This window comes from Pseudomonas aestuarii, assembly GCF_027988105.1.
Taxonomy (GTDB): domain Bacteria; phylum Pseudomonadota; class Gammaproteobacteria; order Pseudomonadales; family Pseudomonadaceae; genus Aquipseudomonas; species Aquipseudomonas aestuarii.
Window position 1 is genome coordinate 230,687 of sequence record NZ_JAQJZJ010000006.1, and the last position, 57,268, is coordinate 287,954.

The 57,268-nt window shown below is 60.1% G+C and carries 49 protein-coding genes and 1 tRNA gene (2 of these 50 cut by a window edge); 15 read left to right on the forward strand and 35 right to left on the reverse strand.

Annotated elements, in window-relative coordinates; genetic code table 11:
• Positions 1-843, reverse strand: partial view of a Fic family protein gene (locus PH586_RS14790; protein WP_271348528.1) — the 5' portion only. 303 nt of this gene lie to the left of the window's left edge; only the first 843 of its 1,146 coding nucleotides appear in the window; its start codon is at positions 841-843; the stop codon falls past the left edge of the window.
• A gap of 718 nt (positions 844-1,561) precedes the next feature.
• On the opposite strand from PH586_RS14790, the gene PH586_RS14795 reads away from it, so the two are divergent.
• Positions 1,562-2,563 carry a tyrosine-type recombinase/integrase gene (locus PH586_RS14795; RefSeq protein ID WP_271348529.1) on the forward strand — a complete coding sequence of 334 codons (1,002 nt, stop codon included), beginning with the start codon at positions 1,562-1,564 and terminating at the stop codon, positions 2,561-2,563.
• Between the two features lie 348 nt (positions 2,564-2,911).
• On the opposite strand, the gene PH586_RS14800 is transcribed toward PH586_RS14795, so the two are convergent.
• The 13 genes from PH586_RS14800 to hsdR form a co-directional block, all read right to left on the reverse strand.
• Entirely contained in the window at positions 2,912-3,418 is a 507-nt protein-coding gene (locus tag PH586_RS14800; RefSeq protein WP_271348530.1) for a glycine-rich domain-containing protein, read from the reverse strand.
• Positions 3,415-3,726 (reverse strand): ParE family toxin-like protein, encoded by a 312-nt coding sequence (locus tag PH586_RS14805; RefSeq protein ID WP_271348531.1) that lies wholly within the window; start codon positions 3,724-3,726, stop codon positions 3,415-3,417. Before PH586_RS14805 ends, PH586_RS14800 begins: the two co-directional genes overlap by 4 nt.
• A 57-nt stretch (positions 3,727-3,783) precedes the next feature.
• Positions 3,784-4,551 carry a hypothetical protein gene (locus PH586_RS14810; protein ID WP_271348532.1) on the reverse strand — a complete coding sequence of 256 codons (768 nt, stop codon included), beginning with the start codon at positions 4,549-4,551 and terminating at the stop codon, positions 3,784-3,786.
• Positions 4,541-4,882, reverse strand: a complete 342-nt coding sequence (locus PH586_RS14815) for a hypothetical protein (protein ID WP_271348533.1) — start codon at positions 4,880-4,882, stop codon at positions 4,541-4,543. The genes PH586_RS14810 and PH586_RS14815 overlap by 11 nt, the downstream gene beginning before the upstream one ends.
• The gene (locus tag PH586_RS14820) at positions 4,879-5,427 is read right to left on the reverse strand and encodes a hypothetical protein (protein ID WP_271348534.1); all 549 of its coding nucleotides are present in this window, start codon (positions 5,425-5,427) and stop codon (positions 4,879-4,881) included. Before PH586_RS14820 ends, PH586_RS14815 begins: the two co-directional genes overlap by 4 nt.
• A gap of 228 nt (positions 5,428-5,655) precedes the next feature.
• Positions 5,656-6,141 carry a hypothetical protein gene (locus PH586_RS14825; RefSeq protein WP_271348535.1) on the reverse strand — a complete coding sequence of 162 codons (486 nt, stop codon included), beginning with the start codon at positions 6,139-6,141 and terminating at the stop codon, positions 5,656-5,658.
• Positions 6,138-6,845: a DUF3800 domain-containing protein gene (locus PH586_RS14830; RefSeq protein ID WP_271348536.1), complete on the reverse strand. Its 708-nt coding sequence runs from the start codon at positions 6,843-6,845 to the stop codon at positions 6,138-6,140. Before PH586_RS14830 ends, PH586_RS14825 begins: the two co-directional genes overlap by 4 nt.
• Positions 6,842-8,515 (reverse strand): hypothetical protein, encoded by a 1,674-nt coding sequence (locus tag PH586_RS14835; RefSeq protein WP_271348537.1) that lies wholly within the window; start codon positions 8,513-8,515, stop codon positions 6,842-6,844. The genes PH586_RS14830 and PH586_RS14835 overlap by 4 nt, the downstream gene beginning before the upstream one ends.
• Complete coding sequence (locus PH586_RS14840) at positions 8,496-10,715, reverse strand: RNA-directed DNA polymerase (RefSeq protein ID WP_271348538.1); 2,220 nt, start codon at positions 10,713-10,715, stop codon at positions 8,496-8,498. The genes PH586_RS14835 and PH586_RS14840 overlap by 20 nt, the downstream gene beginning before the upstream one ends.
• The gene (locus PH586_RS14845; protein ID WP_271348539.1) at positions 10,712-12,427 is read right to left on the reverse strand and encodes a restriction endonuclease subunit S; all 1,716 of its coding nucleotides are present in this window, start codon (positions 12,425-12,427) and stop codon (positions 10,712-10,714) included. The genes PH586_RS14840 and PH586_RS14845 overlap by 4 nt, the downstream gene beginning before the upstream one ends.
• Positions 12,424-13,893: a type I restriction-modification system subunit M gene (locus PH586_RS14850; protein WP_271348540.1), complete on the reverse strand. Its 1,470-nt coding sequence runs from the start codon at positions 13,891-13,893 to the stop codon at positions 12,424-12,426. Before PH586_RS14850 ends, PH586_RS14845 begins: the two co-directional genes overlap by 4 nt.
• Before the next feature lie 8 nt (positions 13,894-13,901).
• Entirely contained in the window at positions 13,902-15,080 is a 1,179-nt protein-coding gene (locus tag PH586_RS14855) for a restriction endonuclease (RefSeq protein ID WP_271348541.1), read from the reverse strand.
• A 24-nt stretch (positions 15,081-15,104) separates the two neighbouring features.
• Positions 15,105-17,471 (reverse strand): EcoAI/FtnUII family type I restriction enzme subunit R, encoded by a 2,367-nt coding sequence (hsdR, locus tag PH586_RS14860; RefSeq protein WP_271348542.1) that lies wholly within the window; start codon positions 17,469-17,471, stop codon positions 15,105-15,107.
• A 170-nt stretch (positions 17,472-17,641) separates the two neighbouring features.
• Between hsdR and PH586_RS14865 the strand changes: the two genes are divergently transcribed.
• Together PH586_RS14865 and PH586_RS14870 are read left to right on the forward strand one after the other, a co-directional pair.
• A complete protein-coding gene (locus PH586_RS14865) occupies positions 17,642-18,940 on the forward strand; it encodes a 3'-5' exonuclease (protein ID WP_271348543.1) in 1,299 nt (432 codons plus the stop codon).
• 100 nt (positions 18,941-19,040) lie between these two features.
• Positions 19,041-19,523, forward strand: coding sequence for a 3'-5' exonuclease family protein (locus tag PH586_RS14870; protein ID WP_271348544.1), 483 nt, complete (start codon positions 19,041-19,043; stop codon positions 19,521-19,523).
• 76 nt (positions 19,524-19,599) lie between these two features.
• On the opposite strand, the gene PH586_RS14875 is transcribed toward PH586_RS14870, so the two are convergent.
• Positions 19,600-20,094: an HAD domain-containing protein gene (locus PH586_RS14875; RefSeq protein WP_271348545.1), complete on the reverse strand. Its 495-nt coding sequence runs from the start codon at positions 20,092-20,094 to the stop codon at positions 19,600-19,602.
• 65 nt (positions 20,095-20,159) lie between these two features.
• Entirely contained in the window at positions 20,160-20,786 is a 627-nt protein-coding gene (locus PH586_RS14880) for a hypothetical protein (protein WP_271348546.1), read from the reverse strand.
• A gap of 78 nt (positions 20,787-20,864) precedes the next feature.
• On the opposite strand from PH586_RS14880, the gene PH586_RS14885 reads away from it, so the two are divergent.
• On the forward strand, positions 20,865-21,089 hold the full coding sequence (locus PH586_RS14885) for a MerR family transcriptional regulator (RefSeq protein WP_271348547.1): 225 nt from the start codon (positions 20,865-20,867) through the stop codon (positions 21,087-21,089).
• Between the two features lie 9 nt (positions 21,090-21,098).
• A complete protein-coding gene (locus PH586_RS14890; RefSeq protein WP_271348548.1) occupies positions 21,099-21,908 on the forward strand; it encodes a hypothetical protein in 810 nt (269 codons plus the stop codon).
• A gap of 57 nt (positions 21,909-21,965) precedes the next feature.
• Here the strand turns inward: PH586_RS14890 and PH586_RS14895 are convergent, their stop codons facing one another.
• The 6 genes from PH586_RS14895 to rpsU form a co-directional block, all read right to left on the reverse strand.
• On the reverse strand, positions 21,966-23,036 hold the full coding sequence (locus tag PH586_RS14895; protein WP_271348549.1) for a tyrosine-type recombinase/integrase: 1,071 nt from the start codon (positions 23,034-23,036) through the stop codon (positions 21,966-21,968).
• A 126-nt stretch (positions 23,037-23,162) separates the two neighbouring features.
• Positions 23,163-23,239: transfer RNA gene (locus PH586_RS14900), tRNA-Ile, on the reverse strand.
• Between the two features lie 15 nt (positions 23,240-23,254).
• Entirely contained in the window at positions 23,255-26,989 is a 3,735-nt protein-coding gene (locus PH586_RS14905; RefSeq protein ID WP_271348550.1) for an EAL domain-containing protein, read from the reverse strand.
• A 102-nt stretch (positions 26,990-27,091) separates the two neighbouring features.
• Positions 27,092-28,942: an RNA polymerase sigma factor RpoD gene (gene rpoD, locus PH586_RS14910; protein ID WP_271348551.1), complete on the reverse strand. Its 1,851-nt coding sequence runs from the start codon at positions 28,940-28,942 to the stop codon at positions 27,092-27,094.
• Positions 28,943-29,009: 67 nt separating this feature from the next.
• Positions 29,010-31,007 (reverse strand): DNA primase, encoded by a 1,998-nt coding sequence (gene dnaG, locus PH586_RS14915; protein WP_271348552.1) that lies wholly within the window; start codon positions 31,005-31,007, stop codon positions 29,010-29,012.
• Between the two features lie 165 nt (positions 31,008-31,172).
• The gene (gene rpsU / locus PH586_RS14920; protein ID WP_003296736.1) at positions 31,173-31,388 is read right to left on the reverse strand and encodes a 30S ribosomal protein S21; all 216 of its coding nucleotides are present in this window, start codon (positions 31,386-31,388) and stop codon (positions 31,173-31,175) included.
• A 206-nt stretch (positions 31,389-31,594) separates the two neighbouring features.
• On the opposite strand from rpsU, the gene tsaD reads away from it, so the two are divergent.
• Positions 31,595-32,620 (forward strand): tRNA (adenosine(37)-N6)-threonylcarbamoyltransferase complex transferase subunit TsaD, encoded by a 1,026-nt coding sequence (gene tsaD / locus PH586_RS14925; RefSeq protein WP_271348553.1) that lies wholly within the window; start codon positions 31,595-31,597, stop codon positions 32,618-32,620.
• 58 nt (positions 32,621-32,678) lie between these two features.
• Here the strand turns inward: tsaD and plsY are convergent, their stop codons facing one another.
• Positions 32,679-33,248, reverse strand: a complete 570-nt coding sequence (gene plsY, locus PH586_RS14930) for a glycerol-3-phosphate 1-O-acyltransferase PlsY (RefSeq protein ID WP_271348554.1) — start codon at positions 33,246-33,248, stop codon at positions 32,679-32,681.
• A gap of 243 nt (positions 33,249-33,491) precedes the next feature.
• Between plsY and folB the strand changes: the two genes are divergently transcribed.
• Positions 33,492-33,848 carry a dihydroneopterin aldolase gene (gene folB, locus PH586_RS14935; protein ID WP_271348555.1) on the forward strand — a complete coding sequence of 119 codons (357 nt, stop codon included), beginning with the start codon at positions 33,492-33,494 and terminating at the stop codon, positions 33,846-33,848.
• Positions 33,839-34,378, forward strand: coding sequence for a 2-amino-4-hydroxy-6-hydroxymethyldihydropteridine diphosphokinase (gene folK / locus PH586_RS14940; protein WP_271348556.1), 540 nt, complete (start codon positions 33,839-33,841; stop codon positions 34,376-34,378). The genes folB and folK overlap by 10 nt, the downstream gene beginning before the upstream one ends.
• A 26-nt stretch (positions 34,379-34,404) precedes the next feature.
• Here the strand turns inward: folK and PH586_RS14945 are convergent, their stop codons facing one another.
• The 11 genes from PH586_RS14945 to PH586_RS14995 all read right to left on the reverse strand — a co-directional run bounded on the left by PH586_RS14945 (position 34,405) and on the right by PH586_RS14995 (position 48,638).
• Positions 34,405-35,637 carry a multifunctional CCA addition/repair protein gene (locus tag PH586_RS14945; protein ID WP_271348557.1) on the reverse strand — a complete coding sequence of 411 codons (1,233 nt, stop codon included), beginning with the start codon at positions 35,635-35,637 and terminating at the stop codon, positions 34,405-34,407.
• A 65-nt stretch (positions 35,638-35,702) separates the two neighbouring features.
• Positions 35,703-37,256 (reverse strand): SpoVR family protein, encoded by a 1,554-nt coding sequence (locus PH586_RS14950; protein WP_271348603.1) that lies wholly within the window; start codon positions 37,254-37,256, stop codon positions 35,703-35,705.
• Between the two features lie 23 nt (positions 37,257-37,279).
• Positions 37,280-38,551 (reverse strand): YeaH/YhbH family protein, encoded by a 1,272-nt coding sequence (locus PH586_RS14955; RefSeq protein ID WP_271348558.1) that lies wholly within the window; start codon positions 38,549-38,551, stop codon positions 37,280-37,282.
• Between the two features lie 104 nt (positions 38,552-38,655).
• Positions 38,656-40,578: a PrkA family serine protein kinase gene (locus PH586_RS14960; protein ID WP_271348559.1), complete on the reverse strand. Its 1,923-nt coding sequence runs from the start codon at positions 40,576-40,578 to the stop codon at positions 38,656-38,658.
• 282 nt (positions 40,579-40,860) lie between these two features.
• Positions 40,861-41,190 (reverse strand): thiosulfate sulfurtransferase GlpE, encoded by a 330-nt coding sequence (glpE, locus tag PH586_RS14965; protein ID WP_271348560.1) that lies wholly within the window; start codon positions 41,188-41,190, stop codon positions 40,861-40,863.
• The gene (locus PH586_RS14970) at positions 41,187-42,011 is read right to left on the reverse strand and encodes a symmetrical bis(5'-nucleosyl)-tetraphosphatase (RefSeq protein WP_271348561.1); all 825 of its coding nucleotides are present in this window, start codon (positions 42,009-42,011) and stop codon (positions 41,187-41,189) included. Before PH586_RS14970 ends, glpE begins: the two co-directional genes overlap by 4 nt.
• On the reverse strand, positions 42,011-42,391 hold the full coding sequence (gene apaG / locus PH586_RS14975) for a Co2+/Mg2+ efflux protein ApaG (RefSeq protein WP_271348562.1): 381 nt from the start codon (positions 42,389-42,391) through the stop codon (positions 42,011-42,013). Before apaG ends, PH586_RS14970 begins: the two co-directional genes overlap by 1 nt.
• A 146-nt stretch (positions 42,392-42,537) precedes the next feature.
• A complete protein-coding gene (gene rsmA, locus PH586_RS14980; protein WP_271348563.1) occupies positions 42,538-43,344 on the reverse strand; it encodes a 16S rRNA (adenine(1518)-N(6)/adenine(1519)-N(6))-dimethyltransferase RsmA in 807 nt (268 codons plus the stop codon).
• Positions 43,345-43,454: 110 nt separating this feature from the next.
• Entirely contained in the window at positions 43,455-44,447 is a 993-nt protein-coding gene (gene pdxA / locus PH586_RS14985; protein ID WP_271348564.1) for a 4-hydroxythreonine-4-phosphate dehydrogenase PdxA, read from the reverse strand.
• 137 nt (positions 44,448-44,584) lie between these two features.
• Complete coding sequence (locus tag PH586_RS14990) at positions 44,585-45,877, reverse strand: peptidylprolyl isomerase (RefSeq protein ID WP_271348565.1); 1,293 nt, start codon at positions 45,875-45,877, stop codon at positions 44,585-44,587.
• Positions 45,858-48,638, reverse strand: a complete 2,781-nt coding sequence (locus PH586_RS14995; RefSeq protein ID WP_271348566.1) for an LPS-assembly protein LptD — start codon at positions 48,636-48,638, stop codon at positions 45,858-45,860. Before PH586_RS14995 ends, PH586_RS14990 begins: the two co-directional genes overlap by 20 nt.
• Positions 48,639-48,762: 124 nt before the next feature.
• Between PH586_RS14995 and PH586_RS15000 the strand changes: the two genes are divergently transcribed.
• From PH586_RS15000 to PH586_RS15010, 3 genes are read left to right on the forward strand one after another with little or no spacing between them, the layout of a single operon-like run.
• Positions 48,763-49,788 (forward strand): aminoglycoside phosphotransferase family protein, encoded by a 1,026-nt coding sequence (locus PH586_RS15000; RefSeq protein ID WP_271348567.1) that lies wholly within the window; start codon positions 48,763-48,765, stop codon positions 49,786-49,788.
• The gene (gene murU, locus PH586_RS15005) at positions 49,785-50,456 is read left to right on the forward strand and encodes an N-acetylmuramate alpha-1-phosphate uridylyltransferase MurU (protein WP_271348568.1); all 672 of its coding nucleotides are present in this window, start codon (positions 49,785-49,787) and stop codon (positions 50,454-50,456) included. Before PH586_RS15000 ends, murU begins: the two co-directional genes overlap by 4 nt.
• A gap of 1 nt (position 50,457) precedes the next feature.
• Entirely contained in the window at positions 50,458-51,216 is a 759-nt protein-coding gene (locus PH586_RS15010) for a DnaJ domain-containing protein (RefSeq protein ID WP_271348569.1), read from the forward strand.
• 8 nt (positions 51,217-51,224) lie between these two features.
• Here PH586_RS15010 and PH586_RS15015 read toward each other — a convergent pair whose 3' ends face one another.
• On the reverse strand, positions 51,225-52,232 hold the full coding sequence (locus PH586_RS15015) for an alpha/beta hydrolase family protein (RefSeq protein WP_271348570.1): 1,008 nt from the start codon (positions 52,230-52,232) through the stop codon (positions 51,225-51,227).
• Between the two features lie 209 nt (positions 52,233-52,441).
• Here PH586_RS15015 and PH586_RS15020 point away from each other — a divergent pair, with 209 nt between their 5' ends.
• The 4 genes from PH586_RS15020 to PH586_RS15035 form a co-directional block, all read left to right on the forward strand.
• The gene (locus PH586_RS15020; RefSeq protein WP_271348571.1) at positions 52,442-54,850 is read left to right on the forward strand and encodes a PAS domain-containing sensor histidine kinase; all 2,409 of its coding nucleotides are present in this window, start codon (positions 52,442-52,444) and stop codon (positions 54,848-54,850) included.
• Positions 54,851-54,858: 8 nt separating this feature from the next.
• Complete coding sequence (locus PH586_RS15025) at positions 54,859-55,476, forward strand: response regulator (RefSeq protein ID WP_271348604.1); 618 nt, start codon at positions 54,859-54,861, stop codon at positions 55,474-55,476.
• A gap of 174 nt (positions 55,477-55,650) precedes the next feature.
• Positions 55,651-56,760 (forward strand): ABC transporter ATP-binding protein, encoded by a 1,110-nt coding sequence (locus PH586_RS15030; RefSeq protein ID WP_271348572.1) that lies wholly within the window; start codon positions 55,651-55,653, stop codon positions 56,758-56,760.
• A gap of 56 nt (positions 56,761-56,816) precedes the next feature.
• On the forward strand, positions 56,817-57,268 hold the 5' end (the start) of the coding sequence (locus PH586_RS15035) for an ABC transporter substrate-binding protein (protein ID WP_271348573.1). The gene runs 583 nt beyond the window's last position; the window shows 452 of its 1,035 coding nt (coding positions 1-452); it begins with the start codon at positions 56,817-56,819; the stop codon falls past the right edge of the window.

Below are 57,268 nucleotides of genomic sequence, written 5' to 3' on the forward strand. Positions count from 1 at the left end.
CTCCAGACTCTTGAGCAATGTGCCGAGAAACCACTGCAGCCAGGCAGTGATATCCAGCGCGCCTTTCTGGCTGGCTTCCAGGATGCGGTAATAGCCAGCGCGGTCATCGAGGATGCTGGCTGACATGGCGTAAAAGCGGATCGACTGATGTTCGCCCTGAGCCAATGCTAGGTCGGTTATCGCGCGTGTCAGGCGCCCGTTACCGTCATCGAAGGGGTGCAGGGTCACGAACCAGAAATGGGCGATGCCGGCGCGTAGCAATGGGTCGAGACTGGCATCGCTGCGGCTGCTTTCGAACCAGGCGAGGAAGTCGCCCAGCTGTTCTTCCAGCCCTGCGCGTGGTGGGGCTTCAAAGTGTACGTTGGGACGGTCGACGCGGCCTGAAACTACCTGCATGGGCTCTTCGCCGCGCAGTGTGCCAATGCGTAGTGGGCGTGCCAGCAGGTCATCGTCGCTGGGGAACAGCCAGCAGTGCCAGCCGTACAGTCGCTCCAGATCTAACGGTTGCTGATGTGCGCGAGTGGCATCGAGCAGTAACTCTGCCAAGCCTTCCGAGCGGGCAGTGGTGCGGCCTCCATCGTTCAACCCCAAGCGCCGCGCCAGTGATGAGCGAACCGAGCCGACATTCAGCTGTTCACCCTCGATGGCTGACGAGGTGACGATGTTCTGCAGCATGGCATCCAGGCTGCTCTGCACTTCAGTATCACTACCAACAGCACCGAGCATCCCGAGCAAACGGCCCTGAGCCTGGCCGCAAGCGCGCAGAAGCGGGGCAAGCGGTTCGGCTTGCCAGCTGAAGTGCGGCCAATTTGGCTGCTGCCAGATCCAGAAGGGGGTATTCATGGGGCTTGATCATCTGTGAGCCGATTATCGAGCCTATTCGGCTCATTAGATGAGCCGATAATGCCGGCTATTCAGCTCACTGTCTAATCAATGTCATCAGCCTGCGCAAGCAGAGAGCAGAGAGCAGAGAGCAGAGAGCAGGGGGTAGAGAGCAGGGGGAGGTGCGGCGGACGATTTCGGTTTGTTCTTCGTGCGACAGGCAAGTCAGAAAATCCTTGAGCATCGCAATATTGATACGCAACTGCGCCACACCAACCGGGGTATGAAAAGCGATTCTGAGCATTGTTATGCCAATCAATGCGTCGTTATGCAAAACAACGCGATAAAAAGCGAAACAAGAAGTTTTATTGAATAGGTATGCCTATTTATGACTGGCTTATCTATTTCCGTAGATTTTTTGCTGCTGATTCGGGTCAAGGGGTGTGGTGCGGCCCGCAGCTTGCGAGGACACGGCCCCTTTACGCGAGTCAGCAGTCGATACCCTTGAGCATATTCCGGGTCAATTCATTGGCCCGGGATATGCCGAGCGGCGAGCGGAACTTAGTTGCGTGGATCGTTAAAGCGGGCATGGACTACCCATTATTTTCGACCGTTTTGTTTCGGTCGAAAATAAGACCGTATCGAAGTTTATCGGCGGAGCCGACGGGAGTAGAGTGGCCGAAGGACACGTAGCGAGCGCTTCGAAACGGCACAGGCCGGGACAAGCACAGGAGAGTAAATGCGCAAACCTGTAACGGATAAAGGTGATCTCAGGCAGATGGCGAGGGCTATCGTGAATCGGCCTCTGAAGGAGTCAACCATTGCTGAGTACAGGCGAGTGGCTGATCGAATGGGCGATCTAGGTTGGTATGAGTATGCGATTGACCATCAGCTCACTAAGGGTTCAGCGGTGGTGGCGCGCTATGCGTGGCGTCGAGAAATGGCACAACGACTGCTGAACGTGTTGACCGCAATTGATCGTGAACAAGATTCCGTTGCGCGGCGAGCGTTGCGTCATGAAATGTATTTTTATGGCCAAAACCTACAAGCGCCACAGCCAAGCTATGAGCCATTCACTGCAAATAAAACCAAGAAGCAGTCAAAGCGCGCGAGTTTGAGAGGGCTACCATCTGATTGGCGTGCTCAGCTCTTCCTCGGCCTCAAGCCTGCAGATCAGATGAGGGCAGCTGTTTTGATTTTGACGGGGTGCCGACCAGCCGAACTTAGAATGGGTGTCTATGTTCGACGTGATGGAGGTGTATTTAATTTTAAGATCCGCGGCGCAAAAGTCTCCGAGCTAACTGGTGCCGGGCAGCCTGAGCGTACATTGCGCATCAATGCGGAGCCCATCTTGGGCAAAATAATTAACGAGCACCTCCTAGAGATAATTTCCTCACATGGGGGCGAAATGACTATCCAGGATGCTAATCAGAATCGTGCTTTTGAAAAACGCTTGAGCCGTGCTGGGCAAAAGATCGGCTTGTCTGACGTTTCTCCTTACTCCCTACGCCATCAGTTCAGTGCCGATCTAAAGGGGGAGGTCGAACCTGATCAGGTCAGCCTCGCACTCGGACATGTGTCAGTAAAAAGCCGCAAACATTACGGCCACGCTAATCAGCGTCGATCGACAACAGGAGGCGTACTGCTGTCTGTTGAGGCCAGTCGAGAGCTTCGCGGAATTACGAGTGGATATGGTCGTACAGCTAACACTCTCGCGAGCGATTTTTTAGCCCCTAAATAGCGGGCTCCGCCCACACCCGCCCTGCCGGGGGCTCCCCGAGGGCCATTCTGTCCCTCGGGGCTAATTAATGGCGAAGCATGGATACTGTCGTAGTCAGCGAGAAGTGTGAAAACTTCGGTGCATGAGATGGCCTAAAGGTGAGGCAGGCTCAAAGATAAGCCTGTCTCACTAGCGAGGTTACTTCGATTTAGCCGGCGGGTAATTTCCGCGACCGCCGCCGGACTTGTTGCCCGTTTGGCTTGGTAGGTTAGGCACTGTGGCCGGGCGAGGTGCTGGCTGAGGGCTCGGGCGGTTTGGATTTTGTGGTTGTTTGCTCATGGCAATGCTTCCTGAATGAGTTGAATAGGATTACTTGCAGGCACCTTCGACGCGGCAGGCACAGCTGGTCGGCGCGTGGCATGCGTGGTCGTCGCCACAGCGCATGGCCTGTGCCTCGCTGCCGCCACCCGGATACGCACCGAAGTGCTTCTCATACAGCGCCACAGTCTGTGCAAAAGCGCTCTTCAGCTCCTGGTAGTCGTCCTGGCCGTAGATGCCGAAGTAGGGGTAATGGTCGATAAAGCGACCGAACACCTGCTGGCAGTCTTCGCGGTAGGCGCGGGTATCCAGAATGTGCGCATGCCAGATGGCGTCCACTGTTTTGCTGGGCACCAGAGCGACCGATGGATAGAAACGCTTGAGGGTTAGAAAACGGCAGTATTCCAACTCGGCCATGTCCCACTCAGCCGCTGACATCTCTGCCTCCGAAGATTCGGTGTACTTGTGCTTCAAACGTTTGAAATCTAGGCGGCTGACGTTCATGTCCAGGCCATTGGCAGCCAGCAGTGGCTGGTACAGCGATACGAGTGCATTCATGGGTGCTTCTCCTGTGATGAAAGGTTGTAGGCCTTGATAGGCCGCCTTCGCTTCAGCTCACGTTCGAAACACTGGCGACTGACCAGAGCGCATGGGGCGTAGCCCGTAGCGGTAATTTGGTAGAGCAAACGCCAGGCGCTGCCGAGCTTGAAGCGCAGTAGCCCCTCACGGCAGCGCACGCGCTTGCCGCCCAATGCGGTAAAGGGAGTGCCCGCTAGCAGGGCTTGATCAATACCCAAGGCTTTGGCCTGGTGGCAGGCGTTAACCTGGTGGGGGCATTTCGCGAGGATGGTTGCGATGGTGTGCATGACTGGCTCCGTTTGTGATGACGGAGCCAGTGTTGATTCGTGGATTCCACAAGCCGCCTACTTTTTTCGTAGCGAATCGAGCAAGTCGTCGAAGTCCTTGGCTTCTTCATATTCGCGGATGATCAGGTCGCGGTATTGCAGTAGCAGCTCACTCTGCGTTTGCACCTCGCAGGCGAACAGGTAGGCCTGCCGCAGATCCCCACTGAAATAGTGCGCCATCATGCTGTCCCCCAGGGAAAGTGCGGCGGTTTGCGCCGCCAGGGCCTTCAGAAGATTGCCATGGAGATGGCCGAGACCCATCTGTGGGAGGGTATCGGCAAAAGGATTAGGCAAGTGTTCTTCGTGCAGGTCGGCGACTGGTAGCCGATCCAGGAAAACGACCAGTTCCTGCCGCAATAAACCGAGGCCTGCGAGAGACTGGCGTTCAAGGAACAGTTGCCTGGCCCAATTGACCAAGGGGTGGCGGTTGGCCCCGGGTTTGAGAAACTCGACCACCAGCTTGGGCTCACCAAATACTCCCTGGAGCAGAATGGCATTCCACAGCAAGGTGGTGTGCTTGGGGTTGATGCGGACACGATTACGGCTGTCAGGGCCGTAGCTCAGTGGTGTCCAGTCCAGCTGGATAATGATGGTCTTTTTTTTGTCAGGGGTGCGCTCTACTTCATCGGGCTCCTTTTTCGAGGGGCACAACGCATTGGCCAGCGTCTTCAATGCATCCAGCAATTTGCCATGCTGACTCAAGGGCTTGGCCAAGCCGACCTTCTTGCACAACAAGTCGTCGTAGACTTGGGCGAGCTCCGGCCAGTGGCGGGAGTCAGATTTCACAGGACATTTCCAGGAGCTCATCTACAGAGGTGCGAGGGCCGAATGACATTGGCACCTCGGCAATTTGTCGCGCCTGTGTGAACCAGTCATCAGCAGCGCATTCGTAGCGGCGGCGATATTCATCAACCACGCCCATGCAGTAACCGGCGCGCAGCGCTTCGGACAAACCCGTGGCTACACCTGCAAGCAAACGCTGCTGATCCCGCTTGGCGTAGATATCCACCAGCTCCTGGCAGCTCTGAATCAGATGGCCGGGGTCATCGTTGGCCTGTGCAACAGGTGCGCTCAGGCTGGCAAGCAGGCAAGCGATGGGCAGGATAATAGGTTTCACAGGCTGGCCTCCTTGGCCGTAGCGGATAGGCTGGGTTCAACACGGGCAGGCATTGCTTCGGGTGTAGAAAGGCTTTCAGTCGCAGCAGTAGGTGCCGCGAGATACACCGCCAGCAAGACCGAGGCAAAGGTCACAATCTTGCTGATTGGGTCATCCTGCATCAGGTATTGGTAGAGTCTCTGGATATCCTCGGTTTGTGCCATTACAAACGTGAACAAGCCGATGATGATCATCCCCAGGACGCTCATCACGCCCTGGAACATCAGCAAGCGGCTCAGTCCGCGCCAGGTGCCAGTGGTGAAGTGTTGGCAGTAGTGGATATGCCGCCACAATAACAAGGCCAGCAACGGCATAACGCCCCACTCCAGCAGCGAGAGGTCAGCCAGGCCTTCGCCGTATTCAAAAATTATCAATGGCAGGCCTGCCAGCGTCAGCAGGCCGAGCAGCCACAGGCTTCCTGTCCGTAGACTGCGCAGTAGTAGGCAAAGGCCTTTGGTCAGGCCGTTATCCAGCTTGCCGGCCAGAGAGAGTTCGGGGGATTGCATCAGTGCTCCTTGCATGTGTCTATTGGGGGACTTTCATTAATGCCTACTCAACTAGCAGGCGGGTTGACCTGGTGGTCAGGGCAGATGCCACGGTTGTCTGAAATAACGTAACGTCACTTGAAATTGCGCCCAGTAACACCTAATGTTCGCACCAGCTCATCTACCAACCTTCGGGTGTAAGCGTAGAAGGAGTAACGGCCCCGTCCTCCTGCGGAGGGCGCGGCCAGCCTAATTCCCCTCGCTATACCGCTCCCAGCGCCTTTCCAGTTTTTTCTGCTGATGCTCCCGCTCAACCGGGTAGGCCGTCCACGGCAAGATGTAGTCCTTGCGTTCGTCCAGTACCACCAGGTATTCGGCCTCGGCAAACCAGATCAGTACGCGATGACTTGAACCGTTCGGTTCGCGCCAGACCTTGAGCGCGGCGTCGGCAGCATTTTCGATAATCGGCTTGGGCCAGCGAATGCGCTCGCAACGTCGTAAGTCGGGCAGGCGTTCCGCTTCATCATTACCTTCGGAAATCATGTGCCAGAAGGTGGCCTCTTTGCCCTGGGTGATAGGGAGGCGCTTCAAGCCTAAGCGTTTGCCAGCAAAAAAGAGCTTGGGGTCAACGAAGTCGGCACAGAAGATCTGATAGATGGCCTCCAAGTAACGAGAAAAATCGCCACCGTAAGCCTTCAGTTCCTCCAGTGGCGGCAGCCATCCAGGCAGGCTCATACCCCGTTGCTCCCGCTCCAGAGGAACAGGTTGAACTTGGACTCACGCAGCAACGTGTTCTGCTTCAGGTTGTAGCGGCTGCGCTCGCGGATACGTTCGATCAGGCGCTGTTTGGCTTCGCTGCCGGCAAGCCCGCGATGCAGGTAGGACAGCGCACCGATCAGCAAGTCAGCCAGCTGCAGTTGCTCGGCTTCATGGGAGTGGATGCGTTGTACCCGGCGAATCACCCTGCGCGAAAAGTCATAGGCGTTGTGGGCCAGCACCTCATGGAGCTTGGCGACCTTCTCATGCCCCAGGGTGTCCTTGATGTCGATGTAAACCTGATAACCGGCATCTGGATCGAAGATGGTCTTGAGCATCGAGAAGTACATCTTGTAGTACCAGTCATCATGGCTCTGCCGGTACTGCTGATGATTGAGGCGAGCCTTGTCGGCCACGATCAGCGCGCGGAAATGCAGGTCGTCGTCATCGAAAAAGTAGTCGATGCAGTCCAGGTAGAACTGCAGCTTGGTCGAACCCACCTTGGTCCACTTGATCTCGAAATCCGCCGGCAGATTGTGCCTGACCTTGATTTCACGCAGACGCTGGGCGATCTCCAAGCGCTTGGCCTCAGGGCACCAGACCGCACCCAGCACCATGGCCTTCTGGCCATCGTTCTCCAGATGGCAGGACTCGTCGCAGTAGATATTGAAGGTTTCGCTCATGAAGCAGCCCCTGCATTGCGCCCGTTAAATCCGGCTGGTGCTGCTTTCTTCTCTTTCGGCAGATCGACTTTCTGTGTGTTCTTGAACGCCAGCAGATCCACTTCAAAGATGCTGATCACTGCCTGGTTGTTGCCATGGACATGAGCGATCTGTCGCTCATAGTGAGCTTTCCAAGGAGCATGGGCGCTGGAGCCGCCATATTGCCCTGTGTTGGCCAGCATTACGGGTTGATACATATGGAACTGTAGGGCGGCAGTCATGTTGTCAAAGATGTTGATATCTTGATTCAAGGCGGTGATAACAAACCCATCACTTATGTCGCGCATATCTGCGCTCAGTTTGAGGTCTGTTGCGTCATAGCAGACTGCCCCAGTCAGGTTGGCTTCGGCACCTGAACGATCTTTGAGCTGAACAATGACTTGATAGGGGCGGTGCCCCGCCACCCCAGAAGATAGCTCCCAAGGGATGCCATGCTGCTTACCCTGATAGGCGCGGATGATCTGTCTGCCTGCGGCACTTTCCTGTCGTAGCAGCCACACCGCGCGGTTTATAGGCTTTTTCAGGTAGGGGTGTTCAACAAATGTTTGCCCCGCGAAGATTAAGGCCCCCGTACTGTCTGACAGCCGATGAAGCAGCCACATGTCGTCCGGGTGAACAGCCAGTTCTGGAAAGACGATGAGATCAAGCTGGTTCTTCTGTTGCGCAGAAGTCTTACGCTTTGCGAATTGACTTGCAGCGAGTTGCTGGCCGAGCAAGCGGCACATGGCGGCAAGATGTGCTCTATGCCTAGCCCGGTAGGAAGCGGTCCACATCAGCGGATCGCCATTGGAGAAGTCGCTGTCGCGTGGCATCAGCGTCTGCACCAAAGCAACCTTGAATTCACGCAGGTTGGATTTTGGAGAACACTCAACAGGCAGCAGATAGGCCGGAAGATTAGATTGTCTGCCGTAGAGGCGGCCCTGCTCAGCCAGGCGAGCGTTGACTAGCTTAAGTAGGTCTGATGGCTGGCGAACCTCAGCAAAACCCTCAATATCCGTCCTTTTGATCTCTAGGCCAGGCCACTGCAGAAGACGCATGACCAGTTCATTGAGCCATGGCGAAATGGGGGTCGGTTCCTCACCTAAGCCTCGGTTTAGTGGCATCAGGCCCATGCGGCGTTTGTACCAGCTGCTTTGCAGGCCACGATAACGATCAAACTGCTCTTCTCGTACTGGGAAGAAGCGAGTGGTGAAGTCACTTTCACCGATGATGGCTGAGCGCAGTAGACGGCCTAAACGGTAGGCCCAAGCCATTTCCCCCGAGCACCATGAAGGTTTCTCGTTCCATGGATGCACGATCTTGTTCGGCGCTTTGACGATCAATGCCAGTGGCGCATCGGGATGTTGAATCTTGTTCCAGTCACCGCACTCGATTGAGAGCCAATCCAAGCCCAGTCCATCGTTATCAAGACAGCCGGAGTGCTCCGCTTTTAACAGCTCAGCGGCCAGTTTGAGCAATGCGTTTTCCTGAACAAACGGGTTTTCAGGATGCGCCACGATGCTCAGCAACGAGCGTCTGCCTTTGGGCCAATCGTTCAATCGCGCAGATGTGTCTTGAGCATGGCCTTTTGGTAAGTAACGCTCTAGATACTTTATCCAGCCTGCTTTTCCCTTACCCACGCCATGTTGCATGTAACTCTCCAAGAATCCGGGTATCAATCATGGCAATATCGTCAATGAGCCGATTAGCCTCTTTGACGGTGAGCTTTTGTAACCAATTGCCCAGCCAGATAATGAACCGGTCTCGCTGACCGGTAATTCGCATCACAAGCAGCCCGGCTGTGAGTGCGTTGGAACCATCTGCGGCTGTTGGCGGCGTAAGGCGCAAGGCATCATGCAGTGCGTTGTAGGAAGTCAGTTCTGCAGAGGAGGGCAAAGTCACCGGGTACTGCATGACAGCCATAAAGAGAGCGGCCTGCTGATGCAGATACCACGGGAGTGTACTGTTCTCGGCTAGCGCTAGTGCCGCCTGCAACAGCTCCTGGCGGTAGCCCGTTATGTCCGCCGACTCTGGGTAGCTTTCTGGGCGATGCAGTCCTGTTTCTACTGCGCCTGCCCTGAACAGATCAGCAAGCACAAACAAAGCGACTTCCCGCTCGGATTGAGGGGCAGTGGGCTCTAGCTTCAGCATCAGTGCCTGAAGAACCGGTCGCAGCAGTTTGGCAGAAGGAAATATGTCTAAGCCGCAGCGCAGAACGCTGGCCAGGGCAGGATTGCGTGACCAGCAAGCGATCAGCTTACGGGCAATCGTTTCCATTTCATGATCAAGTGCCTGGCGCTCACTGACTTCAATATTGGTCAGCGCATCCTCGGCTGGCAGCTCGGGGTCGGCCATGCTGCGGCGCATGCGTAGCACTTGGCGTAATCGATTGGCCGCAAAGCGTTTGACGGTATCGTCACGCACGTCCGCCCGAGGCAGGGATATACGGGCCAGCGCTAAAGGGTTCTCATCGACATCGTTCGCATCATCCAGTGCGTCGGCAAGCCAAAGCAGATGATCCAGGCTGCCAGTAGCCTGCAGCAAAGTAGCGGGGTCGGGTGCTGTGCTGATTTGCCCGTTCACGCCTCGCATAAAGCGGGAGGTACTGCCCTGAACGGCGAAGTCTTCCCAGGCGACTGCCTCAGACTTTTCTTTCTTGGTTTCCAGGCCATTCGCCGCATCGTTAAAGCAGTGTCTGATGAGCAGGTTTGCCCAACTGCTAATGTCGCCTGCGAGCGTCTCAAGCGCTAAGTTTTGCGCCGACTCGGTTGGAATGGCCACGACTAAACGCATGTCATCGACATAGCGGCAGTAGTCCAGCAGCCTGGCGTGGACCGTAACGCCATTGATTTGGATAGGAATGCCGAGCCCTTGGCGTAGGCCGGCAACCACCATTTGATCGAAATCATGCATGTAAGCGTTGGCAAAGAAGCCGCTTGCTACCAAGCCCTGGGGGAGGCCTAGTTTGAGCTCGCTACGGCCAGCTGAGTCGCTGGGGTTCCATTGCCAGCTAACGATTTTCTCAACTGCTTGCCAAAATGGTTCGGCTTCAACTTCGGAGTAGGGGATGGCGAATTCGCTGGCGTAACGGTGGTACAGCTTGCGCAGGCGGCTGACAACAGCGGATTGACTTACACAGTCATAAAACTTGGCCAGATCAAGCTTGACCACAAACAGGCGCTCGTCATGCAGGCTGGACAGTGCTTCGCGACAAACCTCTGCGGGGCGCTCCAGGAAGCGCTCATAGTCCACGAAGAACTGCGAATAGGTGGTGGCATTGCCCCAGCGAAAGCGTGCGTGCTGCTTGCCATCAGACTCATCAAGCCAGTCGCAGAACAGCCGATTGCCGTAGCTGCAAACTCGTTGCCTGGCTTGGGCCTTACTGCTGTATCTCTCAGGGTCGGTATTGCCTTGCAGTGTTTCTACGGCGTCAGCGAGGCACAGCATGACGGCAGAAGCCAAAACCTGCTCACGAATGCTGACATGGGCTAATGGGCGTAAATCCGGCTCAGTTTGCAGTGCGCCGCCATCTTTGGGTATGGGTTTGAATTTCCAATCGCCGCCTTCAGCTTCAGCCTTCGATGGGAAGTACCACTTGCCATTTTTGGGGGCCGGCACCAGGCGCAATGGGCTTACTGCACTATGGTCGCCGGTGGAAACCTGACGCTGCCACTCTTTAAGTGTTTGCGGTAGCAGCAGGGAAACCTGCTCCAGTTCCAGGATGTCGGCATACCAGTTATGTCGGCGAATGTAGGCGTCGGACTTTTTCCAAGCCTGAGCCAGAACAGCCTCATCGGCCAGCAGCTTAAGTGATGGCATTAACCGTTCATAGCGGGCGTCAACAACGCTCATGCTACGGCCTGCTCGACCAGAGTGCCGGCCAGTTGTTCGTTGAGTTGGCGGGCTTGGGTCAGGCGGGTTTTCAGTTGGTCGCAGAGGGCCATAAGTTGATCGATTTTGGCGACGATGCGGTGTTGTTCTGCCAAGGGAGGAACCGCAGTTGGCATTTTCAGAAGAATACCGTGATTCAAGTTCACCATGGTCGTACCTACAGCCGCTCCAGCCAGATAGGTACGAATCGAATTGCACCTGAATAGAGTCCAGATATACGCCCTGGAGACTTCTTGCGTGAAGCGAAGCACAAAACTACCTGTGCCACAGAGCCAGCCGTCCTCTGAGTCAGTAACTAGTGCCACCCGGCCAACCTCACCGCGGCGCGCCATCACCATATCCCCTGCACTCAAACGATATGAATCAAGAGTTCCAGCCATTTCGAGAGAAAGAGATACAGAGTGATCGGGCACTATGCGTCCATCAATCATGTGTGACGGGTTTACCAAGGGAACACCGCCCTCTACATAGTCTGATTGATGTATCAATGATCCGAATGGGCCAGTAGATACATCTAGAGCAAAGTCAGCAAAGCGCTGCCACGCCCAGCCGGCCGGTAGCTCAAACGATTTCTCGTTATCACCAATCTCCGCCAGCGGTTTCTGCTTTCTAATCTTGCCGACAGCCACCAGACGCTCCTTTTCCTGTGCAATTCGCTTAAGCAACTCACTGGCCGGCTCATCACTTGGATCTTGCGGCACCAGCTTGCCCATTACGGCCAGTTGCAGCAGGGTTTGTTTGAGGGCGTCGATGCTGGGTTCGGTGGTGAACAGGGTGTGGAAGTGTTCGGCCAGACGTTGCCAGTTGGTGGCGAAGTCGGTGGCATCGCTGGCCTGGGTCAGGCTGTCGAGCAGCGCTTGTACCAGTTGGGCTTGGGCGCTTTCGGCGTCGGCCTGCTGGGTTTCCAGGCGGTCGCACAGGGTCATCAGTTCATCGACTTTGGCGGCGATGCGGTGTTGTTCGGCGAGGGGAGGCAAACCAAATGGTCTGACGAAGAGCTTGTCGTAAACAAGGCTCTGAACCGTAGTTCCTTGTTTGACATCTTCCTTCAAGATAACGCGCTCAGTGCCACGCAGCATAAGCTGCACATAATCTGATGGCTGAGGTTGGAATGGTGAAATCGCTTTCAAGTCTTGGTTGATGGTGCAAGGCACTGCGGTTATTTGAGCAGGCAGCTTCCGTTTTAAAATGCCGCTTCGGCCCACTAACAAAATAGAGCCAATTGGCACTAACTCCAGGCTTGTCTTATCCAGTGCTAATTGCGTGACCTTTAGCTCGCTATCTGTGATGTCACCATCATGCATGTCCTTAGGGGAAACCCAAGGAATGTCACCATCCCAAAACTCTGACTTTGACATTGATGGTGTGCTGCCACCTCGCATAGCAGCGATCTCGTTTAGGGAGGCCCAACACCATCCCTCAGGCAAGCCAAACGGTTTTTCCTCTTCAGTAATCTCAGCCAGCGCCTTCTGCTTTTTGAGCTTCCCCTCAGCCACCAACCGCGCCTTTTCCTCGGCAATCCGCTTAAGCAACTCACTTGCCGGCTCATCGCTGGGATCTTGCGCCACCAACTTGCCACGCACCGCCAACTCCAGAATCAGCTCACGCAGCTTTTTGATGCCATTGGGCGCACCGGCTAGCAGTGGCAGGTTGTCGGTGAGCAGCGCGGTCATACCTTGCGCTCCAGGGCTTCGGCCAGCACTGCTTTAAGCTGGTCACGCAGGTCGTTGATTTCGCCTTGCAGCTTTGCGTAGCCACGCAGCAGTTCATCCGGGTCATGGCTGATCTGTTCGCCGATATGCGGGTTTTTACAGTCCAGATTCCAGTTGCGCGCTTGCAGTTCTTCAATGCTCACCTGCCAGGCGAACTGGTTCTCCACTCGTGCGGCAAAGCCATCGGCTTCGCTGCCCCACCAGTCTTGTTCCACGGCGAATTCTTCGATGCGCATGGGGCGGGTCTTGGAGTAGTTCTTCACGCCGGTTGGGTACTGGTGCTCGTAGAACCACACCTGTTTGGTCGGCGTGCCTTTGGTGAAGAACAGCAGGTTGGTTTTGATGCCGGTGTAGGGGTTGAACACGCCGTTGGGCAGGCGAACGATAGTGTGCAGGTTGCACTCGGTGAGCAGTTTTTCCTTGATGCGGCTCTTGATGCCTTCGCCGAACAGAAAGCCATCGGGCAGCACAACGGCGGCGCGGCCACCGTCTTTGAGCAGCTGCATGATCAGCACAAGAAACAAATCGGCGGTCTCGCGGGTGCGGAAGGCGGCGGGGAAGTTGGTTTCGATGCCGTCTTCTTCCATGCCGCCAAACGGCGGGTTGGCGACGATGCAGTGCACGCGCTCGCTCGGGCCCCAGCTGATCAGCGGTTTGCTCAGGGTGTTGTCGTGACGGATCTGATTCGGCACTTCGATGCCGTGCAGGATCATGTTGGTAGTAGCCAGCAGGTGCGGCAGCGGCTTTTTCTCCACGCCGAAGATGCTGGCTTGCAAGGTGCGTTCGTCTTCGGCAGTTTTTACATAGCGGCTGCGCTTGTGCTCGATGGTGCAGGTAAGAAAGCCGCCGGTCCCGCAGGCCGGATCCATGACCTTTTCGTCCAGCTTAGGGTCGACCATGCGCACCATAAACTCGGTGACCGGGCGCGGGGTGTAGAACTCACCGGCGTTGCCGGCGTTTTGCAGGTCGCGTAGCAGTTGCTCGTAGAGGTTGCCGAACTCGTGGCGTTCCTGGGCCTTGTTGAAGTCCACGCCATGCTGAATCTTGTTGATCACCTGGCGCAGCAGCTGGCCGGATTTCATGTAGTTGTAGGCGTCTTCGAACACGCTGCGCACCACGAAGGCGGATGGCGTGTTGCTGTACTCGTGCAGGTTCTGCAGCTGCGGGAACAGGTTGTTGTCGATAAAGCCCTTGAGGTCTTCGCCGGTCATGCCTTCCGGGTCGGCGGCCCAAGTGCGCCAGCGGCAGCTATCGGGGATGGGCGATTTGTAGCTGTCGTCCATCAGCTCCCATTCCAGCTCGCGGTCATCGAAGATCTTCAGGAACAGCAGCCAGACCAACTGGCCGATGCGCTGGGCGTCGCCATCGACACCGACGTCTTTGCGCATGATGTCTTGGATGGATTTGATGGTTGAGCTGATGGACATGGAAAACCTTATTCGGTGAGGGGCTCTGCGGGCGAGCCTTCAAAGTAACTGTCGTCAACTTCCAGTAGGGACAGCTTTTTCTGTTTAATGCCGACGCCGTGTTTAATCAGCAGCTCAATGAGCTTGTCGCCGTCGATCAGGGTGATGGGTGCGGCTCCGGGGAAGAGCGCCACATCCTTGCAGCCCTTGGCAAAGCCCCCGATGGTGATGATGGTTCCGCGCAAGGCACCATGCAGCGGCAGGGCCCCGCGCAATTGGTCTAGCACTGGGCGGGTAATATTGGCTTTGTGACGTTTGACCTGAACCACTTCCTTGATTTCGGTGATACCGAATTGGAAGTTGGCGATGACATCGACCCCCTTGTCGCCGCTCTGTTTAGTGACCTGGACATTTTCGTAATCCATGGCCTCCAACAGGTCCTTGATGAGTTCTTCGAAGCGGTACGGATCGAGGGATTCCAGCCGTTCTCGCAAGGCGATGGTTTGCGCGGCATTGTAATCCTTGATGGCGCTGAAGACATTGTGATGAGCCTGCAGCTGTGGGCGTGCAACCTGCGGCGCGGCATAGTCCACCCCGGCGCTGGTAATGCTGTATGTATTGCCCTCACGGCTGACGTAGCCGCGCGCCGTCAGGTTGAGCAAGCGTTGGCGAAGGGTGGCGTTAATACTCGATGGTGTTTTGTGATTGGAGTTTTCCAGGAGAAACTCGGTCCACTCCTCCAGCAGGTCGGCGCGTTTGCCCGGCGAATGGGCGGCCAGAATGGCTAGCAATTGCGGCAGTCCTTCGGCTTCGTCCAGCTCTCGCAGCAGACCTGGAACAGAGGCGATGAAGTCGTTGCCACGATGTTCCAGCTGGTACTGCCCGGATGCATTGAGGGACAGGAGCTGGTAGGTGTTGATAAACAGGTAAGCCCCATAGATGTGCCGGGGGTTTACTTTCTGTTGGCTTTCATCCCAGATCCGTTGAGCCAGCTGGCGGTCGGTACCGTTCAGTCGCTCGGGAATCCAGAGACTCGGCTGGCTCCAGTCGACAGTGTTCTGTGGTGTGCCCGTTTGCTCATGAACGGCCTTGATCAGGCTGCGCACCTGATCCTTGCTGATACCGTCAAAAATACGCAGCAGCGCCGCAACCTCCGAATAAAGAGGAAATAGCGGTGTGCGCACTAGGGGCTGACGTGCTCCCGTCATAGGTTAACTCCTAAACAATTCGCTTCAGGCGCTATACAGCTCGTCTTCCAGCTCATGGATGGCTTTGTTGTAACCGGCCTTGCCGCCAAACGCCTTGACCAGTTCGATGGGCGCACCGATCTGGCTGAAGGGGTCGAGCTGGAGGATCTTGATGTCTTCGATATGCTCGATGCCGGTATCGGCGTATTTATCCAGCAGCGCCTCCAGCACCTGGCGGGCGGCACCTGTGTACTTGCCAAAGTAATTGCGCTTCTTCACCTGCTCGGCACGCTCGCGGCGGCTCAACGGCGGCTGGTCGAAGGCGACGTGGCAGATCAGGTCGAACGGGTCGAGGGGCTTGCCCTGCTTCTTTTCCACTTCTTCGGCCAGGGCTTCCCACATCACGCCTTGGGTGGCCATTTCGTCGATGATGGCTTTCTTCTGCTCGGCATCGCTCCAGCGCCGCAGGAAGTCATCCAGCGAGGCGAACTGCTTTTTTACGCAGACGCGGGTGTAGTCGTGCAGCGACTCGGTGATCAGCCGGCCGTCCGGGCCGTAGTACTGCACGCGCTCGGCGATGACGTAGATCGGCAGATTGTCGATGACGTACTTGATACGCTTCTTGCCGTCCTCCTCGCCGGTGAACTCCAGGTCATCGCCTTCGGCATCAAGGCCTGCGCTGATGCCGTCTTCATCGGCCTGCGGATTGTCTGGCGGTACGGGGGAATCATCACCTTCAGGGGCATAGATCACCACGGGGTCGCCGTCGAAGGCAGGGTCGGCGAACAGCTCGGTGGCCTTCTTGAAGTCCATGATGGTGAACCAGTATTTGCCGTAGTCCTCGTTGATGCGGGTGCCACGACCAATGATCTGCTTGAACTCGGTCATCGACTTGATGTGCTGGTCGAGCACGATCAGTTTGCAGGTCTGCGCATCGACGCCGGTGGTCATCAGCTTGCTGGTGGTGGCTATGACCGGGTAGCGCTGTTCCGGGTTGATGAAGTTATCCAGCTCGGTCTTGCCCTCTTGCTCATCGCCGGTGATGCGCATGACGTACTTGCGGTTCTCGGCCACGCGCTCGGGGTTGAGGTTGACCAGGGCCTGACGCATGCGCTCGGCATGGTTGATGTCGTCGCAGAAGACGATGGTTTTCTGGAACGGGTCGGTGGCCTTGAGGAACTCGCTGACCTTTTCCGCCACTTTTAGGGTGCGCGCCTCGATGACCAGGGTGCGATCCATGTCCTTGAGGTTGTAGATGCGGTCTTCGATCAGCTCGCCATTCTTGTCGAGCATGCCCTTGGGCGGTCGCCAGCCTTGCAGGTCTTTATCGAAGTCGATGCGCACCACTTTGTAGGGCGCGAGAAAGCCGTCTTCGATGCCCTGCTTCAAGGTGTAGCTGTACACCGGCTCACCGAAGTAGGTGATGCTGGACACCTCTTTGGTTTCCTTCGGCGTTGCCGTCAGGCCGACATGGGTGGCGCTGGAGAAGTAGTCGAGAATCTCGCGCCAGGCGGAATCCTCGGCGGCGCTGCCCCGGTGGCATTCGTCGATCACGATCAGGTCGAAGAAGTCGCGGGAGAACTGCTTGTAGACGTTCATCTCTTCTTCAGTGCCGGTGACGGCCTGATAGAGCGACAGGTAGATCTCGTAGGAGGTATCGATCTGCCGTTTGGCGATTTTGGTCATCGCCTGGCCGAACGGTTTGAAGTCGTTGTTCTTGGTCTGGTCGACCAGGATGTTGCGGTCGGCGAGAAACAGGATGCGTTTCTTCTGCTTGGACTTCCACAGCCGCCAGATGATCTGGAAGGCTGTGTAGGTCTTGCCAGTGCCGGTGGCCATCACCAGCAGCATGCGATCCTGCCCACGCGCCACGGCTTCGACGGTGCGATTGATCGCGTTGGTCTGGTAGTAGCGCGGCATGCGCCCGGAACCGTCGTCGTAGTAGGGTGCGGCGATCTTGTGCTGGGCTGCGTTATCTAGACCCTTCCACTGGCAATAGCGCTGCCAGAGTTCATCCGGGCTGGGGAACTGTTCGAGGCTGAGTTCTGTTTCAACCTGGCTGCCGGTGCCGCTGCGGTCATGGAACAGAAAGCCATCGCCATTGCTGGAGAACACGAAGGGTAGATCCAGCGCCTCGGCATAACCCAGGGCCTGCTGCATGCCGTGGCCAACGGAGTGCTTATTGTCCTTCGCCTCGATCACGGCAATGGGCAGATTCTTCTGATAACTGAGGACGTAGTCGGCGCGTTTGTGCTCGCCACGGCTGTGCAGTTTGCCGCGTACGATGATGCGGCCTTTGGTAAAACCAAACTCTTCCAGCACCTGCTTGTGCATGTCCCAACCGGCTTTCTGAATGGCGGGGGCAATGTATTTGCTGCAGATGTCTCGTTCAGAGAGTGACTTCTTGTCCATCGGTTCCGAGTCCTTGGATTTATAAGTTCGGACTTTACCAGACCGGTGATGGCTAAACGACTTGCCAGAACTCGCTAACGCTCAAGAGCTGAGTTGATGCGGGTAATATCCTGGTTGAGAATTGGCTTGGTTGCGGTTTATACAGCCATCCGCCTGTGACGGAGATAGAAATGTCATACATTCAAAAAGCTGATATTCCTAAGGCATACATTGCACCCGACGCACTTATGTATGCCGGTGCAGGCTGGCTTGCCCTAGTGCGCGAAGCGCTGGCTGTGATCGACAGCAGCGAGATCGTGGCTATCCGTGAAGACTCGGGCGCACTGCGCATCGAACTGGCCTGCAGCACGCCAGAGCAGCGCTACGCATTGACCGAAATCGCTAAGCGTTCACTGGCCGTATGTGAAATCTGCGGCGATGCTGGCGAGCTTCGCTTTGACGGCTTAAAAAACGGCCATCCTGCGGGCTGGCACCGCGTACGTTGCGAGGCACACGCCAACACCAAAACCTACGGTGACGAACTTCTCACCCGCGAAAAACGCCGGCGCCGAGCCCTTTGGCAAATCGCCCCGCTACGCGATCCGGCCGAGGTGCCCGGCGCCTTAGCAGAGCTTCGCTCGATCCTTGCCATGGACCAAGCCACACCTATCGGCCCTGCAGCCGGCTGGACCATCGACCAGCTGCTCGCCGCCGTGCCGGTTCACGCTGACGCCAACCCGCGCTACGTCTGCCCGAGCGAAATTCCTGAGCCGTGGAGAACTCGTTTTGAAATCGCCAGCAGCGGCAGCACCCGTTTCGCCAAGGGCTTCTATGCAGACGACTGGGCGAACTTTTTATACCTCTGGCAAAAAGAACACACTGCACTGACTGATCGCCTGTTAGACCTAGATGAGCCATCCGAAAATCTGCTGATTATCGACTTCGAAGCGACCTGCGAAGACCCAACACCCGAGGGTTACCACTTCCAGATTATTGAGATCGGAGCCGTCTGGGCATCGCACAACGGTGAAATTTTGGATACTTTCGAAACCTTGGTGCGCGCAGACCAGCCCATCAGTGAGTTTTGCACGGCTATCACGACGATCACCCAGGTCCAATCTGATAGCGGTTTGAGCTTCCCTGAAGCTAGTGCGGCCCTGGCGGAATTCGCCAGCCGTTACCCAAGTAAAACGTGGGCCAGTTGGGGCGCTGGCGACCTTAAAATGATCGAACGCGACAGCGCTTATCATGGTGTAAAGAACCCGCTAGATGACTGGGCGCACCGCAATCTGAAACTCGAATACCACGATGCAAAACCGAAAATGAAGAAAAAGCAGCCGCATGTGGGTATGAAGAGGGCGATGATCGAGTTGGGTATCGAGCAAGAAGGCGCGCACCATCGGGCGCTGCCCGATGCGCTCAATATCGCCAAGGTTTTCTCAGAAATGCAGAGCAGAGTGCGACTCAACCGCTGGGGCGAGCCGCAATGACAGCCGAGCTTTCCCAAAAAAGCAGGCTCTTGAGATCCATATCCTTGAATCTGAGATCGAGCGGCTCAAGTCGCGCCCATTTGAGCCACTGGCTGAACCGATGCTGGCGGCTTACATAGACACGGAATTCACCAGTCTGAACCGGTACACAGCCAGGCTGATCAGCCTCGCCCTGGTAGTGCAGGGCGGCCCCGAGTTCTATGTCGAGCTGACCGATAATTGGGATGAGGCAGACTGCTCCGGTTTCGTCTGTGAGATCGTACTGCCACAGCTGGATTTAGACACATACGGGCGCATGACTGAGCAAGCACGGCTCGAACTAGGGCAATTCCTGCAGGCGTTGGGTGACGTAAAAATCGCGAGCGATGCGCCGTCTTGGGACTGGCCGCTGCTGCTGGAACTGGCTGGGCCAGCTGGTTTGCCGGCGAGCGTCCAGGCGGAGCCGCTAGACCTTAACCTGCTGGACCTGGGCGCCACACACGCTCTGGATGAGCCGCCTCATCACGCATTACTCGACGCGCGATTGTTGGCTGATATGGTTGGCAGGAGTAGCTCTATCTTTACGCGAAGTGCCTATAAATAGGTATTTCGTGTAGAGATAAGTTGAGCGTCTGCACTCCTGCCAGGTTGGGTGCATAGGTGTTTCGACTGAAAACACCTTACCGATGAACTTCCAACAGAGCCACCAACCGCGCAAACGTGGCCTCATCCCCCAGCCCTTGCGCAGGGTCTGTCTGCACGAGATTGCCTCGCGCGCTGGATGCCCAGCCCTCCATGTCATCGTCGATCGCGACCCACTTCTGGCCGGTTGCGCGCCGCCTGAGGTCTGACGTGATCTGCTGATAACGGGTCTTGCCGCGCCAGTTGTCGCTACTGTCAGAATGCCAGCCGCTCGCCATTCTCGTATGAAACGTCGAACCGATGACGCGCTCCAGAATCGTCTCTGGAAGCGCCGCCTTCGCCTTGAGAAACCCCACCTCGCGCACCCAGCTTGTCGAGAGGACTATTTGCACGTCCGACCTATTGGCAAGCGCCTCAACAAGCCTGTTGGCCCACATAAACAGCTCACCCTCAGCTTTCAGGACGATCTTGCCTTTGACGATATACACCTCGTCGGGGTGACGCACCCCATCAAAGTCCAGATAAAGAAGCATGATCTTGTCTCAGATTTAAGCAGCCCGCTGTCGATATTTTTCCAGGCAAGAGCAGGCAACCTGGGTCAATAGTCGTCTTTATGTTGGTCGTTATCAGGCTCATGCGAGTTCGAAGGTGAATCGTTATTTGCGGCTTTAAGAGCCATATCTAGTTGCGTGCGTAACTCTCGCAGTGCCTCGATGGCTGTTTTTTCAATCTCGGACAATGCGTTTTCTTCAGCCTCTCTGGTGACTTCTAGCTCAGCAAGTTGAATTTTTGCCTGCAGTTCCTCGAGATTATTTTCATATGGATCGTCGTCGCCATAGGTGCGGCTGAACGAATTGATGAGCTGAGCAAAATATGGCTTGGCTGCATTGCGAGTGACGTATAGGCGCTCCGGGTAGAAAGGTTTTCCTGGTCTATGTCTACATGAAACGTGTCCATGCCTGGCATCAGTAACCCCGGTGATCATCCAGAATGCATATTCGGGCCAGAGGCGGCCCACTGCCTGAATCATCTCCGCCGTTGGGCGCTGCTTTCCGTTGAAAGCCTTGTTCCAGCTAGTAGCAGGGATTTCAGTGAGCTCAGCTAGCTCAACCCAGCGTCTATTTTCGGAAATATTCTGCTGAATAACCCTTTTGAATCGCTCAAATATATCGTCCATCGCAGGCGAGCCTATTGATTTATGATGCTTGATGGATACATTATCCATCCGTGGTGATTTATTGCCTCTGATTATACAGCATCGCACATTACGTGCGCTCGTCCAGGCTTACGATGGAGATCCACAATGACCGACAGCGAAACCATTTTGTTGGCTCAGTTCGGTAGTCCGCTGCTAACGCTGGCACAGGTAGCCAAAATTCTTGATCGCAGTCCAGATGGTTTGAGAATCACGCTGAGTGGAGACAGCGATCTGGCTCGTAGGCTAAAACCGGCCAAGAAGCGGATCGGTCGACGGGTGCTTTTTAGCGTTGCCGAGCTGGCGCGATTTATTGACGAATCGCACGGGTGAGGTTGAGCAATGAAGGACACGGTAATTTTACGGCGACGAGTTGAAAGCAATTTCACAACGTTTCCGAATGAGTTAATTCGAGATAATCGTCTCTCGTGGAAGGCTTTGGGTTTGCTTGCCTACTTGCTTGCTCATCCCGCCGACTTCCGCCTCAATTTAGTGTATCTGGCTAAGCAGCGACCTAGTGGGCGTGATGCCACTAGGTCTGCGCTAAGAGAGCTCGAAGCCGCAGGGTATGTCTCAATTGAGCGCAGCCACGACGACATGGGGCGGTTTTCCACGACCACGTGGATGGTTTCTCAGACACCGGACTTTGTGCCTGTTTCACCATGTGCGGAAAATCCGAATACGGTAAAACCGACGGAGGAAAAACCGAAGGCGGAGAGACCGACGTCGGATAAGCCAACACTAATAAGTACTGAAACAGAACAAAAACTTAGAATAAAAAAAACTACTACAACAAAGCAGGAGGTTAGGGCGCTCGAGCGGCCAAGTGGGCTAGCTGAAAAATACTGGCCAGCGATCGAAAACCTTTTGATTGATATCCCTTTAATGGATGCCAAAGAGTTGCTTGATGAGTTAACGCAGGCCCTAAAAATAGGGTCGATCAAGACAACACCGATTAAGTGGTTCCATGGTGTGCTGCTGCGATACAAAGCAGGGCAGTTTGTGCCGTCACAACCCCTGAAAAAGCGAGTCGAGTCTCTGAATAAGGCGAGCAGAGCGCCGGGCGTAATGCTCGATAAGGATCGGGGGCTTGGGAATGAGTACTTAAAGCAGATGAAGACCAAGACCTCTCTGGCAGGTCCTAGTCGATGATGTAAAGTTGATATGGGGCCTGTAGATGAGTACTCACGGATCTTGCTGCTAGTTGAATCAGCCGTCCGGGTGACGGTGAAATTGGTCCAGCTTACTGACCAGATCCTCCGCACGCAGGTGGGTATAACGTTTCAGCATCTGCATCGACTTGTGGCCGCTGATTGCCGAGACCTCTTGGTCAGATAGGCCGCCCTCGACCAGCCGGCTTACCGCCTCATGCCGCAGATCGTGGAAGCGAAAATCGGGCATGCCGAGTTTGGTTTTCAGCAAGCCCCAGGTCTTGGTGAATGCGTAGGGGCCTCGCTTACCGGTTTTTCCTGGTTCGCCAAAGAACACCAGGTCGCAGTCAATTGGCCTTATCGGGTTGTTCAGGGCTGTCTGGAAGGTTTCTGTAGCCCATTTGCTTAGCGGGACAGTGCGAGCGCTGTCGTTCTTGGTGTCCGAGAGGCGTACCACGCGCTTTTTCATGTCGACCTGGTGTCTGCGCAGGGATGTGATCTCTGATGAGCGCATGCCTGTTTCCAGCGCGATACGGACGATCCAGCCAAGCATGGGGTTGCTGTGGTTGTTTACCGCCGTTAGCAGGCGGCGTTCTTCTTCTGCGGACAAGCGCCGGTCGCGGCCTTCGCCGGGGCTGGGTTTGCGGATGTTCAGCACCGGATTGAAACTAAGGCCCAGGCCCCATTCCTGAATCGCCACTGTGAACAGGTGGCTGAGTAGGGCCAGCTCCAGGCGCACGGTGTTGTTGCTGGTGGGCTTGCCGCGATTGGTGATCGAGGCTAGGCGGGTGTCGCGGTAGCCGGCGATGATCTCGGCAGAGAGGGCGGCCATGGAGTATTTGCCCAAGTGACTGATCAGCTGTCGGGCTTTGGTGGCTTCGGCGCGCTGGGTAGTAGGCTTCTTGGTGGGACTGATTTCGCTGAGGTAGCGTTTCAGCGCCATCTCCAAGGTCATGCGTTCGGAGCCGCTGCGCTGGATGTACACGCCTCTGACCATTTCGTCTTCGGTGCGGCGTGCCCAGTCTTCGGCATCGCGCTTGGTGCGGAAGGTTTTGGTGTTGGTCGGCCAGCCGGTTTTGCGTACCAGGGCCTTCCAAGTGCCGGCATCCGTTTTGACGATGGTGGCCATCTTTGCTGCTCCAAAAGTGTACCGCTGTACCGGCACTGTACTGAATTTGTACCTTTGGACTATAGGACTGGTCTAGCTGTTTTTCCTGCAGACATGAAAAAGCCGCGCAGTGCGCGGCTTTGCAGTTGGTGGGCCCACACGGACTCGAACCGTGGACCAAGGGATTATGAGTCCCCTGCTCTAACCAACTGAGCTATGGGCCCTCAGAAGCTGGCGGATTATACCGGCGCCTTCTCTGTAGTGCCAACCGAACGACGCGGGCCGAGGAAATTATGGGCGAAGGCGTCGGCGGCGAGCGGGCGGCTGAGGACGAAGCCCTGGATCTGTTCGCAGCCTTCGGCGGCGAGAAACAGTTCCTGGGCCTTGGTTTCCACACCTTCGGCGATCACCGTGAGTTGCATGCTGCGGCCCAGGGCAATGATGGCGCGGGCGATGGCTGCGTCGTGTGGGTCGTTTGGCAGGCCGCGTACGAAGGATTGGTCGATCTTCAGGGTGTCCAGCGGCAGGCGCTTGAGGTAGCTCAGCGAGGAGTAGCCGGTGCCGAAGTCGTCGATGGCCAGTTGCACGCCGAGGGCTTTGAGTTCGTGGAGGATGCTCAGGGCATCCTCGGTCTGGTTCATGATGAAGCTTTCGGTGATTTCCAGTTGCAGCAGGCTGGGGTCCAGAGCGTGGCCGTCGAGCAGCTGCGAGATGCGTTTGAGCAGCTGCGGCTGGTGCAGTTGGGCGCCGGCCAGGTTGACCGAGAGCGGGCCGAAAGGCGCATGGAGGCGTTGCCATTCGCCCATTTGCCAGCAGGCTTGCTGCAGCACCCAGTCGCCCAGGGGCAGAATCAGCCCGGTTTCCTCGGCCAGGGGGATGAAGCGGTCGGGTGGGATTTCGCCAAATACCGGGTGGATCCAGCGTATCAGGGCTTCGGCGCCGGCCAGGCGGCTGTTGCTCAGGTTGAGCTTCGGCTGGTAGTAGAGTTGCAGTTCCTCGCGCTCCAGGGCGCGGCGCAGTTCATGTTCCAGGGCCATGCGTTCGGTGGCCTGGAAGGTCAGGTCGCGGGTGTACATTTCGACCCGGTTGCGGCCTTTGGCTTTGGAGCGGTACATGGCGGCGTCGGCGTTCTTCACCAGGGTGGCGACATCCTGGCCGTCCTCCGGGAACAGGCTGATGCCGATGCTGGCGCTGATATGGAACTCATGCTCGTCGATGAGGAAGGGTGGGCCGAAACAGGCCAGCAGTTTGTTGGCGACCAGTTTGGCGTCCTCGCTCTGGTGCAGGCCCGGCAGCAGGATGATGAACTCGTCGCCGCCGAGTCGGGCGACGGTATCGATGTCGCGCAGTTGTTGCTTGAGGCGGATGGCAATGCTCTTGAGCAGCTGGTCGCCAATCGGGTGTCCGAGGCTGTCGTTGATGTGCTTGAAGCGGTCCAGGTCGAGAAACAGGATGGCGCCTTGGCGCTCGTCGGTTTGCGCATCGTCGAGTGCGGCATGCAGCCGTGTTTCGAACAGCATGCGGTTGGGCAGGCCGGTCAAGGAGTCGTGGTGGGCCTGGTAGTCGAGCCGGGCCTGGGCATGTTTGAGTGAGCTGATGTCCGCGAACACGGCGACGAAGTGGGTGGTCTGCTGCTGCTCATTGCGCACGGCATTGATGGTCAGCCATTCCGGAAAGATTTCGGCGTTCTTGCGCCTGTTCCAGATCTCCCCTTGCCAGTGCCCTTCATCTTCCAGTTGGTGCCACATGGCGCTGTAAAAGGCACTGTCGTGTTGCCCGGAGGCAAGCAGCCGGGGTGTTTGCCCGAGTGCTTCGGCTTCGCTAAAGCCGGTGATTTCGCTGAAGGCGCGGTTGACCGCAATTATGCGCTGCTGGGGGTCGGTGATCAGCACGCCTTCGGCGGTGCTTTCGAACACGGTGGCGGCCTGCTGGAGTTTTTCCTGCATGACCTGGCGTTCGGTGATGTCGCGGGCAATGGTCAGCAGGCAGGACTCGTCGCCGACCTGAATCGGCAGGACGGACAGTTCGCATAGGCGTATCTGGCCATTGCGGGTGCGGATCGAGGCCTGCACATCACGCGCACTGCCGTGCAAGGCGATCAGTTCGATCATTCTGGCGCGGTCTTCGGGGTTGGCCCAGATCCCCAGTTCCAGGGTTGAGCGGCCGGCTGCTTGGCTGCTGCTGTGGCCGGTGATACGGCTGAAGCCTTCATTGATTTCGATCAACTGGCCGTCGCGGACGCGGCTGATCAGTAGGCCGTCGGGGGAGGCGTGGAAGGCTCTGGCGAATTTTTCTTCGGAGGTCAGCAGTTGTTGCTGGGTGGCTTTGAGTTGGCTGATGTCGCGCACGACCACAACCAGCGCCGGGGTGTCGGCAAGCTGGAAGGCCTGGGCGGAGACCAGGCCGGTGAAGGCTTGGCCGTCACGCCGCTGGAAGGGCAGCTCCAGGTTGCGCAGGCTCTCGTCTTGCAGGCGTTTGAGCAGGATCTGGCCGATGCCGGGGTTGCCCCAGATAGTCAATTCGCTGGCACTTTTACCGAGCGCTTCGGCGATCGGGATACCGGTCTGCTGTTCGAAGGCATTGTTGGCTTCCAGCAGGCAGCCATCGGCCTTGCGCATGATCATCAGTATGTCCGGGCATTGCTGGAATACCGAGGCGAATTTCTGTTCGGAGAGGCGCAGGTCCTGCTCGGCCTGTTTGGCTTCGCTGATGTCGACCATCAGGCCGTGCATGATGGTCGCGTCGCCACTGCGGGTCAGGGTGACAATGTCGCGGATCCATAGCACGCGGCCATCGGCGGCATGCATGCGGTAGTCGAGGCTATGGTCGCGGCCGGCAGTGCTTTCGCGTTGGCGGCAGTCGAGGGCCCGCTGTGCGTCGTCCGGGTGCAGGGTGCTGAGCCAGAAGCCCGGGCGTTTCCAGTCGGCCAGCGGGTAGCCGAGCAGTTTTTCCGCGTGCTGCGAGACGTAGGTAAAGCTGTAGTCATGCAGGTAGGCCTCCCAGGCGATCGCCGAAAGGTTTTCCACTAGGCTGCGGTAGTGCTGTTCGCTGTTGCGCAATTTTTGTTCGAGCAGGCTGCGGGTGGCCATTTCGGCATGCAGGCGGCGGTTGATGCGCAGTATCACGGCGATGATGGAGCACAGTGCAAGCAAGGCCGGGAGGCCGTACAGCAGCAGTTCGCGCCAGATGCTGCGCCTGTCCTCTATGTCGCCGACCCAGCGCGCTTGCAGGGCGCTGATTTCGCTGCTGCTGATGTCGGCGAGGAGCTTGTCGATAATCCCGATGAGCAGCGTCTGGTCGCGGGGTGCGGCCATGGAAAGCTTGTAGCGGTAGGGCGTTTCGCCACTGATGATCAGACCGTTGAGTTTGAGCTGGCGCATGCTCCAGACACTGGAGGCGAGGTCGCCGATCAAGGCATCGGCTTGGCCGGTTGCCAATGCTTGCAGGGCGGCATTGACGGTCGGCAGCGCTAGCAGGTCGAGCTCGGGGTGCTGGCTGCGCAGCAGTTCGTGGGGCGCATAATTCTCGACCACGGCAACTTTAAGGCCATCAAGGTTCTTGATCGCGCGTGGTTGCGGGCCGTCATCGCGTGCCAGGATGACAATCGGGAAATCCAGGTAAGGACGGCTGAAGGCCAGGTACGTCTGCCGTTCCGGCGTGGCCATGACCGCGGGCAGTAGGTCCAGTTGGCCGGTCTTGGCCTGCTCCAGTACTTCGCTCCAGTTGTTACTGTCGCTCGGTTGCAGGCTCACGCCCAGGCGTTGCTCGAGCAAGGCGATGTAATCGGCGGCCAGGCCCTGGTAGCGGCCCTGGGGGTCGCGGAACTCGAACGGCGGCCAGGAGGTATCGATGCCCAGGCGCAGTACGGGGTGTTCGGCAAGCCAGTTGCGCTCCTCATCGCTGAGCGAGAAGGCGGCAACCGGATTGACCCAATACACCAGACACAACAGGAGAATGGCCGGCAATCGCGGCATGGCGCCCTCGTAACAAATCGAGTGATGTCTCGAGTGTAGACGGGGCTCGGGGCACAAGGCCAGCAGATAGCAAAACCCCCGGTTTGGGCCGGGGGTTCTGGATTACTCGTCGAGGAAGGAGCGTAGATGCTCGCTTCGCGTCGGGTGGCGCAACTTGCGCAGCGCCTTGGCCTCGATCTGACGAATCCGCTCGCGCGTTACATCGAACTGCTTACCAACCTCCTCGAGGGTGTGGTCGGTATTCATGTCGATGCCGAAGCGCATGCGCAGTACCTTGGCTTCTCGAGCGGTGAGGCCGGAGAGTACGTCGCGGGTGGCTTCCTTGAGGCTTTCCACGGTCGCCACGTCGATCGGCGACTGTGTTCCGGAATCCTCGATGAAATCACCCAGGTGCGAGTCTTCGTCGTCGCCGATCGGGGTTTCCATGGAGATCGGCTCTTTGGCGATCTTCAATACCTTGCGGATTTTGTCCTCAGGCATTTCCATGCGCTCACCCAGCTCTTCCGGGGTCGGTTCGCGACCCATCTCCTGCAGCATTTGCCGCGAGATACGGTTGAGCTTGTTGATCGTCTCGATCATGTGCACCGGAATACGGATGGTGCGGGCCTGGTCGGCAATCGAGCGAGTGATCGCCTGACGGATCCACCAGGTGGCATAGGTCGAGAACTTGTAGCCGCGACGGTATTCGAACTTGTCCACCGCTTTCATCAAGCCGATGTTGCCTTCCTGGATCAGGTCGAGGAATTGCAGGCCGCGGTTGGTGTACTTCTTGGCAATCGAGATCACCAGACGCAGGTTCGCCTCAACCATCTCTTTCTTCGCGCGACGAGCCTTGGCTTCGCCGATCGACATGCGACGGTTGATGTCCTTGATCTCTGCCAGAGTCAGGTCGCACTCGGTCTGCAGGGCAACCAGCTTCTGTTGGCAGCGCTGGATGTCGACCTGCAGGCCGCCGATGGCCTCGGCGTATTTTGCTTTGCCCTTGGCCAGTTGCTCGGACCAGGTGGGATCAATTTCATTGCCTGGGAACAGGCGCAGAAAGTCGGCGCGGGGCATGCGGGCATCACGTACGCAGAGTTGCATGATGGCGCGTTCTTGAGCACGCAGGCGCTCCAGGGCACCACGCACACGCACCACCAGCGCTTCATACTGCTTGGGCACCAGCTTGATCGGCGAGAACAGCTCGGCCAGGGCTTTCAGCTCGGCAATGCCTTGCTTGCTGCCGCGACCATGCTTCTTCAGCGTCTTCTTGGCGATCTCCAGTTGTTCGGAGATGGCCGTGAAGCGGCGCAGGGCTTCTTCCGGATCCGGGCCGCCGTCGCCTTCTTCTTCCTCTTCGGTGTCGTCCTCTTCCTCTTCCTTGTCGTCACCGGCGTCGTCGGCAGTGCCGTCTTTGGCTGGTACCGGCGCGGCAGGGGCTGCAACAGGAATAGTGCCGTCATCCGGGTCGATATAGCCGTTGAAGACTTCGACCAGGCGGCCACCTTCGGTGGAAACGCGGGTGTATTCGGCGAGGATGCTGTCGACGGTGTCCGGGAAGTTGGCAATAGCACCCATGACTTCGCGGATACCTTCCTCGATACGCTTGGCGATTTCGATTTCGCCTTCGCGTGTCAGCAGTTCCACTGTGCCCATTTCACGCATGTACATGCGCACCGGGTCAGTGGTACGGCCAATATCGGTCTCCACCGCGGCCAGCGCGGCAGCGGCTTCTTCAGCAGCTGCCTCGTCGGTATCGGCGTCGGCCAACATAAGGGCGTCCGCATCCGGAGCACTCTCGTGTACGGGGATCCCCATGTCGTTGATCATGCGAATGATGTCTTCCACCTGCTCCGGATCTGAAATATCTTCCGGCAGGTGGTCGTTGACCTCTGCGTAAGTCAGATACTTCTGCTCACGACCCAGGGTGATCAACTCTTTGATACGGGACTGTTGTTGCGCTTTTCCGGACATAACACCCTATCCACTGAAGGTCTTGGCGGGCTAAAAACAAGCCGCGGATTATACCCGAATAAGACCCCTATGCGCCAGTTGGGCTCGGGATTACCGGTGATGCATTACGGCTCAGCAGGTTGCGCAGCTGGTTTTTTTCCTCTGCACTCAACTCACTTTGACGGGCTTTGTTGATCAAATGTTCCAGGCTGCGCTCGCGTTGGCGGGCTATTAGCCTAGTTATAGTGTCGAAAAACTGTTGTTCAAGGTTGTCGGCCGAAATTAGCCACTCCTTTTCCGCCAGGGCCCGCAATAGGCGGCCCTGATCGGTACCGTGCCAGCGCGCGATCAGTTGCAGTGTGCGCAGTTTCGGGTTCTTTTGCAGGGCGCCGAGCAGGGCGACCAGCAGTTGTGCGTAGGTGTCGTCTTCGGCGGCGAAATGGCTGACATCTTCGACGTTCTGCGCCAGTTCGGGGTGATGCAGTAGCGTGCGTAGGGCGCTCAGGTGCGGCGATTCGACGCTGACGGCTGTGCGTGGGGCGCGCGGCGTGAAGTCGTCGCGACCCTTTTTGCTCCACTTCCCGCCTTCTTGCTTCCAGTTGCTCTTGTTCTTGCCCTTGCTGCGCTCGAAGCCCGCCGTTGGCTCGGGATTTTCGTATTCATTGTGGCTGGGCGCGACATCATAGTAGGCGCTGTCGGGGATTTCGCCATGATCCGGATGGTAGTCGCCGGGCGTCGAATGGCTGCTGTGCGGTTGGGCGCTGCTTTTGCCGGTCGGGGCCATCTGACTCAGGGCTTCGCCGCTGAGCCCGGTAATCTCGGTCAGGCGTTGGCGCATCAGGGTGCGCAGGTTGTTGCCGGGAATTTTATCGATCAGTGGTGCGGCCAGGGTCACCAGGTGGGCTTTGCCTTCGAGTGAGCGCGGGTCGGCCTCTTCGCTGAGCTGCTGGAAGAAGTAGTCGGCCAGCGGTTGCGCCTGCTGGTTGATGCGGGCGCGGAAGGCGTCGGTGCCTTCGCTGCGCACCAGGGTGTCCGGGTCTTCGCCGTCGGGCAGAAACAGGAAGCGTGCGCGCCGGCCATCTTGCAGGCTCGGCAGGGTCGCCTCCAGGGCGCGCCAGGCGGCGTTGCGTCCGGCCTGGTCGCCGTCGAAGCAGAACAGCACGCTGGGCACGATGCGAAACAGGCGCTTGAGGTGTTCTTCGCTGGTGGCGGTGCCGAGGGTGGCGACGGCGTTGCGCAGGCCTTGCTGGGCCAGGGCGATGACGTCCATGTAGCCTTCGACCACCATGATTTCGTCGAGGTCGCGGTTGCTCTTGCGCGCCTCGAACAGGCCGTAGAGTTCCTGGCCCTTGTGAAATACCGGGGTTTCCGGGGAATTCAGGTACTTGGGTTTGTCGTCGCCGAGCACTCGGCCACCGAAGGCGATCACCCGGCCGCGGCTGTCGCGGATGGGGAAGATCACGCGGTCGCGGAAGCGGTCGTAGCGCTTGATTTTTTCCGGGTTGTCGGCGTTTTCCACCAGCAGGCCGGCGTCGATCATGGCCTTCTGCTGCAGGCTGTCGCTGGCCAGGTGCTTGTGCAGGTTGTCCCAGCCGGGCGGGGCGAAGCCAAGGCCGAAATCGCGGGCGATCTCGCCGGACAGGCCGCGGCCCTTGAGGTACTCCACGGCGGCCTTGCGCTGTGGGTGGCTCTTCAGGGCCTGGCGGTAATACTCGGCGGCGGCTGTCAGCAGTGGGTATAGCGGTGAGTCGGTGGGTTGGCGCGGTTTGCTGTCGCGCCCGTTTTCTTCGCGCGGCACGTCCATGCCGGCGCGTTTGGCCAGGTCCTCGACCGCCTGGGGGAAGTCCAGTTGGTCGTGGTCCATGATGAAACCCAGGGCGTTGCCGCCCGCGCCGCAGCCGAAGCAGTAATAAAACTGCTTATCCGGGCTGACGCTGAATGAGGGGGTCTTTTCTTTGTGGAAGGGGCAGCAGGCGGTGTAGTTCTTGCCAGCCTTTTTCAACTGGATGCGCGAGGCGACCACGTCGACAATATCGGTGCGGTTGAGCAAGTCGTCGATAAAAGACTGTGGGATCAGGCCGGCCATAGGCGCTCAGAATTCTGCCGTGCAAGGCGGCGGGACAAATGTTACGGAAACTAAAAGACCCCGCGCCACCCATGGGTGGTGCGGAGTCCAAAAGCGAAGCCTGGCCGAGGCCAGGCGTTCAGGCGTTGCGCTTGTAGCTATGCGTGCAGGCGAAAGCCGCGGCGCTTAGTACAGGCGGACGCTACGGCGCTGTTCGCGCTGTACTTTCTTGGCGTGACGCTTAACAGCGGCTGCTGCTTTGCGCTTACGCTCGGAAGTCGGCTTTTCATAAAATTCACGGCTGCGAACTTCGGCCAAAACACCGGCTTTTTCGCAGGAGCGCTTGAAACGACGCAGAGCTACGTCGAAGGGTTCGTTCTCTTTAACTTTGACGGCTGGCATCCAGGGCGTACCTTCTTTATTACCGGGGGGTGTCGTACTCCTGGCAAATGGCGCTGGAGAACGTACGTTTTTAAGGGTTGCGGATGTTACCGTCTCATCGGCAGGAATGCAAAGCTTCTGATCGAAAAGGACTGGTCTGAGTCTGCCAGCGCCGATTATCATGCGCGTCTTCTGGCGTTTAGCCTCTTCATATCAAGGCGTTGCCCATGCTGGTACTGGGATTGGAAACTTCATGCGATGAGACAGGCGTCGCACTCTATCACAGTGAGCGTGGTCTGCTGGCCGATGCCTTGTTCAGTCAGATCGAGCAGCACCGCATCTTCGGGGGCGTGGTGCCTGAGTTGGCCTCGCGCGATCACGTCAAACGCATGCTGCCGTTGATTCGTGAGGTCTTGGCCGAGGCAAAATGTACGCCGGAAGATATCGAGGCCGTTGCCTATACCGCGGGGCCTGGCCTGGTCGGCGCGCTGCTGGTTGGCGCCTCCTGTGCCCAGGCCCTGGCCTTTGCCTGGGGCGTTCCGGCGCTGGGTGTGCACCACATGGAAGGTCACTTGCTGGCGCCGATGCTGGAAGAAAATCCGCCGGCTTTTCCGTTCGTCGCTTTGTTGGTCTCGGGCGGCCATACCCAGCTGGTGAGGGTCGATGGCATCGGTCGTTACCAATTGCTCGGCGAGTCACTCGACGATGCCGCCGGCGAAGCCTTCGACAAGACGGCCAAGCTGATGGGCCTGCAATATCCGGGTGGGCCGGAAATCGCGCGACTGGCCGAGCAGGGCACCCCTGGACGCTTCACTTTTCCGCGGCCGATGACCGACCGGCCGGGGCTGGATTTCAGTTTCAGCGGTTTGAAGACCTTTACCCTGAATACCTGGCAGCAGTGCCGTGCAGCCGATGATGACGGTGAGCAGACCCGCTGTGACGTCGCCCTGGCGTTCCAGCAGGCGGTGGTCGATACCCTGACCATCAAGTGCCGTCGGGCGCTCAAGCAGACCGGGCTCAGCTCTCTGGTGATCGCTGGCGGCGTTAGCGCGAACAAGGCACTGCGTCTGGGGCTGGAGAAGATGCTGACCGAATTCAAGGGGCAGGTGTTCTATGCCCGTCCGGCGTTCTGCACCGACAACGGTGCGATGATCGCCTATGCCGGTTGCCAGCGCCTCATGGCCGGGCAGCATGAGGAGTTGAACATCAAGGTGCAGGCACGTTGGCCAATGGAGGCGTTGCCGGCGCTCTAGCCGCGAACTGCATGCCGCAAGCTGCCAGTCGGTCTGCCGCTGGTTTTGCGGCGGCTAGTTAAAAATGCCGTTCTCGGCCATTGAGCAGGTCGCGTAGATTGCTGCGGTGGCGCCAGACGATCAGGCCGGTCACTGCACTCATCGGCAGCAAGCTTTCGGGCTGTTGCCAGGCCAGCAGTGGCAGGCTCAACGGGGTGGCGATCAACGCGGCCAACGAGCTGGTGCGGGTCAGGTTGAAACTCAGTAGCCAGGCGCAGATGGCCAGCAGTGCTGCCGGCGGGTAAAGTCCCAGCAGCATGCCGGCGGCAGTGGCGACGCCTTTGCCACCGCGGAAGCGAAAGTACAGCGGGTACAGATGGCCAATGACGGCGGCGAGGCCCAGCCAGGCTTGCTGTTGCAGGTTCAGGCCAAGCAGGGCGCCGGCCAGGACCGGGAGCAGGCCTTTGAGCAGGTCACCGAGCAGGGTCAGGGTGGCCAGGCGTTTGCCGGCGACCCGCAGCATGTTGGTGGCGCCGGGGTTGCCGGAGCCAATGGCGCGTGGATCCGGTCCGCCCGCCTTGCGGCTGAGTAGAATGGCGAAGGACAGCGAGCCGAGCAGGTAGGCGAGGATCGCCAGTGGCCAAAACATGGCAGCCATTCCATGGTGAAGGAATGGCTGGATTCTAGCAGGCAGTTGAAAAGGGTAGCGAGCGCAGTACCACAATGGTCTCGGCGATTAGCCCGGAAAGGCAAAACGTGGTGTACGAGTCGCAAATGAGCATTTAAACCTGATTTCAACGCCGTATAGTCGTGCACAGTAGTTGTTAGACGGTCAGCCCGCCTATGGGGCGGTTTTGCCGTGTTGTGGTTTCTCGTGTGGTGGAGAGCGTGCTTGGACACAGTTTTTATTGAAGGCCTGGAAGTCGATACGGTAATCGGCGCCTACGACTGGGAACGTACCATTCGCCAGTGCTTGCGTCTGGACCTGTGCCTGGGTTGGGACAACCGTCCGGCAGCGGCTGGTGATGACCTGAGCAAGGCGCTCGATTACGCAGCAGTGTCCGCGCGAGTCCTGGCGTTCTCCAGCGAAGCGCAGTTCATTCTGGTGGAAACCTTTGCCGAGCGGCTGGCCGAGGTGTTGATGAGCGAGTTCCAGATTCCCTGGCTGCGCCTCAGGTTGACCAAGCCCGGTGCAGTGCCGGCAGCGATTGGCGGTGTTGGCGTGGAGATCGAGCGCGGATGTCGCTAACTCCAGTAGTTCTTGGTTTGGGCAGCAATATCGAGCGTGAGGCGCATTTGCAGGCCGGGCTCGATGCGCTGGCCACGATGCTGCGCGACATGCGCTGTTCGCCGGTGTTCGAAAGTCAGGCGGTGGGTATCAAGAGTGGGCCCTTCTTCAATCTGGTGGTGGCGGGTTATAGCGAGCTGCCGTTGGGTGAACTGGATCGCCGGCTGAAATTCATCGAGGCGGATAACGGCCGTTATGCGCCCGAGCGCAAGGGTTTGCCGCTGGATATCGATGTGCTGCTGTATGGCGATCAGGTCGGCAATTTCGACGGGCTGGTGCTGCCGCGCGCAGAAATCCTCAAGAACGCCTTCGTGCTCTGGCCGTTGGCGCTTTTGCTGCCGGATGATCTGCACCCGGCTGAACAGCGCAGTTTTGCTGCGCTGTGGCAGACGGCGCAGATCGAGCAGCAGCTTCATCCGGTGGCATTCCAGTGGCGCGGGGCCGAGTTGACCCCGGCCGAGCTGCGCCAAGCATTCCCTGCGCACACCTAGGCCGCCCAGCCTCGGCGCAGTTCGGCCTATGGCTGTGCCTTGTCGGTCTTGTACGCCTTGAGCGCCTTGAGGCGCTCAAGGCGCAGCGCCTCGCCCAGTTCGGGGCCTTGCAAGCCCTGCTCCAGCAACGGCTTGACTGCCACGGCGCGAGCCGCCTGCATGGCGCCGCGCAGGTAGCCGGCTTGCGGGTAGTCGCGTTGCTCCAATCCGTCCCGCCCCCGAGCATCCATCTCGCAGGCCGCGATGAACGCCTCGAAGCGCTGCGGGCGGCGAAACACATCGAAGTGCTGTAACAGCTCCAGCAGGGTCGAGGCTTTCAGCTCGAGGGCGCGATGGCCGTGAGTGTGATATTCGCCGACCAGCAGGGCCAGTTCCTGACAGTCTTTCGGCGCCTTGCTGCGCTCGTTGATCGCGCGAATCAGCTTCAGCCCGCGTTGCTCGTGGGCGATGTGCCGGGGCCAGTCGGCCATCGGCGTCAGGCCCTTGCCGACATCATGCAGCAGGCAGGCCCAGCGCACCGTTAGCGGCTGCTGGTATTCGGCGCACTGACGCAAGACGCTGAGTACATGCGCGCCGGTATCGATTTCCGGGTGATGGGCGGGTGGCTGGGGCACGCCGAACAGCGCGTCGACTTCCGGTAGCAGCGCCCCGAGGGCGCCGCAGTCACGCAATACCTGGATAAACACATCGGGGCGAGGTTCGAGCAGGGCGCGGGAGATCTCCTTCCAGCTGCGTTCGGCGGTCAGCGCCGAAAGCTCACCGGAGTCGCTCAGTTGGCGCATCAGCGCCAGGGTCTCGGGGGCCACGCGAAAGCCCAGGGAGGCATAGCGCGCGGCGAAGCGAGCGACCCGCAGCACCCGCAGCGGATCTTCGGCAAAGGCCGGGGAGACATGCCGCAGCAGCTTGGCCGCGAGGTCGTGCTGGCCGCCATAGGGGTCGATCAGGCGGCCTTGTGCGTCCTCGGCCATGGCGTTGACGGTGAGGTCGCGGCGGATCAGGTCTTCTTCGAGGGTGACGTCCGGGCTGGCATGGAAGGTGAACCCGCCATAGCCGCGGCCGCTCTTGCGCTCGGTGCGCGCCAGGGCATACTCCGCGCCGGTTTGCGGGTGCAGGAACACCGGGAAGTCTGCACCCACCGGGCGATAGCCCAGCTCCAGCATCTGCTCGGCACTGGCGCCGACCACCACCCAGTCGACCTCGGTGACTTCGCGGCCGAGCAGGCGATCACGCACTGCACCGCCGACTTTATAGATCTGCATGTCTGTTCCTCCGCTGAGTGCAGAGGATAACGGCTGGGGCGTACAGGCGGCCAGGAAGTTGCCGATCAGATCGGCGGAATGATCAGGTCGAGCCGAGGGTAGTCGCTGTCCTGATCGCTGTCACTCTTGGGCGGTACGTGCTGGGTGTCGATCAGTTTGTCGCCCTGCAGGGTTTCCAGGTGAATGTCGAAACCCCACAGACGATGCAGGTGCTTGAGCACTTCATCGGTGGAGTTACCCAGGGGTTTGCGGTCGTGCTGCTGGTGGCGCAGGGTCAGTGAGCGGTCGCCGCGGCGGTCGATGCTCCAGATTTGGATATTAGGCTCGCGATTACCCAGGTTGTACTGGGCGGCCAGGGTTTCGCGGATGCTCTGGTAGCCCGGCTCGTCGTGGATGGCCGGGACCAGCAATTCATCCTTCTGGTCGTCGTCGAGAATGCTGAATAGCTTGAGGTCGCGAATGACCTTGGGCGACAGGTATTGCAGGATGAAGCTCTCATCCTTGAAGCTGCTCATGGCGAACTTGAGGGTCGTCAGCCAGTCGCTGCCGGCAATGTCGGGGAACCAGTGCTTGTCTTCTTCGGTGGGCTCTTCGCAGATCCGGCGGATGTCGCGGTACATGGCGAAGCCGAGGGTGTAAGGGTTGATGCCGCTGTAGTAGGGGCTGTCGAAGGGCGGTTGGTAGATCACGCTGGTGTGCGACTGGAGAAACTCCATCATGAAACCGTCGGTAACCAGGCCCTCGTCATACAGGTCGTTCATCAGGGTGTAATGCCAGAAGCAGGCCCAGCCCTCGTTCATCACCTGGGTCTGGCGCTGCGGGTAGAAGTACTGGGCGATCTTGCGCACGATGCGGATCACCTCACGCTGCCAAGGCTCGAGCAGGGGGGCGTGTTTCTCCAGGAAGTACAGGATGTTTTCCTGGGGCTCCGGGGGGAAGCGCTTGTTGTCTTGCTCGCCGCGCTTGCCGGCGCCCTTGGGGATGGTGCGCCAGAGGTCGTTGATCTGTTTCTGCAGGTGCTCTTCGCGCTCCTTCTGCCGACGCTGCTCCTCTTCGGCGGAAATCGGGTAGGGGCGTTTGTAGCGGTCGACCCCGTAATTCATCAGGGCATGACAGGAATCGAGCAGGTCTTCTACCGCATCGATGCCGTGGCGCTCCTCGCACTTCATGATGTACTGCTTGGCGAAGACCAGGTAGTCGACGATCGAGCTGGCGTCGGTCCAGCTGCGGAACAGGTAGTTGCCCTTGAAGAAGCTGTTGTGGCCGTAGCAGGCGTGGGCAATCACCAGTGCCTGCATGCACATGGTGTTTTCTTCCATCAGGTAGGCGATGCAGGGGTCGGAGTTGATCACGATCTCGTAGGCCAGGCCCATCTGTCCGCGTTTGTAATTCTTCTCGGTACTGAGGAAGTGCTTGCCATAGGACCAGTGGTGATAACCCAGCGGCATGCCCACCGAGGCGTAGGCGTCCATCATCTGTTCGGCGGTGATCACCTCGATCTGGATCGGGTAGGTGTCCAGCGCATAGCGTTCGGCGAGCCGGCCGATTTCGCGGTCGTAGGCGCCAATCAGCTCGAAGGTCCACTCCGAGCCGATGGAGATCGGTTGGCGTTTCTTCACGGGTACGCTGCTGTCATGCGCTGTCATGTTGCAAGCCTCCGCTGGAACAGTTCGCGGAACACGGGGTAGATATCGCCTGCCGAGACCAGTTGCTGCTGGGCGAAGGTGTCGTCAAAGGCCTCGCTGACCTGCTCGTACTCGAACCACAGCGCCTGGTGCTCGCGCGGGGTGATCTCGACGTAGGTGAAATATTGCACGAACGGCATGATCTGCTTGATCAATATATCCCGGCAAATCGGTGAATCGTCATTCCAGTTGTCGCCATCCGACGCCTGGGCGCCATAGATATTCCACTCGTTGGTGGGATAGCGCTCGGCCATGATCTCCTGCATCAGCTTGAGCGCGCTGGAGACGATGGTGCCGCCGGTCTCGCGGGAGTAGAAGAACTCCTCCTCGTCCACCTCCTTGGCGCTGGTGTGATGGCGGATGAACACCACGTCGATCTTGTCGTAGTTACGCTTGAGAAACAGGTACAGCAGGATGAAGAAGCGTTTGGCGATGTCCTTGGTGGCCTGGGTCATCGAGCCGGACACGTCCATCAGGCAGAACATCACCGCTTTCGAGCTGGGATTGGGCTGCTTGACCAGCAGGTTGTACTTGAGGTCGAAGGTGTCGAGGAAGGGCACACGCTTGATCCGGGCCTGCAGCTTGCCGACTTCAAGCTCAAGCGCCTGGATGTCGCCGAAATTGTCCGGCTCTTCGCGCTTCAGCCGTTCCAGTTCGAGTTGTGCCTCTTTCAGCTTGGTGCGGCTGCTGCCGGACAGGGCGATGCGCCGGGCGTGGGCCGAGCGCAGGGTGCGCACGATGTTGATCCGTGACGGGTTGCCCTCGTTGCTGATGCCAGCGCGTACGGTCTTGAAGGTGTCGGCGCCGGTCAGGTGACGCTTCACCAGGTTGGGCAGTTCAAGATCCTCGAACATGAAGTCGAGAAATTCTTCCTGGGTGATCTGGAAAACAAACTCATCCATGCCTTCGCCAGTGTTGCTGGCCTTGCCCGCGCCTCGACCGCCGCCGCCACCTGGCGGTCGCGGAATGCGTTCGCCTGCGGTGAATTCCTTGTTGCCCGGATGGACGATGGTCTGCTTGCCGCCACGGCCGTGGTGAAATATCGGCTCGTCGATGTCGCGACCGGGAATGCTGATCTGTTCGCCATGCTCCATGTCGGTAATGGAGCGGCGGCTCACCGCCTCTTCGACGGCTTTCTTGATGTGGTCACGGTAACGTCGCAAGAAGCGCTGGCGGTTAACCGTGCTCTTGTTCTTGCCGTTCAGACGTCGGTCGATCACATGGCTCATAGGGCCCCTCCGAGGAGCTGCAAGCGACACGCCACAAGCTACAAGGGCGACCCCGCCCGGGGTCGCTTTGGTTTGCAGCTTGAAGCGTACTGCTTATGGCTGCCTTACTGCGATTTACGAACCCGCAGATACCATTCGGACAGCAGGCGCACCTGCTTGTCGGTGTAGCCGCGCTCGACCATGCGAGTGACGAAGTCGTTGTGTTTCTGTTGGTCCTCCTTGCTCGCTTTGGCGTTGAAACTGATGACCGGCAACAGGTCTTCGGTATTGGAGAACATTTTCTTCTCGATCACTACGCGCAGCTTCTCGTAGCTGAGCCAGGTCGGGTTCTTGCCGTTGTTGTTGGCACGGGCGCGCAGCACGAAGTTGACGATCTCGTTGCGGAAATCCTTCGGATTGCTGATGCCTGCCGGTTTCTCGATTTTCTCCAGCTCCTCGTTGAGCGCGACGCGGTTGAGGATCTCGCCGGTTTCCGGGTCACGGTATTCCTGATCCTGAATCCAGAAGTCGGCGTACAGCACATAACGGTCGAAGATGTTCTGCCCGTACTCGCTGTAGGACTCGAGGTAGGCGGTCTGGATTTCCTTGCCGATGAACTCGATATAGCGCGGCGCCAGGTATTCCTTGATAAAACGCAGATAGCGCTCGCGGGTTTCGGCGGGGAACTGCTCCTGTTCGATCTGCTGCTCCAGCACATAGAGCAAGTGCACCGGGTTGGCGGCCACCTCGTGCGGGTCGAAGTTGAACACCTTGGACAGGATCTTGAAGGCAAAACGCGTCGATAGACCGTTCATGCCCTCGTCGACCCCGGCGGTGTCGCGGTACTCCTGGATCGACTTGGCCTTGGGGTCGGTGTCCTTGAGGTTCTCGCCGTCATAGACGCGCATCTTCGAGTAGATGTTCGAGTTCTCCGGTTCTTTCAGGCGGCTCAGTACCGAGAACTGGGCGAGCATCTTCAGGGTGTCCGGTGCGCAGTGGGCCTTGGCCAGGGAGCTGTTGAACAGCAACTTGTCGTAGATCTTGATCTCGTCGGTAACACGCAGGCAGTAGGGCACCTTGACGATGTAGATGCGGTCGATGAACGCCTCGTTGTTCTTGTTGTTGCGGAAGTTGTGCCATTCCGACTCGTTGGAGTGGGCCAGCAGGATGCCGCTGTAGGGAATCGCGCCGAGGCCCTCGGTGCTGTTGTAATTGCCTTCCTGGGTAGCGGTGAGCAAGGGGTGCAGGACCTTGATCGGCGCCTTGAACATCTCGACGAATTCCATCAGGCCCTGGTTGGCGCGGCACAGGGCGCCGGAGTAGCTGTAGGCATCGGCGTCGTTCTGCGGGAACTCTTCCAGTTTGCGGATATCCACCTTGCCGACCAGGGAGGAGATGTCCTGGTTGTTCTCGTCGCCGGGTTCAGTTTTGGCGATGGCGATCTGGTTGAGGATCGAGGGGAACAGCTTGACCACGCGGAACTGGCTGATGTCACCGCCGAACTCGGTCAGGCGCTTGGTCGCCCAGGGCGACATGATGCTGTTCAGGTAGCGCTGCGGAATGCCGTATTCCTCTTCGAGGATGGTGCCGTCCTCGTCGACGTTGAACAGGCCGAGCGGCGACTCGAACACGGGCGAGCCCTGGATTGCATAGAAGGGCACTTTTTCCATCAGGTGCTTGAGTTTTTCTGCCAGCGACGACTTACCGCCGCCAACCGGCCCCAACAGGTAGAGGATCTGCTTCTTCTCTTCCAGGCCTTGGGCGGCGTGGCGGAAGTAGGAGACGATCTGGTCGATGCACTCCTCCATGCCGTGGAAGTCGGCGAAGGTCGGGTAGCGGCGGATCACCTTGTTGGAGAAGATCCGCGACAGCCGCGAGTTGCTTGAAGTATCGATCAACTCAGGCTCGCCAATCGCCAGCAGCAGCCGCTCCGCTGCAGTGGCGTAGGCGCTGCGATCCTGTTTGCACAGTTCGAGGTATTCCTGCAGGGAGTATTCCTCCTGCCGGGTCGCCTCGAAACGTTGCTGGAAGTGGCTGAAAATGCTCATAACTTCACCTCGCTCGATGCTTAAAGCCGCCGTGGCATCGGTCGTGCGGGTGCTGGTGATCGGCTGATGCATCAGCCGAGGATAGTCCCCCAGAACACCTAAAGGTCTTACCGATGGCCCGGATGCCGGCTGGCCGGCTCTACCTTGATTTTGATGGCCTGAACTAAAGGATAGTTCGGAATCGGTAAGATCAAGTGGCAACGAACGATAACAGGATATTACCGCTCGCTAGGGGCGAGCGGTAGTCCAGCGCTGGCGTGGCCTTGAGGGACGAATAAATTTTTATTCGTCTGGCGCTTGCGCAATGTCTTCCGGGAAGGTCGCGCGCCACAGTTCGAAGCCGCCATCGAGGCTGTACACCGCGCTGAAGCCTTGGCCGACCAGGTAGGCGGCGGCACTCTGGCTGGAGTTGCCATGGTAGCAGGCGACGATCAGCGGCACGTCGAGATCGGCCCTGGCGATGAAGTCATGCAGCGAATGATTGTCGAGGTGCTGCGCGCCTTTGATATGCCCGGCGGCAAAGCTTTGCGGGTCGCGGATGTCGACCACGGCGGCGCCTTGCTGGCGCAGCAGCTGGGCTTCGGACGGGGGGATACGTGTGAACTCGCTCATGGGTGCACCTCACTGCAGTTACAGCGGTGACGTTCACCGCTGTCGACATTCAATAGGGTCAAGGCGCCACCCCACACGCAACCGGTGTCCAGGGCGAACAGGCCGGGTTCCTCGCAACGACCTTCCAGTGCCGCCCAGTGGCCGAAGATGATCTTCTGCCCGCGGGTCTTGCGCTGTTTGTGGCTGAACCAGGGTGCATAACCGGGCGGCGCGCTGCCGGCGCCTTCCTTGCTTTTCAGGTCCAGGGTGCCATCGGCCGTGCAGAAGCGCATGCGCGTGAGGTAGTTGGTGATCACCCGCAGGCGGGTCACACCGTGCAGATCCTTGTCCCACTTGGCTGGCTCGTTGCCGTACATGCCATCGAGGAACAGCGGAAAGCGTGCGTCGTCGAGCAGGGCTTCCTCAACCTCGGCCGCGCGCCTGAGCGCTTTCTGCACTGACCATTGCGGCGGGATGCCGGCATGCACCAGGACGATGTCGCGCTCGGCGTCATAGTGCAGCAGTTTCTGGCGGCGCAACCAGTCGAGCAGATCGGCGCGATCCGCGGCGTCGAGAATCTCCTGCAGGGTGTCGCTCTTCTTCAGTCGTTCGATATTGGACGCGACAGCCAGCAGGTGCAGGTCATGGTTGCCCAGTACGCAGGTCAGCGCATCGCGCATCTGATAGAGAAAGCGCAAGGTGGCTAGCGATTCCGGGCCGCGGTTGACCAGGTCGCCGACCAGCCAAAGGCGATCTTTGGCGGGGTCGAATGCGACCCGCTGCAGCAGGCATTGCAGGGGTTTCAGGCAGCCTTGCAGGTCGCCGACGGCATAAGTCGCCATCAGTGCAGCGAGCCCGGTACCGCCAGGCGGAACGGTGCGATAAGGGCATCGAACTGCCTGCCGTCTTCGGCGAGCATCTGGTAACTGCCCTGCATGGTGCCGACGCGGGTGGTCATGACGGTGCCGCTGCTGTAGGTGTGACTCTTGCCGACCGCAATCAGCGGTTGTTGGCCGACCACGCCGGCGCCACGCACCTCCTGCACATGGCCGTCGCCATCGGTGATGAGCCAGTGGCGGGACAACAGTTTGGCCGGCAACTGACCCTGGTTGACGATGGTCACGCTGTAGGCGAAGGCGAAGCGGTTCTGCTCCGGCTGCGATTGCTCCGGCAGGTAGCGGGTGGTGACGCTGACGTCGACCTGGTAACGGGGATCTGACATGTACAAAACCTGCTTGATAGCTGCTGCTCTGGAAATTGCGGCGTTGCCAATGGGCCGGGCCTCAGTGTCTCGAAGGGCTCATTCACACCTCGTAAGCTCGTCTCGAGCATCCTTCGCAGTCGTTGCGATGAGCCAGTTTAGCTGGCTCAAGCAGCGTTGGGTTGTTCGGCCAGCCGATCGGCCAGGCGTACGAATGCCGCCAGATCCAGCTGTTCGGGGCGCAGGCTGCCATCGACGCCAGCCGCTTCGATTTCCTCTGCGGTCAACAGGGCCTTGAGCGTGTTGCGCAGGGTCTTGCGACGCTGATTGAAGGCCTCGCGCACCACGTTCTCGAGCAGGCGGTGGTCCTTGGCCGGATGGGGCAGCACTTCATGCGGCACCAGGCGCACGATCGCCGAGTCGACCTTGGGCGGCGGATTGAACGCACCGGGGCCGACATTGAACAGGTGTTCCACCCGGCAATGGTACTGCACCATGATCGACAACCGGCCCCAGTCCTTGCCGCCCGGGCCTGCCGCCAGGCGCTCGACCACTTCCTTCTGCAGCATGAAGTGCATGTCGCGAATCAGTGCGGCGTTGTTCAGCAGGTGGAAGATCAGTGGGGTGGAGATGTTGTAGGGCAGGTTACCGACCACGCGCAGGCTATGCGGGGCCGGATTGAGGCTGCTGAAATCGAACTTCAGGGCGTCGCCCTGATGCAGCTGGAAGCGCGGCTCGGCGGCAAACTTGGCATTGAGGATGGGGATCAGGTCGCGATCCAGTTCAATCACGTCGAGTTGTGCACCGCTGTCGAGCAGGCCTTCGGTGAGCGCGCCCTGGCCCGGGCCGATTTCCAGCATGCGCTCGCCTTCACGGGCATGGATGGCGCGCAGGATGCGGTGGATGACCCCGGCGTCGTGCAGGAAGTTCTGGCCGAAGCGCTTGCGCGCGCGGTGTTGGGGGTGTTCGGACATGGAGCAGCTCCAAGCCTCAAGCTGCAAGCGTCATGCAAGCGCCCAAAGCAGCAAGGCAAAGGGGCGCAGCTTACCAGTTGCGGGCGCACTCGGCATCCTGCTTGGCTCTGTCAGTCCTGGCTGGCTGCCATTTGATAGGCGGTTTCCAGGGCGACCTGCAGGCTACCGCTATCGATCCTGCCGCTGCCGGCCAGATCCAGCGCCGTGCCGTGGTCGACCGAGGTGCGGATGATCGGCAGGCCCAGGGTGATATTGACTGCGGCGCCAAAGCCCTTGAATTTGAGTACCGGCAGGCCCTGGTCGTGATACATCGCCAGCACGGCGTCGCAGTGGTCGAGGTGCTTGGGTGTGAACAGGGTATCGGCCGGCAGCGGGCCAATCAGGTCGATGCCTTCGCCGCGCAGGCGGTCGAGGGTCGGTTCGATCACCTCGATCTCTTCGCGCCCAAGGTGGCCGCCTTCGCCGGCATGCGGGTTGAGGCCGCAGACCAGAATGCGCGGTCGGGCGATGGCGAATTTAGTCCGCAGGTCATGATCGAGGATGCGGGTGACCCGGATCAGGCGTTCGGCGGTAATAGCTGCGGCGACATCCTTGAGCGGCAGGTGGGTGGTCACCAGGGCCACGCGCAGGCCGTGGGTGGCGAGCATCATCACCACCTGCTCGGTGTGGGTCAGTTCGGCGAGAAACTCGGTGTGCCCGGAGAAGGGGATGCCGGCCTGGTTGATCACGCCCTTGTGCACCGGTGCGGTGATCATGCCGGCGAAATGCCCGTCGACGCAGCCCTGGCCGGCGCGGGTCAGGGTGGCCAATACATAGGCGGCATTGGCCGGATTCAGTTGGCCGGGCACTACGGGGGCCGTCAGCGCAGTGTCCCAGACAAACAGGCTGCCAGCCGGCGCGGGGGCGCTCGGCCAGTTGCCGGGGCCGGCCTCTAGCAATTGAATGTCGAGGTTAAGGCAGTGGGCCCGCTCGGCGAGCAGTTCGCGGCTGGCTATGGCGATCAATGCATGGGGTTGCGCCTGGCGAGCGAGCAGCAGGCACAGGTCGGGGCCGATGCCTGCCGGCTCACCGGGGGTCAGTGCGAAGAGGTGTCTTGCAGTCATGGGCAGGTTCTCGGTTGTGCCGGCTGGCTGGGCGTCGAGGCGGATAATCGGGCTATGTTACGCCGTGTCCGCTGCAGAACGAAAAAAGCCCGGTGCTGCGAGGGGCAGGCGCCGGGCTTTGATCTGGTTGGCGATGCCTACAGCTTGATTTCGACGTAGGCCTCGTCGCGGATCTGCCGCAGCCAGGCTTGCAGTTCTTCGTCATATTTGCGGTTGCGCAGCACGGTCAATGCCTGTTGCTCGCGGAACTTCGCGCTGCTGTCGGTGGCGCGGCGGCCCATGACCTGCAACACATGCCAGCCGTAAGGGCTCTTGAACGGCTTGGACAGTTCGCCACTGGCGGTGTTGCTCATCACCTCGCGGAACTCCGGCACCAGCACGCTGGGGTCGATCCAGTCGAGACTGCCACCGTTGAGTGCCGAGCCCGGGTCTTCCGAGAAGCTCTTCGCCAGTTCGCTGAAGTCTTCGCCGGCCAGGAGGCGTTCATGCAGGCGCTTGATCAGGCGTTTGGTTTCGGCTTCGCTGCGAATCTCGCTGGGCTTGATCAGGATGTGCCGAACATTGACTTCTTCACTCACTTGGGTGCCGCCGCCACGTTTTTCCAGCAGCTTGAGCATGATGAAGCCGCCGGGAGTGCGCATGGGTTCGGTGACATCGCCGACCGACATCGCGCCAATCATGGCATCAAATGGCGGTGGCAGTTGCGCCGCCTTGCGCCAGCCCATCTCGCCGCCTTCAAGAGCGGTCTCGCTGGCCGAGTGGGTCACTGCCATCTGGGCGAAGTCGGCGCCAGCGCGGAGCTGCTGGTACAGCTCCTGTACCTGGCGCTCGGCCGCTTGAATGGCTTGCGGGGACGCGCCGTCGGACAGCGGGATGAGGATGTTGGCCAGGCGGAACTCTTCCGAGAGCTGCATTTTGCCGAGGTCGGACGCGAGGAAGTTCTGCACTTCCTGGTCGGTGACCTGGATGCGCTCGGCCACGCGGCGTTGACGCACGCGGCTGATGATCATTTCGCGGCGTACCTGGTCGCGGGCGTCGGCATAGGACAGGCCGTCCCGCTCAAGCGCGGCGCGGAACTGTTCGAGGCTCATGCTATTGCGTTGGGCAATGCTGGCCAGTGCCTGATTGAGTTCCTCGTCGGTGATGCGAATGCCGGAGCGGTCGCCTATCTGCAGCTGGATGTTCTCGATGATCAGGCGCTCGAGCACCTGTTGACTGAGGACATCCTCGGGCGGCAGTGCCGCGCCGCGTTTGGCGATGGTTTGCTGCACTTCGCGCACCCGCGCGTCGAGCTGGCTCTGCATGACCACGTCATTGTCGACAATCGCCACGACACGGTTGAGGGGCTGTACCTCGGCTTGCGCCGCGGTACCCAGTAACAGTGCGCCCAGCAGCAGCGGGCGCACGCAATCAGAAAGCTTGATCTTCACGTTCACGATAACCTTGAATGCCTTGATCGAGGAAAGTCTCAACCTTGTTGCCTGTCACGCCACCCAAGCCCTTGAGGACGATTTGCAGGAAAATGCCACGGTCTGGCTGATCATTCAGCGACGGACTCAGGCTGACTTCGTCATAGTCGATCCAGTAGCGATTGATCAGGCGCAGCTTCCAGCAGCAGCTGTCATATTCAAATCCGCCGAAGGCTTCGAGGGTGCGATCACGGCTGTAATCGTACTGCCAGCGGGAGATCACGCTCCATTGCGGGACGATCGGCCAGATCACCGAGAAGTCATGCTGGCTGACTTTGTAGTAGTCCTTGATGAAGTTGGGGTTTCTGCTGCCACCCGAGAGGAACTCATTCCCATAGTCTGGATTATTGGTCCAAGTACCGCTATCACGGTCGTACCGGGTGGTGTCGTTGCGGTAGCGGTAGCCGGCATTGACCACCTTGTTCGGATTGTCTTCCGGCTGGTAGTGGAACATCGCGCTGCCCGAACGGGTGCGGTGGGTGTCCGGGTCCCAGCTGAAGTCCGACGAGAAGCGCCAGTCGCGGTTGAAGCGATACAGGTATTCCAGTGCGTAAGGCGACTGCGAGGCCAGCGCGTCTGGGCGCGAGCGGTAGTCGATGCCCGGCATCTGCACCTGGCGGTCTTCGAAGTAGAAGGCCTGGCCGATGCTGAAGCGCTGGCGCTCGAAGCCATTGGCTTCAATCCAGCGGTTGGTCAGGCCCAGCGACAGCTTGTTCTCGTCGCCGATACGGTCCTTGCCGGAGAAGCGATTTTCGCGAAACAGTGACGAGTAACTGAAAGTGCTTTCGCCGGTGTCGAAGACCGGAATATCGGTCTGGTCTTCCTCGGGGACATAGAGGTAGAACAGTCGTGGTTCCAGGGTCTGGCGGTAGGACTTGCCAAATAGCTGGGTATCACGGTCGAAGTACAGGCCGCTGTCGACGCTGAAAATCGGGATGTTGCGATCAGGGGCATCCTTGAATGCACTTTTCTGGACACCGCCAGGGTTAGGTGCGAATCCTTGCGAGTCCAAATCCAGATCGTATTGTGTGTAGGCGTACTTCACTGACGGCGTCAGGAAACCCCAACTCCAGGTCAGCGGCAGGCTGACGGCCGGCGCCAGGTGCAGGCGAGTGCCATTGGCACGGGCCAGGCCGCGTAGCTTGGTGTCATACCAGTCTTCCTTCGCGCCATTCTCGTCGGAGAATTGGCCGCTGCGCAGGTCGCGGTCGAAACGCACCAGTTCACTGCCGTAGCTGATATTCAGGCCACCCGGCTGGAACGGCAGGGCACCATCGAGGGTGATCTGCGGCAGGCGGTTGTACGGCGTGATATCGGTGATATTGGCCAGTTCATAGGCGTGCGCATTGAGGCGCGCGGTATAGCTGCCGCCACGATAGGTCAGGGTGCCGCGCTGGTTGACGTAGGTGGTGGAGTCAATGCCGAGATCGGTGTCCAGATCCTGGAAGTAATAGGGATCGCTGATGTCGGTGTAGTCGACTTCGGCCAGCAGGCGCGAGTTGAGGCCACCCTTGTGCTGCCAGCTGTACAGCCAGCGCTGATCTTCGTAGTCCGACTGCAGTTTGCGGTCGTCGTTGCTGTCGTCGAGGTAAGCGGCGCCAAACTGGCCTTCGCTGCTCTTGGTCAGGTAGCGACCTTCGCCCTCGAGGAGCAGACCGCGGTCACTCATGTAGGTCGGATAGAGCGTGGCGTCGTAGTTCGGCGCCAGGTTGAAGTAGTAGGGCGTCTGCAGCGTCATGCCGTTATCGCTGGAGCTGCTGATGCTCGGCGGCAGGAAGCCGGATTGACGGCGGTCGTCGATCGGGAAGTAGATGTAGGGGGTGTAGAAAACCGGGAAATCCTTCACCCGCAAGGTCACGTTGGTCGCAGTACCGAAGCCGGTGGCCGGGTTCAGCGTGACGTTGTTGCCCTTCAGATGCCAGGTGTTGCTGCCCGGCTCACAGGTGGTATAGGTGCCGTCTTTCAGGCGAATAACCGCGGTTTCTTCACGCTTGGCGTAGAGCGCGCTGCCGCGTACATGGCTTTTGTGCAGCACGTACTCGGCGTTGTCGACCTTGGCTTCGCCGTTGTCGAGTTGCAGTTCGGCACGATCACCAACGACCAGAATGCCCTGGTCGCGCAGGCGCACGTTGCCGATCAGCTCGCCGCGGTTCTCGGCCTGGAGCAAGCTGGCTTCGTCGGCCTCGACCTGCATGCCGGCCTGGCGCAGCACGACATCGCCGGCCAGGGTGGCAACCTGTTGTTCCTGCTCATAGCGCGAGGCTTTGGCGGTAATGAACATTGGCGCTTCATTCATCGGCGTCTGGTCGTTCATCCCCGGCCTGCTCGGCTCGACGTAGCCGCCCGCGCAGTAGGGGCCGACTTCCGCCAGTTGCGCCTCGCTCAGCTTCTCGCGGGGCACCCAGTCGAGATGGCTGTAGTCGGCGCTACGCGAAGCCAGGGCTTTGCCGCCGCTCTCGGAGACCAATGTGGCGCGGGAGGCTCGACTCGCGTCAGCACTGTCGCGGCGCTGGGCCGTGGTCGCCACTCTCGGTTCGGGTCGCTCCGGCACGGCAGCGCTACTGGTTTTCGGGGCACATGCCCAACCTCCGGTAGCGGATACCTGGCAGTCGTACTGCTCGGCAGCGACAGCGAATTGACTGGCCAGTGGCTGCAAGGCCAACAGGCCGCCTGTTACCAGAAGTGGGAATTTTTTGCGGAACCTAGGGTATTTTACTGCCATCTTGTTTTCCGGGCTTCCTGCGGGCATTGGGCCCAGAGGCCGCACGCCTCTCGATGGGCTGAAAAAGATGCTGGATAATAAAGCATGACCCGCGCAACGGCTAGCGCCGTCGGAGACCCTTGTAATGCCTGATGAAGATATACGCCTGCAGCTCCTTAATGGTTGGCTCGACCAGCAACTGCCAGCCTTGTTCGCCGCCCGCGGTTGGGGGCAGGTGCCGCTCGGCACGTTGACGCCCGCCAGCAGTGATGCCAGTTTCCGCCGATATTTCCGTTGGCAGGGCGATGGTCGCAGCCTGATCCTCATGGATGCGCCGCCGCCTCAGGAGGATTGCCGACCCTTCGTCAAGGTCGCCCAGCGGCTGGACGAGGCCGGGGTCAATGTGCCGCAGATCCTCGCTCAAGACCTGGAGCGCGGGTTTCTCCTGCTCAGTGATCTGGGACGGCAGACCTACCTGGAAGTGATCGATACCCGGAACGCCGATCAACTGTTCGATGATGCGGTGCAGGCCCTGTTGGCCTTTCAGCGCCTGCCGATGGATGCGCCGCTGCCCAGTTATGACGATGCCCTGCTGCGCCGCGAGCTGCAGCTATTTCCCGAGTGGTATGTGCAGCGTCACCTGGGCGTCGAACTGAGCGAGGCGCAGCAGGCCGCCTGGCAGCGTATCTGCGTGCTGCTGATCGACAGCGCCCTGGCCCAGCCCAAGGTGCTGGTGCACCGCGACTACATGCCACGCAACCTGATGCTCAGTACGCCGAACCCGGGGGTGCTGGACTTTCAGGATGCGGTCTACGGCCCGGTAACCTACGACGTGACCTGCCTGTTCAAGGATGCCTTCCTCAGTTGGCCCGAGGCGCGGGTGCGCGACTGGCTCGAGGGCTACTGGCTGCAGGCCCGGGCGGCGGGGATTGCGGTGCAGGCCGAACTGGACGAGTTTCTCCGCGCCAGCGACCTCATGGGCGTGCAGCGTCATCTCAAGGTGATCGGCATCTTCGCGCGGATCTGTCACCGTGACGGCAAGCCCCGGTACCTGGGCGATGTGCCGCGATTCTTCGCCTATATCGAAGCCGTGCTGGCGCGCCGTCCGGAGTTGGCCGAGCTGGCGGAGCTGTTCGCCAGCCTGCCGCAGGCCGCAGCGGTGCCGGCATGAAGGCGATGATCCTGGCGGCCGGCAAGGGCGAGCGCCTGCGGCCCTTGACCCTGCATACGCCCAAGCCGCTGGTGCAGGCCGCCGGCGTACCCTTGATCGAGTACCACGTGCGCGCCCTGGCCGCCGCCGGGTTCCGCGAACTGGTGATCAACCACGCCTGGCTCGGTCAACAGATCGAGGATTACCTCGGCGATGGTGCGGCGTTTGGCCTGAGCATCGTCTATTCGGCCGAAGGCGAGCCGCTGGAAACTGGTGGCGGGATTTTCCGCGCGCTGCCGCTGCTGGGTGATCAGCCCTTTGCGCTGGTCAATGGCGACATCTTCACCGATTACTCCTTTGCCCAGTTGCGTCGACCCTTGGCCGGGCTGGCTCATCTGGTGCTGGTGGAGAATCCTGCGCATCATCGCACCGGCGATTTTGCCTTGTGCGCCGAGCGCGTCGGCGAGGCGCACGCCGATCAGCCGAGTCTGACCTACAGCGGTATCGCCGTGCTGGCCCCGGCCTTGTTTGCCGGTTGCCAGCCGGGCGCATTCAAGCTGGCGCCGCTGTTGCGCCGCGCCATGGGCGAAGGCCTGGTCAGCGGCGAGCGTTTCGCCGGGCGCTGGGTCGATGTCGGCACCCATGAGCGCCTGGCCGAAGTCGAGCGTTTGCTCGCCGTGGGGCACTGAGATGCTCTGGCCGGCGACGCTGCTCGGTGCCGTTGGCGGCGCGGCCCTGGCCAGCATTCCCGGTGCCTTGCTCGGCGGGCTGCTCGGCCAGGTGGTGGATCGGCGTTTGCGCTTGCACAGTTGGGCCACGTTACGCGAGCGGCTGGGCGGCAAACCGTATCCGGGGGACGAGGAGTTGCTGTTTGTCCTGCTCGGCCGCCTGGCCAAGTGCGATGGCCGGGTGCTCCAGGCGCATATCCTTCAAGCACGGGCCGAGATGCAGCGCCTGGGCCTGGATGCCGCGGGTCAGCAGCGGGCGGTCGCGGCCTTCGCCCGCGGCAAGATCGGCCGCGAAGGCCTGCGCGCGCCCTTGCGCCGCCAGCGCGCCCAGGCCGAAGCCCTGTTGCGTGCATGCTGGCGCATGGCCTGGGTGGACGGTCGGGTCAGCCAGGCCGAGCGCGAGTTGATCCTGCTCTGGGGCAAGTGGCTGGACGTGTCGACGGCGACCCAGCAAGTGCTGAGCGCGGCCTATGCGCCGAAGCAAGGCCCGCTGGCAGCCACCGGTGGAAGCTATCAGCAGGCACTGCGTCTGCTCGGGGTGAGCGCCGATAGCGAGCCGGCGCAGATCAAGCGCGCCTACCGGCGGCTGCTGAGCCGCCACCACCCGGACAAGCTGGCCGGTAGTGGGGTATCGCCCGAGCGACTGCGCGAGGCCACGGAAAAGACCCGTGAACTGCACCAGGCCTACGGGCTGGTTCGCCAGCGGCGCGGCTTTCGCTAGCCGGCTGTTCAGCCGGCCGGCAGTTGCAGCGTGAGCCAGCCGCGCAGGCGGCGGAACAGCTGCTCCTGTTCGACTTCGGGGTTGCCCGGCAAGGCCTTGAGTGCCACCTGGGTATAGGCCGGATGTTTCTGGCGTTTGCTGGCCTGGGCGCGTTCGGTGGCCGCACTGCGCTCGAGTGGCCGATCCTGGTAGTAGAAGTCGCCGGTGGCCAGGGTGAGGCTGGCTTGCAGCTCGTCCAGTCCGGGGCTGGCATCGGCAGCCGGCTTGACGTCCACCAGCAGCAGGCTGCGCACGTCGGCGGGTTGTTCTTCGCTGAGATAGCGCATGCTCCAGTAGCCGCCACTGCCATGGCCGAGCAGGACGATCTGTTTGGCCTGCTGCTGGCGAGCCAGTTGCAGGGCCGCGGCGATACGCTGCTTGATGCGTTGGGCGTGACGCGCGCCCGCAGCTTCCGTGGGCTGGCCAGTCTGGCTGCTCGGGTCGGGTTGCGCCGCGTCGGTGACTGGCGGCGCCTCGTCAGCGTTGGCGTCGAGCGGTGGCTCAGCGGTCGCGCTTGTCTCGCTAGCGGTCTTGATGTCGAGTGCTGGCAAATCGTCCTGCGGATCGGGCAGGCTCAGGGTCAGGCTGTGCCAGCCGGCATCCGGCAGCTTGCGCCGCAGCGGGCCGAGCACTTTGGGCCAATCGGCGCTTTCGCCATCGCCCGCCACCAGCACCACCACGCCATGGGCCTCGGCGGCATTGGCCGGTAGCCACAGGGCCAGGAAGGACTCATCCCCGGCGTGCAGCAGCTGCTGTTCCTGGTCGGGTAGCTGGCGAATCAGCGCGCTGGCGGCTTGCGCACTGCGTTCGGCCTGTGGCGGGCGACTCAGGTCTGCGGCGGGCGAGTCAGGCGCTACGTCCTGCTCACCGCCGGCCTCGCCCAGGGTGCTGGGCTCTGCAGCCTGCAGCGGGGAACCGAGCGGCAGTACCAGGCTCAGGCTCAAGGCCGCCAGCAGAGTGCAGATGGCGCGGGGCATGGACGACTCCAGGGGCAGTGTGAGCGCCCCAGCCTACTGCTTGTGCGGCGTTTTGTCAGTGCCATCCCTTGGCGGGGCGTGCCTGGACTGGAGTAATGTATGAGCCTTGGTGAAAAGACTCCTGCCAGTGGCGACTGCCTCGCACCGGCGTTCGAGCTTCTCACACCCTCGGAATATTATTCCGCTGCTCTGGCTGAGTAATTTTTGCAATGAGTCCTATGTGCTCGCGCATCCTCTTTCTGCTACTGCTGTGGCCGTTTTTTGCCTGGGGTGAAAGCGCGCTGCTGCCTCTGCGGCCACTCTTCACGGCCGAGCAGCAGGCCTGGCTCGCCGAGCATCGGCAATTGCGCGTGGGGCTGCTCATGCAGGCGCCCTGGGCCTTGTACGATCGCCGCCTGCAGCGCCTTTCCGGGGCCAACGTCGAGTTGATGACCCGTGTGCTGCAGGGCATGGGTGTGCAGCCGCTATGGTTGCGCTACGCCGATCCGGGCGAGCTGGATAGCGCGCTGCGCCGTGGCGAGGTCGACCTCGCGCCGGGACTGCAGCAGACCCCGCACGGCCTGCGGCTATGGCTCTATTCCACGCCCTACATGCGGGTGCCGCATTTGGTAGTGAGTGAGCAGCGCGGCATCAGTGCGGTCGACCTCGACCGCCTGGCACATGATGAGCTGGTCGCGGTGCGCGAGCCAGGCCCGGTGTTCGAGTACCTGTACAAGACCCACAACAACCTGCGCCTGCAGGGGGTAAGTTCGGAGCGCGTGGGCCTGTTGCGCCTGTTGCGTCAGGAGGTCAGCTACGCGGTGGTCGACGAGGCGCGGCTCAGTCTGCTGCTGCGCGAGCCGCAGTTCGCGGCCCTGAGCATCGTCGGCGATATCGGTCTGCCGCAGTTGCTGCGCATCGCCAGTCGGCGCGACCAACCGTTGCTGGCGGAAATCGTCGAGCAGACCCTGGAGGCCATGCCCGGACGCGAGATCGAGCATCTGCGTGAGCGCTGGCTGCCGTTGAAATACCCGCAGATTGGCGAATCCCTGGCCTTCTGGCGCGGCCTCGCGCTGCTCCTGTTGCTGGCCTTGTTCAGCGCCGCGGCCATCATCCTGCATCTGCGCCAGCAGCGCCGCGGCCTGGAACGTCAGCTGCTCGGCGTGCGCCAGGAGCTGACTCAGCGCGAGGTGGCCGAGCAGGCCCTGCGCCTCAGCCAGTTTTCCATCGACCACAGCACTGTGGGCATTCTCTGGGTCAATTGGGACAGCCATGTGCGTTACGCCAACCGCGCCGCCGAGGACATGCTCGGCTATGCCAGCGGGGCGCTGGTGGAGCGGCCGTTACAAGCCCTGGAGCCGAGCCTGGATATGGATCGCTGGCTGAGCCTGTGGAAATTGGCGCGTAGCAGCGGCGAGGCCTTGCCGGCTTTCGAGACCGAGTGCCTGCGGGCCGATGGCAGTGGCTTGCCGGTGGACGTGTCGCTGAGTTTCCTGCGCTTCGACCGCGCGGAATACCTGGTGGTGTACCTCGCCGATGTCACCGAACGCCGCCGCGCCCGCGCCGCCCTGCAGGAGAGCGAGGCGCGGCTCAAGGGCATCGCCGGCAATGTGCCCGGGCTGGTGTTTCGCCTGGAGCGCGCCGCCGTCGAGCAGACGGTGGTGTTCGCCTACATCAGCGAAGGCAGCGTCGAACTGGTCGGTTATCCGGCCGTCGAGTTGCAGCGCGCCGACCGCGGGATTCGCAGCCTGGTGCATCCCGATGATCAGGCCAGCTACCGGCGCAGCCAGGACGCAGCCCTGGCAGGGGACAGCGACTGGCAGTGGCAGGGGCGCATTCTCACCCACGCCGGTCAGCTGCGCTGGGCCGATATCAAGGCCACCGCGCGCCACTTGGGCGAGGGCCGGGTGGTGTGGGACGGGGTTGTCTGGGACATCACCGAGAACAAACAGGTGGAGCTGGCGCTCGGCGAGTCGCGGGCGCGCCTGCGTGAGCTGTCGGCGCACCTGGAGAGCGTGCGCGAGGAGGAAAAGGCGCGCATCGCTCGTGAGGTACACGACGAGCTGGGCCAGGTGCTCACGGTGCTCAAGCTGGAAACCGCCATGTGCGAACTGGTCTGCTCCGGCCAGTTGCCGGAGCTGGATCAGCGCCTGCAGAACATGAAGCGCCTGATCGCCCAACTGTTCCAGCTGGTGCGCGATGTGGCCACCGCGCTGCGCCCGCCGATTCTCGATGCCGGCATCGCCTCGGCCATCGAGTGGCAGGTGCACCGCTTCGAGGCGCGCACCCAGATCCCGTGCATGGTCGCGGTGCCGGAGAACCTGCCGGCGCTCAGCGATGCCAAGGCCATCGGCCTGTTTCGTATTCTTCAGGAGGCGCTGACCAACATCATGCGCCACGCCGGCGCGCACAGCGTGCAGGTGAGCCTGCGCCTGGAGGATGGCGAGCTGTGCCTGTGCGTCAGCGACGATGGCCAAGGCTTCGTGCCCGAGCAGCGCACACCGGGGCAGTCGTTCGGCCTGGTGGGCATGCAGGAGCGGATATTGATGCTCGGCGGCCAGTTGCAGATTGACAGCCAGCCCGGCGAGGGGACTACGCTGTGCGCACGAGTGGCAGTGGCCGAGGAGGCAGTGGCGTGATTCGGGTAATGGTGGCTGAAGACCACGCCATCGTGCGTGAAGGCATCAAGCAGTTGATCGGCATGGCCCGCGACCTCGAGGTGGTGGGCGAGGCCGGCAATGGCGAGCAGTTGCTCGAGTGCCTGCGCAAGACCGCCTGCGACGTGGTGCTGCTGGATATCAGCATGCCCGGGGTCAACGGCCTGGAAGCGATTCCGCGGATCCGCGCGCTGGCCGGCGGGCCGGCAATCCTGGTGCTGTCGATGCACAACGAAACGCAGATGGCTGCCCGCGCGCTCAAGGTTGGCGCGGCCGGTTATGCGACCAAGGACAGCGACCCGGCCCTGCTGATCACGGCCATCCGCAAGGTGGCTGCTGGTGGCCGTTACATCGATCCAGACCTGGCCGATCGCATGGTCTTCGAGGTCGGCCTGACCGACTCGCGACCGCCCCATGCCCAGCTCTCCGAGCGTGAATTCTCGGTGTTCGAGCGCCTGGCACGTGGCGAAGGGGTCAACGACATCGCCCTGCACCTGGCGATCAGCAACAAGACCGTGAGCACCCACAAGGCGCGCCTGATGCAGAAGCTCGGGGTGCACTCGATGGCCGATCTGGTGCGCTATGCCATGGAGCATCGCCTGGTGTAAGCGGTTGTCACCAGTCTCCGCTGCCTGGCGGATGACCTTGGTCTTGTAGGGCAATGCCTACAGCAAACTCTCCCTTGATCTGATGCCAGGTCGTCATCCTGCCCGATTTTTTCAGTGCACCGCTGCACCTAGTCTGTATCCCACGACGTACAGACAACAACAAAGGGTGCGGTGATGTCCGAGTCTCAGGCAAACGATGTGTTGGTGAGCTTTCGCGGGGTACAGAAGAGCTATGACGGCGAGAACCTGATCGTCAAGGACCTCAATCTGGACATCCGCAAGGGTGAGTTTCTGACCCTGCTCGGCCCCTCGGGTTCTGGCAAAACCACCAGCTTGATGATGCTGGCCGGGTTCGAAACCCCCACCGCCGGGGAAATCCTCCTCGGCGGCCGCTCGCTGACCAAGCTGCCACCGCACAAGCGCGACATCGGCATGGTGTTCCAGAACTACGCGCTGTTCCCGCACATGACGGTGGCCGAGAACCTGGCCTTTCCACTGAGCGTGCGCGGTCTGTCGCGCACCGACATCAGCGAGCGGGTCAAGAAGGCGCTGTCGATGGTGCAACTGGACAGCTTCCGCAACCGTTACCCCGGCCAGCTTTCCGGTGGCCAGCAGCAGCGGGTAGCCCTGGCCCGGGCCCTGGTGTTCGAGCCGCAACTGGTGCTGATGGACGAACCCCTTGGGGCGCTGGACAAGCAGCTGCGCGAACACATGCAGATGGAGATCAAGCACCTGCACCAGCGTCTGGGCGTGACCGTGGTCTATGTGACCCACGACCAGGGCGAGGCGCTGACCATGTCCGATCGGGTGGCGGTGTTCCATCAGGGCGAGATCCAGCAGATCGCCGAGCCACGCACCCTCTATGAGCAGCCGAGCAATACCTTCGTCGCCAACTTCATCGGCGAGAACAACCGCCTCAGCGGTCACCTGATCAGCCGCGATGGCGAGCGCTGCGTGGTCGGCCTGGCCCGCGGCGAGCGGATCGAGGCGCTGGCGGTCAACGTCGGTCAGCCGGGCGAGCCGGTCACCCTGTCGGTGCGGCCCGAGCGGATTCGCCTGAACGGCCACAGCGAGGCCTGCTCGAACCGCTTCTCCGGGCGCGTCGCCGAGTTCATCTACCTAGGCGACCACGTGCGCATCCGCATGGAGGTCTGCGGCAAATCCGATTTCTACATCAAACAACCGGTGGCCGAGCTGGATAGCGCTCTGGCCGTTGGCGATCTGGTGCCGCTCGGCTGGCATGTCGAGCACGTCCGCGCCCTCGATCCGCAGCAGCCGGACTGAACCGGTTACTGGCAGTGCTTCATCCTTACCCATGTGACACAGCGGAGATAACAACAATGTCGATATCCCTGAAGTTGGCGGCCCTGGCCGTTGGGGTGGCCCTTGCAGCTCCGGCCATGGCGGCCGATCTGACTGCAATTTCATTCGGTGGCGCGAGCAAGGAGGCGCAGGTCAAGGCCTTCTACGAACCCTTCGAGAAAAGCACCGGCAACAAGATCCTGGCCGGTCAGTACAACGGCGAGATGGCCAAGGTCAAGGCCATGGTCGACACCAACAGCGTCAACTGGAACCTGCTCGAAGTGGAGTCCCCCGAGCTGGCCCGTGGCTGTGACGAGGGCCTGTTCGAACCGCTCGATCCGGCGCTGTTCGGCAACCCGGACGATTTCATCGACGGCGCTATCCAGCCGTGTGGCGTGGGCTTCTTCGTCTGGTCGACGGTGCTGGCCTACAACGCCGACAAGCTGAGCGGCGCGCCCACCGGCTGGGTCGACTTCTGGGATGTGGAGAA

Excerpts from the sequence above, each read along its gene's own strand:
- PH586_RS14960 (WP_271348559.1), bottom strand. The coding sequence starts at position 40,578 with ATGAGCATTTTCAGCCACTTCCAGCAACGTTTCGAGGCGACCCGGCAG.
- apaG (WP_271348562.1), bottom strand. The coding sequence starts at position 42,391 with ATGTCAGATCCCCGTTACCAGGTCGACGTCAGCGTCACCACCCGCTAC.
- rpoD (WP_271348551.1), bottom strand. The coding sequence starts at position 28,942 with ATGTCCGGAAAAGCGCAACAACAGTCCCGTATCAAAGAGTTGATCACC.
- PH586_RS15020 (WP_271348571.1), top strand. The coding sequence starts at position 52,442 with ATGAGTCCTATGTGCTCGCGCATCCTCTTTCTGCTACTGCTGTGGCCG.
- folK (WP_271348556.1), top strand. The coding sequence starts at position 33,839 with ATGTCGCTAACTCCAGTAGTTCTTGGTTTGGGCAGCAATATCGAGCGT.
- plsY (WP_271348554.1), bottom strand. The coding sequence starts at position 33,248 with ATGTTTTGGCCACTGGCGATCCTCGCCTACCTGCTCGGCTCGCTGTCC.
- PH586_RS14955 (WP_271348558.1), bottom strand. The coding sequence starts at position 38,551 with ATGAGCCATGTGATCGACCGACGTCTGAACGGCAAGAACAAGAGCACG.
- PH586_RS14865 (WP_271348543.1), top strand. The coding sequence starts at position 17,642 with ATGTCATACATTCAAAAAGCTGATATTCCTAAGGCATACATTGCACCC.
- PH586_RS15010 (WP_271348569.1), top strand. The coding sequence starts at position 50,458 with ATGCTCTGGCCGGCGACGCTGCTCGGTGCCGTTGGCGGCGCGGCCCTG.
- PH586_RS14995 (WP_271348566.1), bottom strand. The coding sequence starts at position 48,638 with ATGGCAGTAAAATACCCTAGGTTCCGCAAAAAATTCCCACTTCTGGTA.
- PH586_RS14825 (WP_271348535.1), bottom strand. The coding sequence starts at position 6,141 with ATGAGCCTGCCTGGATGGCTGCCGCCACTGGAGGAACTGAAGGCTTAC.
- PH586_RS14830 (WP_271348536.1), bottom strand. The coding sequence starts at position 6,845 with ATGAGCGAAACCTTCAATATCTACTGCGACGAGTCCTGCCATCTGGAG.
- hsdR (WP_271348542.1), bottom strand. The coding sequence starts at position 17,471 with ATGGACAAGAAGTCACTCTCTGAACGAGACATCTGCAGCAAATACATT.
- PH586_RS14805 (WP_271348531.1), bottom strand. The coding sequence starts at position 3,726 with ATGCACACCATCGCAACCATCCTCGCGAAATGCCCCCACCAGGTTAAC.
- PH586_RS15025 (WP_271348604.1), top strand. The coding sequence starts at position 54,859 with ATGGTGGCTGAAGACCACGCCATCGTGCGTGAAGGCATCAAGCAGTTG.
- PH586_RS14870 (WP_271348544.1), top strand. The coding sequence starts at position 19,041 with ATGCTGGCGGCTTACATAGACACGGAATTCACCAGTCTGAACCGGTAC.
- PH586_RS14820 (WP_271348534.1), bottom strand. The coding sequence starts at position 5,427 with ATGCAATCCCCCGAACTCTCTCTGGCCGGCAAGCTGGATAACGGCCTG.
- PH586_RS14855 (WP_271348541.1), bottom strand. The coding sequence starts at position 15,080 with ATGACGGGAGCACGTCAGCCCCTAGTGCGCACACCGCTATTTCCTCTT.
- PH586_RS14840 (WP_271348538.1), bottom strand. The coding sequence starts at position 10,715 with ATGAGCGTTGTTGACGCCCGCTATGAACGGTTAATGCCATCACTTAAG.
- tsaD (WP_271348553.1), top strand. The coding sequence starts at position 31,595 with ATGCTGGTACTGGGATTGGAAACTTCATGCGATGAGACAGGCGTCGCA.
- rpsU (WP_003296736.1), bottom strand. The coding sequence starts at position 31,388 with ATGCCAGCCGTCAAAGTTAAAGAGAACGAACCCTTCGACGTAGCTCTG.
- PH586_RS14850 (WP_271348540.1), bottom strand. The coding sequence starts at position 13,893 with ATGTCCATCAGCTCAACCATCAAATCCATCCAAGACATCATGCGCAAA.
- PH586_RS14880 (WP_271348546.1), bottom strand. The coding sequence starts at position 20,786 with ATGGATAATGTATCCATCAAGCATCATAAATCAATAGGCTCGCCTGCG.
- pdxA (WP_271348564.1), bottom strand. The coding sequence starts at position 44,447 with ATGACTGCAAGACACCTCTTCGCACTGACCCCCGGTGAGCCGGCAGGC.
- PH586_RS14895 (WP_271348549.1), bottom strand. The coding sequence starts at position 23,036 with ATGGCCACCATCGTCAAAACGGATGCCGGCACTTGGAAGGCCCTGGTA.
- PH586_RS15000 (WP_271348567.1), top strand. The coding sequence starts at position 48,763 with ATGCCTGATGAAGATATACGCCTGCAGCTCCTTAATGGTTGGCTCGAC.
- PH586_RS14890 (WP_271348548.1), top strand. The coding sequence starts at position 21,099 with ATGAAGGACACGGTAATTTTACGGCGACGAGTTGAAAGCAATTTCACA.
- PH586_RS14875 (WP_271348545.1), bottom strand. The coding sequence starts at position 20,094 with ATGCTTCTTTATCTGGACTTTGATGGGGTGCGTCACCCCGACGAGGTG.
- PH586_RS14795 (WP_271348529.1), top strand. The coding sequence starts at position 1,562 with ATGCGCAAACCTGTAACGGATAAAGGTGATCTCAGGCAGATGGCGAGG.
- PH586_RS14800 (WP_271348530.1), bottom strand. The coding sequence starts at position 3,418 with ATGAATGCACTCGTATCGCTGTACCAGCCACTGCTGGCTGCCAATGGC.
- PH586_RS15015 (WP_271348570.1), bottom strand. The coding sequence starts at position 52,232 with ATGCCCCGCGCCATCTGCACTCTGCTGGCGGCCTTGAGCCTGAGCCTG.
- PH586_RS15030 (WP_271348572.1), top strand. The coding sequence starts at position 55,651 with ATGTCCGAGTCTCAGGCAAACGATGTGTTGGTGAGCTTTCGCGGGGTA.
- dnaG (WP_271348552.1), bottom strand. The coding sequence starts at position 31,007 with ATGGCCGGCCTGATCCCACAGTCTTTTATCGACGACTTGCTCAACCGC.
- glpE (WP_271348560.1), bottom strand. The coding sequence starts at position 41,190 with ATGAGCGAGTTCACACGTATCCCCCCGTCCGAAGCCCAGCTGCTGCGC.
- PH586_RS14835 (WP_271348537.1), bottom strand. The coding sequence starts at position 8,515 with ATGCAACATGGCGTGGGTAAGGGAAAAGCAGGCTGGATAAAGTATCTA.
- PH586_RS14845 (WP_271348539.1), bottom strand. The coding sequence starts at position 12,427 with ATGACCGCGCTGCTCACCGACAACCTGCCACTGCTAGCCGGTGCGCCC.
- PH586_RS14970 (WP_271348561.1), bottom strand. The coding sequence starts at position 42,011 with ATGGCGACTTATGCCGTCGGCGACCTGCAAGGCTGCCTGAAACCCCTG.
- murU (WP_271348568.1), top strand. The coding sequence starts at position 49,785 with ATGAAGGCGATGATCCTGGCGGCCGGCAAGGGCGAGCGCCTGCGGCCC.
- PH586_RS14905 (WP_271348550.1), bottom strand. The coding sequence starts at position 26,989 with ATGCCGCGATTGCCGGCCATTCTCCTGTTGTGTCTGGTGTATTGGGTC.
- rsmA (WP_271348563.1), bottom strand. The coding sequence starts at position 43,344 with ATGTCCGAACACCCCCAACACCGCGCGCGCAAGCGCTTCGGCCAGAAC.
- PH586_RS14945 (WP_271348557.1), bottom strand. The coding sequence starts at position 35,637 with ATGCAGATCTATAAAGTCGGCGGTGCAGTGCGTGATCGCCTGCTCGGC.
- PH586_RS14885 (WP_271348547.1), top strand. The coding sequence starts at position 20,865 with ATGACCGACAGCGAAACCATTTTGTTGGCTCAGTTCGGTAGTCCGCTG.